The 49,820-nt window shown below is 64.7% G+C and carries 41 protein-coding genes; 18 read left to right on the top strand and 23 right to left on the bottom strand.

All coding sequences use genetic code 11. The features are described from left to right. The 6 genes from WEB06_03200 to WEB06_03175 all read right to left on the bottom strand — a co-directional run. A partial coding sequence (locus tag WEB06_03200; GenBank protein ID MEX2554622.1) for a DUF523 domain-containing protein occupies positions 1-460 on the bottom strand: 460 nt, incomplete at its 3' end. After that, entirely contained in the window at positions 448-702 is a 255-nt protein-coding gene (locus WEB06_03195) for a hypothetical protein (protein MEX2554621.1), read from the bottom strand. The genes WEB06_03195 and WEB06_03200, both read right to left, overlap by 13 nt. Before the next feature lie 35 nt (positions 703-737). Continuing rightward, positions 738-1,202 carry a peroxiredoxin gene (locus WEB06_03190; GenBank protein ID MEX2554620.1) on the bottom strand — a complete coding sequence of 155 codons (465 nt, stop codon included), beginning with the start codon at positions 1,200-1,202 and terminating at the stop codon, positions 738-740. A gap of 8 nt (positions 1,203-1,210) precedes the next feature. Further along, the gene (locus tag WEB06_03185) at positions 1,211-3,307 is read right to left on the bottom strand and encodes a GMC family oxidoreductase N-terminal domain-containing protein (protein MEX2554619.1); all 2,097 of its coding nucleotides are present in this window, start codon (positions 3,305-3,307) and stop codon (positions 1,211-1,213) included. Further along, complete coding sequence (locus WEB06_03180; protein ID MEX2554618.1) at positions 3,304-4,779, bottom strand: MmgE/PrpD family protein; 1,476 nt, start codon at positions 4,777-4,779, stop codon at positions 3,304-3,306. Before WEB06_03180 ends, WEB06_03185 begins: the two co-directional genes overlap by 4 nt. After that, the gene (locus tag WEB06_03175) at positions 4,776-5,786 is read right to left on the bottom strand and encodes an NAD(P)H-dependent glycerol-3-phosphate dehydrogenase (GenBank protein MEX2554617.1); all 1,011 of its coding nucleotides are present in this window, start codon (positions 5,784-5,786) and stop codon (positions 4,776-4,778) included. Before WEB06_03175 ends, WEB06_03180 begins: the two co-directional genes overlap by 4 nt. 136 nt (positions 5,787-5,922) lie before the next feature. Between WEB06_03175 and WEB06_03170 the strand changes: the two genes are divergently transcribed. Continuing rightward, positions 5,923-6,567 carry a TetR/AcrR family transcriptional regulator gene (locus WEB06_03170; GenBank protein MEX2554616.1) on the top strand — a complete coding sequence of 215 codons (645 nt, stop codon included), beginning with the start codon at positions 5,923-5,925 and terminating at the stop codon, positions 6,565-6,567. 8 nt (positions 6,568-6,575) lie between these two features. Here WEB06_03170 and WEB06_03165 read toward each other — a convergent pair whose 3' ends face one another. Then, a complete protein-coding gene (locus WEB06_03165; protein ID MEX2554615.1) occupies positions 6,576-7,772 on the bottom strand; it encodes an alpha/beta fold hydrolase in 1,197 nt (398 codons plus the stop codon). Between the two features lie 296 nt (positions 7,773-8,068). Here WEB06_03165 and WEB06_03160 point away from each other — a divergent pair, with 296 nt between their 5' ends. The 8 genes from WEB06_03160 (at position 8,069) to WEB06_03125 (ending at position 20,292) form a co-directional block, all read left to right on the top strand. Beyond that, on the top strand, positions 8,069-8,488 hold the full coding sequence (locus WEB06_03160) for a transposase (GenBank protein ID MEX2554614.1): 420 nt from the start codon (positions 8,069-8,071) through the stop codon (positions 8,486-8,488). 110 nt (positions 8,489-8,598) lie between these two features. Then, positions 8,599-9,282, top strand: coding sequence for a transposase (locus WEB06_03155; protein ID MEX2554613.1), 684 nt, complete (start codon positions 8,599-8,601; stop codon positions 9,280-9,282). Between the two features lie 303 nt (positions 9,283-9,585). After that, on the top strand, positions 9,586-10,569 hold the full coding sequence (locus WEB06_03150; GenBank protein MEX2554612.1) for a hypothetical protein: 984 nt from the start codon (positions 9,586-9,588) through the stop codon (positions 10,567-10,569). Between the two features lie 143 nt (positions 10,570-10,712). After that, positions 10,713-12,698, top strand: coding sequence for a class I SAM-dependent DNA methyltransferase (locus tag WEB06_03145; GenBank protein MEX2554611.1), 1,986 nt, complete (start codon positions 10,713-10,715; stop codon positions 12,696-12,698). Next, positions 12,695-14,077, top strand: coding sequence for a hypothetical protein (locus WEB06_03140; protein MEX2554610.1), 1,383 nt, complete (start codon positions 12,695-12,697; stop codon positions 14,075-14,077). The genes WEB06_03145 and WEB06_03140 overlap by 4 nt, the downstream gene beginning before the upstream one ends. Continuing rightward, entirely contained in the window at positions 14,074-17,028 is a 2,955-nt protein-coding gene (locus WEB06_03135) for a type I restriction endonuclease subunit R (GenBank protein MEX2554609.1), read from the top strand. The genes WEB06_03140 and WEB06_03135 overlap by 4 nt, the downstream gene beginning before the upstream one ends. Positions 17,029-17,070: 42 nt before the next feature. Continuing rightward, the gene (locus WEB06_03130; protein MEX2554608.1) at positions 17,071-19,848 is read left to right on the top strand and encodes a PHP domain-containing protein; all 2,778 of its coding nucleotides are present in this window, start codon (positions 17,071-17,073) and stop codon (positions 19,846-19,848) included. Positions 19,849-20,007: 159 nt separating this feature from the next. Next, the gene (locus WEB06_03125; GenBank protein MEX2554607.1) at positions 20,008-20,292 is read left to right on the top strand and encodes a hypothetical protein; all 285 of its coding nucleotides are present in this window, start codon (positions 20,008-20,010) and stop codon (positions 20,290-20,292) included. 121 nt (positions 20,293-20,413) lie between these two features. Here the strand turns inward: WEB06_03125 and WEB06_03120 are convergent, their stop codons facing one another. Next, on the bottom strand, positions 20,414-20,833 hold the full coding sequence (locus tag WEB06_03120) for a hypothetical protein (protein MEX2554606.1): 420 nt from the start codon (positions 20,831-20,833) through the stop codon (positions 20,414-20,416). 674 nt (positions 20,834-21,507) lie between these two features. Beyond that, on the bottom strand, positions 21,508-21,732 hold the full coding sequence (locus WEB06_03115; GenBank protein ID MEX2554605.1) for a helix-turn-helix transcriptional regulator: 225 nt from the start codon (positions 21,730-21,732) through the stop codon (positions 21,508-21,510). Between the two features lie 1,045 nt (positions 21,733-22,777). On the opposite strand from WEB06_03115, the gene WEB06_03110 reads away from it, so the two are divergent. After that, positions 22,778-23,197: a transposase gene (locus WEB06_03110; GenBank protein ID MEX2554604.1), complete on the top strand. Its 420-nt coding sequence runs from the start codon at positions 22,778-22,780 to the stop codon at positions 23,195-23,197. A 110-nt stretch (positions 23,198-23,307) separates the two neighbouring features. Continuing rightward, entirely contained in the window at positions 23,308-23,991 is a 684-nt protein-coding gene (locus WEB06_03105) for a transposase (protein MEX2554603.1), read from the top strand. Positions 23,992-24,012: 21 nt separating this feature from the next. Here the strand turns inward: WEB06_03105 and WEB06_03100 are convergent, their stop codons facing one another. The 3 genes from WEB06_03100 to WEB06_03090 all read right to left on the bottom strand — a co-directional run bounded on the left by WEB06_03100 (position 24,013) and on the right by WEB06_03090 (position 26,406). After that, positions 24,013-25,230, bottom strand: a complete 1,218-nt coding sequence (locus tag WEB06_03100; GenBank protein ID MEX2554602.1) for a hypothetical protein — start codon at positions 25,228-25,230, stop codon at positions 24,013-24,015. A gap of 99 nt (positions 25,231-25,329) precedes the next feature. After that, positions 25,330-25,986 (bottom strand): hypothetical protein, encoded by a 657-nt coding sequence (locus WEB06_03095; GenBank protein MEX2554601.1) that lies wholly within the window; start codon positions 25,984-25,986, stop codon positions 25,330-25,332. Positions 25,987-26,046: 60 nt separating this feature from the next. Next, the gene (locus WEB06_03090) at positions 26,047-26,406 is read right to left on the bottom strand and encodes a plastocyanin/azurin family copper-binding protein (protein ID MEX2554600.1); all 360 of its coding nucleotides are present in this window, start codon (positions 26,404-26,406) and stop codon (positions 26,047-26,049) included. A 63-nt stretch (positions 26,407-26,469) separates the two neighbouring features. Here WEB06_03090 and WEB06_03085 point away from each other — a divergent pair, with 63 nt between their 5' ends. Next, positions 26,470-28,503, top strand: a complete 2,034-nt coding sequence (locus WEB06_03085) for a thioredoxin domain-containing protein (protein ID MEX2554599.1) — start codon at positions 26,470-26,472, stop codon at positions 28,501-28,503. On the opposite strand, the gene WEB06_03080 is transcribed toward WEB06_03085, so the two are convergent. The 3 genes from WEB06_03080 to WEB06_03070 are packed head-to-tail and all read right to left on the bottom strand — an operon-like array spanning position 28,500 to position 31,734. After that, positions 28,500-30,218, bottom strand: a complete 1,719-nt coding sequence (locus WEB06_03080; GenBank protein MEX2554598.1) for a GMC family oxidoreductase — start codon at positions 30,216-30,218, stop codon at positions 28,500-28,502. The genes WEB06_03085 and WEB06_03080 overlap by 4 nt on opposite strands. A gap of 2 nt (positions 30,219-30,220) precedes the next feature. Further along, on the bottom strand, positions 30,221-31,063 hold the full coding sequence (locus WEB06_03075; protein ID MEX2554597.1) for a hypothetical protein: 843 nt from the start codon (positions 31,061-31,063) through the stop codon (positions 30,221-30,223). Continuing rightward, positions 31,060-31,734, bottom strand: coding sequence for a gluconate 2-dehydrogenase subunit 3 family protein (locus WEB06_03070; GenBank protein ID MEX2554596.1), 675 nt, complete (start codon positions 31,732-31,734; stop codon positions 31,060-31,062). The genes WEB06_03075 and WEB06_03070 overlap by 4 nt, the downstream gene beginning before the upstream one ends. A gap of 198 nt (positions 31,735-31,932) precedes the next feature. Here WEB06_03070 and WEB06_03065 point away from each other — a divergent pair, with 198 nt between their 5' ends. Further along, the gene (locus WEB06_03065) at positions 31,933-33,276 is read left to right on the top strand and encodes a DUF1800 domain-containing protein (protein MEX2554595.1); all 1,344 of its coding nucleotides are present in this window, start codon (positions 31,933-31,935) and stop codon (positions 33,274-33,276) included. Beyond that, entirely contained in the window at positions 33,276-34,469 is a 1,194-nt protein-coding gene (locus tag WEB06_03060) for a DUF1501 domain-containing protein (protein ID MEX2554594.1), read from the top strand. Before WEB06_03065 ends, WEB06_03060 begins: the two co-directional genes overlap by 1 nt. A gap of 36 nt (positions 34,470-34,505) precedes the next feature. Here WEB06_03060 and WEB06_03055 read toward each other — a convergent pair whose 3' ends face one another. The 3 genes from WEB06_03055 to WEB06_03045 form a co-directional block, all read right to left on the bottom strand. Beyond that, the gene (locus tag WEB06_03055) at positions 34,506-35,039 is read right to left on the bottom strand and encodes a hypothetical protein (protein MEX2554593.1); all 534 of its coding nucleotides are present in this window, start codon (positions 35,037-35,039) and stop codon (positions 34,506-34,508) included. A 140-nt stretch (positions 35,040-35,179) separates the two neighbouring features. Next, entirely contained in the window at positions 35,180-36,022 is an 843-nt protein-coding gene (locus tag WEB06_03050) for a hypothetical protein (GenBank protein MEX2554592.1), read from the bottom strand. A gap of 128 nt (positions 36,023-36,150) precedes the next feature. Next, the gene (locus WEB06_03045) at positions 36,151-37,014 is read right to left on the bottom strand and encodes a hypothetical protein (protein MEX2554591.1); all 864 of its coding nucleotides are present in this window, start codon (positions 37,012-37,014) and stop codon (positions 36,151-36,153) included. Positions 37,015-37,149: 135 nt separating this feature from the next. Between WEB06_03045 and WEB06_03040 the strand changes: the two genes are divergently transcribed. Genes WEB06_03040 through WEB06_03030 form a run of 3 tightly spaced genes read left to right on the top strand, consistent with a single transcriptional unit; the run spans position 37,150 to position 40,776 of the window. Beyond that, a complete protein-coding gene (locus WEB06_03040) occupies positions 37,150-39,459 on the top strand; it encodes a hypothetical protein (protein ID MEX2554590.1) in 2,310 nt (769 codons plus the stop codon). Between the two features lie 52 nt (positions 39,460-39,511). Beyond that, positions 39,512-39,925, top strand: a complete 414-nt coding sequence (locus tag WEB06_03035; protein ID MEX2554589.1) for a hypothetical protein — start codon at positions 39,512-39,514, stop codon at positions 39,923-39,925. A gap of 2 nt (positions 39,926-39,927) precedes the next feature. Then, complete coding sequence (locus WEB06_03030) at positions 39,928-40,776, top strand: MBL fold metallo-hydrolase (protein ID MEX2554588.1); 849 nt, start codon at positions 39,928-39,930, stop codon at positions 40,774-40,776. Here WEB06_03030 and WEB06_03025 read toward each other — a convergent pair. Beyond that, a complete protein-coding gene (locus WEB06_03025) occupies positions 40,773-41,534 on the bottom strand; it encodes a methyltransferase domain-containing protein (GenBank protein ID MEX2554587.1) in 762 nt (253 codons plus the stop codon). The genes WEB06_03030 and WEB06_03025 overlap by 4 nt on opposite strands. A 180-nt stretch (positions 41,535-41,714) precedes the next feature. On the opposite strand from WEB06_03025, the gene WEB06_03020 reads away from it, so the two are divergent. Then, a complete protein-coding gene (locus tag WEB06_03020; GenBank protein ID MEX2554586.1) occupies positions 41,715-42,743 on the top strand; it encodes a glucosyl-3-phosphoglycerate synthase in 1,029 nt (342 codons plus the stop codon). 7 nt (positions 42,744-42,750) lie between these two features. On the opposite strand, the gene WEB06_03015 is transcribed toward WEB06_03020, so the two are convergent. From WEB06_03015 to WEB06_03000, 4 genes are all read right to left on the bottom strand, one after another. After that, entirely contained in the window at positions 42,751-44,151 is a 1,401-nt protein-coding gene (locus WEB06_03015) for a glycosyltransferase (protein MEX2554585.1), read from the bottom strand. A 38-nt stretch (positions 44,152-44,189) separates the two neighbouring features. Beyond that, positions 44,190-44,897, bottom strand: coding sequence for a PIG-L family deacetylase (locus tag WEB06_03010; GenBank protein ID MEX2554584.1), 708 nt, complete (start codon positions 44,895-44,897; stop codon positions 44,190-44,192). A 13-nt stretch (positions 44,898-44,910) separates the two neighbouring features. Next, positions 44,911-45,570, bottom strand: a complete 660-nt coding sequence (locus WEB06_03005) for a Crp/Fnr family transcriptional regulator (GenBank protein ID MEX2554583.1) — start codon at positions 45,568-45,570, stop codon at positions 44,911-44,913. After that, positions 45,570-49,820: protein kinase (locus tag WEB06_03000; protein MEX2554582.1), on the bottom strand; the 4,251-nt coding region annotated here is incomplete at its 5' end. The genes WEB06_03005 and WEB06_03000, both read right to left, overlap by 1 nt.

The following is a 49,820-nucleotide window of genomic DNA, read 5'->3' as shown; positions in this document are numbered from 1 at the left end:
CGCTGAGGACGTCGAGGCCTTCGCGCTTCAACGTCGCCGCCGTAACTCCGTCTCCGGACACGAGCCGGCCGGTGAACGCGCCGTCGTAGATCGCGCCGCAGCCGCAGGACGGGCTCCGGGCCTTGAGTACCGCGAGCCGCGCACCGCTGCGCCGGGCGGCGGCGAGCGCGGCTTCGGCGCCGGAGAGGTAGTTCGCGGTGACGTCCTCGCCGTCCACGTTGACGACGCGAGCGTTCCCGTCGAGCACGTCGCCGCCTGCGCCTCCGTGGATCTCGGCCTCCGGCCGCGGCACCGGGAGCCCGCCGGCGACCTCGGGACAGACGGTGACCGCCCGGCCCTCGGCGATCAGCTTGAGCGCCCATGTGCGCGTCTTCGCCTCGGCGGCGTGCGTGCACGGGATCCCGGCGAGACAAGCCGAAAGCAAGATGGGTTCTGCTTCGGGGAGTTTCACGGTGTCCATGAGCCGGCGCCCGGCTCCCAGTCGTGACCGCAGGCTCGGCACACGTGATGGCCGAGCTGGATCAGAAGCTTGAACGAGCCGCAATTGGGGCACTTCTCGGCTTCGTCCTTCCACGCCGGGTGCTCCTCCTGGCAGACCGGGCACACCAAGACTTGCTCACCGTCGATCACGCCGCGCGCCCACGGCGACGGAACGGCTTTGGGAGGATCCGCCTGGACGCGGCCGCATCGGTAACAGGGCACGGCCGACAGTCTAGGACGCGGTCGCGACCTTCGTATTACGAGGAGAGCCGCGCGATCGCTTCGCGCCAGCCGGTCTGGTCGCGCGCCTCGGACGCAGGGACGACCTCTTTCCAGCGCACGATGCCTTCCTTGTCGATCAAGAACGTCCCGCGCAGTCCCGTGCCGCGCTCCTCGTTCAAGACGCCGTAATCGCGCGTGACCCCGCCGTGCGGCCAGAAGTCGGCGACGAAGATGTTCGGGAACCCCTCCGCTTCCTTCCACGCCCTGAGGGCCCAACTCGAGTCGACGGAGATCCCGATCACCTCGGTCTCGTCGTTCACGATATCGGCGTTGACGTCGCGGAACGTGCAGAACTCCGTCGAGCAGACCCTCGAGAACGCGAGCGGGAAGAACACGAGGAGCACGTTCTTGCGGCCGCGATAGCTCGAGAGCTTCGTCTTCCCGCCCTCAGAGTCCCGGAGGTCGAAGTCCGGCGCCTCATGTCCCACCTGCACCGTCATGCCAGCCTCTAGGAGAAGTAGCGCGCGCCGTGGCGAACCATGTGGTCGGCCGTGCGCGTCGCGAACGCCATGATCGTGATCTGCGGATTCACCGTCGGACACCCCGGCAACACGCTTCCGTCGGCGACGAAGAGCCCGGCGACGTCGTGACACTCCCCCCACTGGCCGACGACCGACGCCGAAGGCTCGGCGCCCATCCGCGCCGTCCCGACGGGATGGAACGCGGTGAGGCGCAACGCGCCGGGACGCACGGCCTCCTCCTTCACGTCCTCGAGATCCTTGAGGCTCCTCACGAAGTGCTTCCCGGGGATCCCCGTGTACACGGCGCCTGCGCCCGCAGCGAAGAAGATCTCGGCCACGTGCACCATGCCGCGCACGAGCTTGCGCGTGTCGAGCTTGTTCAGCCGATACGTGACGAGCGGCTCACCGCGGCGCATCCGCCGCACGCGCCCCGAGGACGTGTCCGAGACGAACACGCCGGCCGACGCGAGCTTCGCGGACTGGCCGAGCAACTCCTTCGTGAACAGACCCGACCCCGGCATCGTTCCCGCGCCGATCCCCGGCACCGACGACGTCACCTCGATCATCAGATCGTGCGACTCGTGCCAGTCGTCCACGTAGAACGGCTGCAGCGTCCCTCGCCACGAGTAGACGTCCTCGGGCATCCACGCGCCGATCCCGGCGGCCGGGTGGATGCGCAGGTTCCGTCCCACCTCGCCGGAGCGGTTCCCGATCGCGTTGGCCTGCAGCAGCGCCGGCGAGTGGATCGCGCCCGCCGCGACGACGACGACCTTCGCGTTGACGGTGAGCTGCGCGCGCGGCTCGCCGCTCGACGGGTCGAGCATGCTCGCGACGACCCCACGGGCGCGGCCGTCCTCGACGATGATCCGATCCGCGCGCGTGTGCACGTAGATGCTCGCGCCGTGCTTCTGCGCCCGCGGCAGGTACGAGATGTGCGTCGCCTGCTTCGCGTCCGACGGACACCCGAACGCGCACACGCCGCAGCCACGGCACCCGTCGATGTTCCGGCGGATCGGCTCTCCGTGCAGCCCGAGCGCCTGCACGCCGCGACGGAACACGCGCGCGTTCTCGCCGAGCAGCTCCTCGGGCACCGGCTTCACGTGCAGGATCCGCTCGACCCGGTCGAAGAACGGCCGCATCGACTCGGGGTCGATCCCTTCGATGCCGAACCGGGAGCCCCACGCGTTCAGCACGCGGTCGGGCGTCCGGAAGCACGTTCCGGAGTTGATCAGCGTCGTTCCGCCGACGGCCTTGCCGAGCGGAAGCGGGATCGTCGGAACCCCCAGCGCGATCGTGGAGCCGTTCGCGCGGTAGAACCGCTGGAGCCGCTCCCACGGCGGGCCGGTGAAGTCCTTGCGCGTGAAGTAGCCGCCCTCCTCGAGGACGACGACCGACAGGCCGGCCTCGGCGAGCTCCTTCGCGACGGCGGCGCCCCCGGCGCCCGAGCCGATCACGACCGCGTCGGCCTCTTCGGTGTGATCGCGGTCGATCGCCGGCCACGACAAGACCTCGAGCGCTTCGCCGTCGCGCGGGGGGTCCTTCGTGACGCACGCGTACGTGAAGCCTATGGCGTCCTCCACCGGCGGCGTCGACGCCCACTGGTTCAAACACATGAGCTTGAGGAACGTGAACGTGTTGCGGTGCACTGGTGAGCGGCTCCGCGAGGCGCGGTCGCAGAAAGCCGCCTGCGCTTGGGGCGACAATCGCGAGAATGGGCGCAGATAGCGCGAGAACAGGCCGAGCCAATCCCACAAGCCGATGAGGCGGCTGAACCGCTTGCGAACGATCGGGTCGAAGGTCGCGAGCGCCGCGTCCACACGCTCCGCGACGCCGACGTCCGAGGCTGAGTGCGGGATCGGGCCCCCGCGCGGGATGAGCGCCTCCGCGAACGCCGCCAGTGCCGCGTAGCGGCGCTTGCTCAGCGTGCGGGGCGTCGCCGGCCGCGGGCTGGGGCTTGGAAAGTGCAGGTCCGGCTCGGGTGCCGGCTTCGGACCTGCCTGGGGGATCTGGACCGTCGGATCGACCGCCGGCGTCTGCGCTGTGGGCTCGGACGTTGGGATCGGCGCCGTGGGCTCGTCGCTCATCCGGTCAACAACGCGATCGCGGCGCGCACATCGGGAGCCGCGTCGAGGCTCAACGTCGCCTCCAGCGCACCTCCCGGATCCCCGATCACCCCGGCCGCACCACGGAGGAACTTGTCGCGGACCGCTCGATCGGTCTCCTCGTACGGACGCCCCGGCGCGCCGGCGGGGATCGAGACCTCGGCCGCGTACTCCTCGCCGGTCGTCGTCTCCAGCATGACCCGTGCCGGGAAGCGCATCTGGAAGGCCGCGAAGTCGGCGCCGTCGAGCGTGAGCCCCTCGCCGCCCGAGAAGATCTGCGCCGCATCGATCCCGAGGTCGGAGAGGCCTCCGACCTGCATCGTGAGCTCCGGATTCTGCTCGACCGTGACGCGGTCGTAAACGGAAAGGATCGCGTCCCGGTGCGCAGCCAGCACGTCCGCCGCGAGCGTCGCCGGAGAGATCTCGCCGAGGGTGAGCATCACGCCGTAGGACAAGCCGACCGAGAAATTCACGTCGACCGGCGTCAGGCGCTCGCGACTCCGGTACGGCGTCGCCATCGCCTCCATGCCTGCGGTGAACATGGTGCCTTCGACGCGGATGCGTGCCACATCGTCCGGGGCGAGAGGCCGGCCGTGCTTTCCGGCGAAGGTCTCCCGTATCTCCTCGAGACCGTCGACGGGCGTATCCACGTACGCACAGCCGGGATAGAGCTTGTACGCGAGCGAGTCGGTGACCCAGGCGGAACCGAACCCCGAGAAGACGAACGCGAGCGGTTGTGCCCCGATCTTTCGGAGCATGCCGTTGGGGTCGCCGATGATGTCCTCGGCACCGGTGAGTCCCTCAGCGGCGAGCTCGGCCGCGCGCACGCCCTCGACGAACGGCGAAGAAACCATGAGCGCCTTCGAGTCGGGCCCGAAGAACGCCGGCGAAAGAGGGTACGGCGGCTGTGCCAGCGCGATGCCGATCGCGTGCTGCATCTGGCCGGCGTCGAGCCCGAGGAGCCGTCCGGCGACACAGGCGCCCTCGAGCGCGTGGATGTACGTCCACATCTGGCCGTTGTGCGGACCGAGCAGGAAGGCCGCGCCGAGCCTTCCGCCCACCTCGTTGCCGACGACCTGGGCGGCGAGCACGTCCCGGCCTTTCGCGCCGGTCGCCTCCCCGTAGGCCAGCGCGCCGAGCACGGCCGAGTGACCGGTGTGCCCGGCGAACAGGTAGTCGTCGTAGTCGAACGCCACGGACGCAGCCGCGTTCACGTAGCAGGCGGTGTGTGTGGAGACGCGTTCCCCACCGGGGATGAGCGTCGCTTGGTCGCCGCTCCCCCACCGGCTCGCCGCGCGACGCACGCGCGTCGCCAGCTCGCTCGACGCTCCGGCGAGCACCGCGCCGAGCACGCTCGCGGATTGCAGGCGCGCACGATCGAGGACGCGGGCGGGGACGTCCTCGTAACGAAGGTCCGCAGCCCACGCGGCGATCCGCGCCGCGATGCCGGTCACGGGTTGAACTCCTCCTCGACGGTACCCGTCAGGATCTCTTCGATCGCTTGACGCGGCGTGGACTCCCCCGCCATCACGCTCGCGACCGAGCGTACGATCGGCAGGTCGAGGCGGTACTTCGCGGCGAGCGCGGCCGCGGATCGGGCGTTGTGATACCCCTCGACCGTCGTGTGCATCTCGGCCATCGCCTCATCCGGCGTCATACCTTGCCCGACCAGCCTGCCGAATCGCGCGTTGCGACCGCCCAAGCACGTCACGTAGAGGTCGCCGGCGCCGGCGAGCCCGAGCACCGTTTCGATGCGTCCGCGCATCGCTCGGGCGAGCCGGGCGATCTCGACCAACCCGCGCGAGAAAAGGAACGCCGTCGTGTTCGTCATCGCATCGACGCCGTAGGAGGTGGCCAGACCATCGGCCATGCCGACCGCGATCGCGATCACGTTCTTCAACGCCGCCCCGACCTCGACCCCGACGACGTCGTCCGATACGTACGTGCGGAAGATCGGCGAGGCGAACATCGTGGCGACCCGTCGGACGGCGATGTGATCGTCCGAGGCGCACACGACGGCCGTCGGCACGCCGTTCGCGATCTCCGAGGCGAGCGAGGGCCCGACGACGACGACGACCCGCTTCGGGTCGCCGAGCACGTCGGCCACGACACGCCCGGCCGAGCGCAGCGTCGTCTCTTCCCACCCCTTCGTTGCCACGGCCCACAGGGCCTCGGCCGAGCACGAAGCAGCGGCCTCCCGAACCGTGTGCTCGACCCCTGCGGTGGAAACGGCGAGCACGACCACCTCGGCCTTGGACAGCGGAACGGACCACGCGTCGTGCTCGAAGAGCTCGGCCTCGGGGAACGGGACGCCGATCCCAGGATGGTCCTTCCCGGCCTTGTGGGCCTCGACGAAGGGGGAATCGTGGTCGGTCGCGAGTATCGCGACCTCCTGGCCCGCGCGCTTGAGCTGCACGGCGAGACCCGTGCCCATCGCACCTGCGCCGACGACGGCAAGCATCGATCGGGAGTCTACTGTCCCGGCGCACGCTGGTCGTAGTCGGCGGACCGGGGCGCCCAGGGACCGGTTCGGGTGGGGATGGAGTTTCTCACACTTGGACCGCTCAACACGCCGAAACCGCTACGATGCGCGCACGATGGCGAAGAGAGCCGAATATCTGGGGCCCGAACGCCGGCGTCCGCTCGTCCTCGACGCGGCGCTCGAGATCTTCGCCGAGGGTGGATTCTCCGACGCTTCGATGCAGGCGATCGCCGAGCGGGCCGCGGTCTCCAAGGCGGTGCTCTACGACTGCTTCCCCGGCGGGAAGCAAGAGATCTACAACGCGCTCCTCGAACGCGGCGAGCGCACCTTCATCGAGCACATGACCGCCACGCTAAGCCGCACCGCGAAGCTTCCGGTCGACGAGGGCCTGTACGAAGGGATCTCGGCGTTCCTTGAGTACGCCGAGCTCCACCCCCATTCGTTCCGCGTGATCTTCGGCGACGCGGGCACGCGGGACCTCGAGGTGGTCAAGAGCGCCGAGCGAACACGCGAACGCATCATCGAGATGCTCGGCGCTCGCACGCGGGACGTGATGCGCCGCGCCGGTGCCGATGACTTCCCGCTCTACGACATCTTCCCGCGAGCGATCGTTGCGGTGGCCGAGGAGATGGCCCGGTGGCTGATCCGCAGCCCGGGGGTCGCGCGCGAGCCGGCGGTGCAGGTCGTCGTCACCTGGATGATGAAAGGTTTCGAGAAGCTCATCCCGAACGAAGCTTGGCGCGGCCCCCGCTCCGTCTGACCGCCACCCTACGCGGCCGAGCCGAGGAAGTCCTTGACCAGCTCGTGCGTGGTATCCGGGTGCTCGAACTGGGGCACGTGTCCGCAGTCGTCGATGACGAGGCTACGGGCGGACGGCAGAACCCGCTCGACGTGGCGCGAGAATCCCGAGGGAACGAGCCGGTCGCGGTCGCCCCACAAGAAGAACGCCGGCGTCTCGAGGCGCTCCAGGCGAACCCAGAAGCCGCGGTCGCCCGCCGGCTCGTCGAGGTAGATGTTGCGCATCGACGCGTAGAGCGCTGCGCGGCCGCGGGGGTTCCGGAAGACGCGGAGGAACTCGTCGGCGCCGGCCTCGTACCAGGACATCGGCAGGCGCTCGGGACGAGCGAACATCGCACGGACCGACCGCACCACGAGCCGGTGCGGCAGCCGATGCGGCAAGAAGCCGAGCTCCGGCCTGAGCAGTCGCACGATGGGGACGAACTCGCGACGCTTGATGAAAGCGACCGCCGGACACAGAAGCGTGAGGCTCCGAACCCGATCGGGTGCGTGCAAGGCGACCTCGAGCGAGATCCTCCCGCCCATCGAGTTCCCGATGAGGTGCGCGCGGTCGATCTCGAGCGCATCCATGAGGTCGAGCGTGAACCGTGCGAAGGTCGGCGCGTCGTAGCGCGCGAGCGGCTTCGCCGTGTCGCCGTGCCCGAGCAGGTCGGGAGCGATTACGCGATGTCGTTTCGAAAGGGCGAAGAGCGTGGGCAGGAACGAAGCCTTGGTGGCACCGAGACCGTGGAGAAGCAGCACCGGATCTCCGCGTCCGGCTTCCAGGATGCTCACCGGAAGGCCGCCTGCGATGACGGCACGGTCGGTCGGCGCCTCGGGAGGCCGTGGGATGATCGGCTCGAACATCGACTCCAGGCGAAGAGCCAGTCCGAGATTGCCCCGTACGGTCACGCGGCCGGCCAGGAAGGCCTCCGCTCCGGTGATGAGTCCCGTGTTGACGTCGACCAGGGTCTGGGCGTCCGAGGAGATCACGGCGTCCGGACGATCGGTTCCGCCGATCCCGACGGTGAGCCTCCCCTCCTGGACCCGCAGGGTCCAGCGCTCCTCCGGCGTGGCGAGCACCACCGACGCCGTCAGATCACGCGCCCGGTCGAGCCGGACGCGACCCGTCATCTCCAGCAGAAGCCGGCCGAGCTCGACGGTGGAGCGATGCTCCGCGTGCGCCATACCATTTCAACGCTAGCCGACCCATCGAGGGAACGCCCCCATCATCCGGAGGGTTCGTCCTCGGCCGAAGGGACTAATGGGACCGCAGCGGTTCCTGTAGGAGACTGTTCCCGAGCCGCCGGCAGGAGAGCACTGAGAGGAACCGGACCGCGAGTCCTACGCCTAGACAGCGCTCCTGCCGGTCGCTGGGGAGATGGACGGCTGGTGGGGTGTCGTGCCTCGAGCACTGATCCATTAGGTCGCTGCTGGTCTCCTCTGGCTCAACCGTCCGGTCCTTCCCCGGAAGGGAGAGCACCGTGAAGTTCCTTGGCATCGACTGGGCCGAGGCACACCACGACCTGTGTCTGGTGGACGAGCCGGGTCGCGTGCTGGCCAAGGATCGGATCCCCGACGGCATCGAGGGCGTCGCGAGGCTGCATGTCATCGTCGCCGACCACGTCGGTGATGACGAAGAGCTCGCGATCGGCATCGAGCTCGATCGTGGTCTGCTTGTGGGTGCGTTGGTCGCGGCGGGCTACGACGTCTACGCGATCAATCCGCTGTCGGTCGACCGTTACCGGGATCGGCATTCCACCTCGGGCGCGAAGTCCGATCCTGGCGACGCGAAGCTGCTGGCCGACATCGTGCGCACCGACCGGCACACCATCGCCGCGTCGCCGGCGACTCCGATCTCTCCGAGGCGATCAAAGTCCTGGCCAGGGCGCATAAGGACCTGATCTCCTCCCGGACGCGCCAAGCCAACCGCCTGCGCAACCAGCTGCGCGAGTTCTATCCAGCGGCGCTGGATGCGTTCGGTTCGGATCTCGCCGACCGCGACGCACTCGCCGTGCTCGAGCGCGCGCCCTCGCCGAGGCTGGGACGGCGTCTGTCGGAAAAGCAGATCGCCGCGGCGCTTCGTCGGGGCGGACGTCAGCGCAACGTCGCCAAGCGTGCGGCGGAGATCGCCGAGGCGTTGCGCTCGGAGCAGCTCCAGGCGCCGGCGGTGCTGGCAGACGCCTACGCTGCGGCGGTGCGGTCGAACGTCGCGGTGCTGCGCGAGATCGTCGAGCAGGTCGCCGTGATCGAAGGGCAGCTGCAAGCCTCTTTTAGGAGCCACCCGGACGCCGAGATCTACCTCAGTCTCCCAGGACTCGGCGATGTCCTCGGCGCCCGGGCGCTTGGCGAGTTCGGCGACGACCGGACCCGCTACACCGATGCTAGAGCACGCAAGGCCTACGCAGGAACCGCGCCCATCACCAAAGCCTCCGGAACAAAAAGAGTGGTGCTGGCTCGGTTCGCCCGCAACACCCATCTCGCCGACGCCTGTCACTTGTGGGCGTTCGCGTCGCTGACACGCTCACCCGGAGCCCGCCGCTACTACGACACCCTCCGAGCCCGCGGAAAGACACACCACAAATCGCTCCGCCAGCTCGCGAACCGGCTCGTCGGCATCCTCGACGCGTGTTTACTCAAGCAAGAGCTCTACCGCGAAGACTTCGCTTGGCCCACCTCGCAGGAGGTCGCCGCTTGACAGCTTCCAGACGTGGGATGTCTAGGCGCTCCAGTATTCGAGAGCATCATGCGGATTCTGAAACGCAGAGTAGAAGACAGATGGCCTTACGGCGAGCACTTGCGCGTTCGAGCCATGCGTCTGCCCGTCCGACTGAGGAAGCGCCTTGTTTCTAGGGGCGAGAAGTGACCCCCAAGACTCGCGAAAGCGAGTCTCTTCTTGTGCGCGCGGAACGAGCTCAAGGCCCCGCTGAAAATCCTCGTTCACGAAACGCGGTCGTTCTAAACTTGATACTCGAAGAGAAGTTCTTAGATCGGAGTGCTCATGAGCTCAAACAAGCAACAGAGAAAACCCAAGCCGGTCGACGATGCGGACCGGCTGCTTGCGCCGGAGAACTTCGCTGAGCTCAACAAGTACTTCTACATGATGAAGCCGTTTCAGTACTTCGACATGCGCCTAAAGCTGCTCATGTTGATGACGAAGCCCGACGACATCGATCCCATCTTTGCCCAAGGGCTCACGGTCGGTGGTCTCAAGGTCTATCGGGAGGAGGAAGGCGAACTGGGCGATGAAGACAGCGATCGATACAAGAAGTTCGTCGTTGTGGATGCAGCCTTCTTGCTTCATCACGTCAGCGAGACGCTGCTCCGAATGTACCTTGTCCATGAGGCGATGCCGCGGTGCCCATGGCTCGAACTCTCACGCGAGCGAAACTTCGCTAGATTCAAGTCGAAGTTGAAGAAGCGTTTCGTTGATCTCGACTTCGATGAGGCGCGGGCTCGGCTCCCGCGTCTGTTCTACGGACATGAGAAGCGCGAGGATTTTTCCGGTCCACCGATGCCAGAGGCAGAGTGGAACGATGGTCCTGCGAACATCGAGTCGTTCCTTCGCTACCTCGCGCGTCTGCTGCTCGACGATGCAAACGTGTACAACGCCGCGAAACATGGACTCGCGCTGATGGCCGGCGAGTCGATGTTCAAGCTCGGAGACGGAAAGATCGTAGGAGCCGAGGGACCGTCGATCATGTTCCTCGAAGTCCTGAAAACCGCCAACGGCGGGTCGCGTTGGAATCAAAGCACGAAGTGGGTGAACATCGATGAGGCTCTCCCCTTCGTTGCGATGGCTAATGAGTTGTTCAAGCAACTCTGGAACGTGGCACGCCTCCGCTATGTTGGCGGCGAAGGAATCAGAATCGGTCTCTTCGCGAAGCCCAAAATAAGCGACATCATCAAGCGAGCGTTCGTCACTGACGACTTGAAGATGGAGCTGCTCTACTACGTCGACGCCGAGGAGCCAGCCGAGGTCTGATCGGCGCAAGAATTCAGCTTCCCCTTGAATCGAACGTACGTTCTCTCTATCATCGAAGCAGCGCGTTACGGCTCCGTGCCGACGATGTCGCACCCGATCTGTATTCTGCTGAGCGGTCGTGAACGTGCGCGCAGAGGAGTCACATGAACGAAAACCAATACAACAAGATCGTTAGCTTGATTTGGGGAATCGCTGACGACGTACTCCGCGACCTCTTTGGTAGAGGCAAGTACCGCGATGTCATCTTGCCGATGACCGTGCTCCGCCGTCTCGACGCTGTTCTTGAGTCGACGAAGCAGGCGGTACTCGACATGAAGGCCAAGCTCGACAAGTCGCGGATCACGAACCAAGATGCCGCCCTCAGGCAAGCTGCCGACCAGGCGTTCTACAACACGTCGAAATTCACGCTGCGCGACCTTCGTTCCCGCGCAAGCCAGCAGCAGCTCCGCGCCGACTTCGAGGCATACCTCGATGGATTCTCTCCGAACGTGCAAGAGATCCTCGACAACTTCGAGTTTCGTAACCAGATTCCGAAACTATCGAAAGCGGACGCACTCGGTTCTTTGATCGAGAAGCTTCTCGATCCCTCGATCAACTTGAGCCCGAATCCGGTACTCAATCCAAATGGTTCAGAAAAGCATCCGGGTCTCGACAACCATGGGATGGGCACCGTGTTCGAGGAGTTAATACGTCTCTTCAACGAAGAGAACAACGAAGAGGCAGGTGAGCACTGGACCCCGCGCGATGCCGTCAAGCTCATGGCGCGACTCATCTTCATGCCTATTGCGGACAAGATTGAGTCTGGCACTTACCTTCTCTATGACGGTGCGGCGGGAACGGGCGGCATGCTTACGGTGGCCGAAGACACTCTTCGCGACTTGGCTTCGCAGCACGGAAAACAAGTCGCAACGCATTTGTACGGCCAGGAGATCAACGCAGAGACCTACGCAATCTGCAAGGCGGATCTGCTACTCAAGGGTGAAGGTGAAGCGGCTGACAACATCGTGGGCGGTCCCGAGTACTCAACTCTTTCGAACGACGCCTTTCCGTCCCGCGAGTTCGACTTCATGCTTTCGAATCCCCCGTACGGCAAGAGTTGGAAGACGGACCTGGAACGCATGGGAGGCAAGACTGGAATCAGGGACCCGCGGTTTCTGATCGAACGTTTTGATGACCCTGAGTACTCTCTAATCACTAGATCGAGCGACGGTCAGATGCTCTTTCTGGCAAACCTGCTGTCGAAAATGAAGACGAAAACGAAACTTGGGAGTCGGATAGCTGAAGTACACAATGGCTCATCCCTTTTTACCGGGGATGCGGGTCAAGGAGAGAGCAACATCCGTCGCTGGATCATAGAAAGCGATTGGCTTGAAGCAATCGTGGCGCTACCCCTAAACATGTTCTACAACACGGGCATCGCGACGTACGTCTGGGTATTGAGTAATCGCAAGGCTGAGAATCGCAAAGGAAGCGTGCAATTGATCGACGCCACGCGCTGGTACAAGTCTCTCCGAAAAAATCTTGGAAAGAAGAACTGCGAATTAGCGCCCGAGGATATTGATCGCATTACCAGTACCTTCATGGATTTCAAAGAAACCGAGGAGTCTAGAATCTTCCCCAATGAAGCTTTCGGGTACTGGAAAGCTACCGTTGAACGACCGCTGCGGGTGAAGGGCATCGATACGGAACGTGCATACACACCGAAGGAGATCAGGGTGTTAAGAGAGACTGGGGAGCGGGATGAAGCCGCGCCTCCAGTAATAAAGAGGATTCACAAGCCTGGCAAGGTCGAACCTGATCCCATTCGAGGTTTGTTTGAAGCCACGATCGCAGGCAAGCTGAGTGTGGTCGAATACGAACCGGACAACGACTTGCGTGATTCGGAGCAAGTTTCATGCCTTGAAGAAGGCGGGGTCGAAGCATTCCTTCGCCGCGAAGTGCTTCCTCATGACGCTAAGGCCTGGTATGACTCGGCAAACGTCAAGGTGGGCTACGAAATCCGCTTTGCTCGCTACTTCTATAAGCCGCAACCTCTCCGCACCCTCGAGGAGGTTCGGGCCGACATCGTCGCGTTAGAGAAAGAAACCGAGGGACTTCTTGACGAGATCGTCGGGGAAGACCTGCGATGATCCGAACCATCAAGCCCTATCCCGTCTACAAAGACTCGGGTTCGCCGTGGCTTGGGAGAGTGCCTGAGCACTGGGAAATATGGCCGGTCCGGAGACTGTTCCGAGCCGTGACGAGACACGATGTCGACGGTACTGAACCTAAGATGTCAATGTCTCGCCATCACGGTCTGATTCGCAGCGCTGCGCTTGGTAAGGCGGGCTCAACGGCGCAATCGGTCGCGTTCTCGGTTGCCCATCCTGGCGATTTGGTAATGAATAAGTACCAGGCACACGCCGGATTGTTCGCGTGCGCGGTGGAGCGCGGGCTCATAACTGCGAACTATTCAGTGTTCGCTCCCACGGCATCTGCGAATACTGCTTTCTACGCCAGCCTCTTCGCGTCGGAACCCTACAAAGCCGCCTTTCTTGCTGAGAGCTACGGTGTAGGCGACGGCATGATGCCCCTATATACAAAGGCATTTTATCGTGTCCCTTCGGTGGTGCCCTCGCCCAGTGAGCAACTGAATATCGTCCGGTTCTTGAACCACTTGAGGCATCGGATTGAAAGTTACATCCGCGGGAAAAGGCAGTTGATCGCGCTATTGAACGAGCGCAAGCAAGCCATCGTTTATCGCGCGATCACGCGTGGTCTAAGCGGTTCTAAACACCTGCGACCTATGCTGTCGACGCCGGTATTTGGAATTAGCGCTGAATGGGACACTGCGCGACTCTGGACCCTTGCCCGAATTCGTTCCGAGAGAAATGCCTCTGGTCTGGATCTTCTTTCGGTCTTTCTTGGCAGAGGCGTGATCCGTTATGGCGAAGGAGGAGGGCAAGTCCACAAACCGAGTCTCGACCTGTCCAACTACCAGGTTGTTCACGCCGGCGATCTGGTTCTCAACAATCAGCAGGCCTGGCGGGGGTCAGTTGGAGTTTCCGCATATCACGGAATAGTCAGCCCAGCCTACGTTGTACTCGCTCTGAGCAGTGGTCTTGATCGACGTTACGCGGACTATCTGTTCAAGTCGCGGGTAATGGTCGCTCAGTTTGTAACGTCATCCAAAGGTGTCGGCGATATCCAACGCGACATCCATACGCCGTGGCTCAAGAACGTCCGAGTGCCTCTTCCTCCGTTACCGGAACAGACAGCGATCGCCTCACATCTTGATCGCGCATTCGAGAAGCTGGACCGCCAACTATCTTTTTGCGAACGAGAGATAGAACTGCTTCGAGAGTATCGGGATCGTCTTATTGCCGATGTCGTCACCGGCAAACTCGACGTTCGCCAGGCGGCAAAGGAACTGCCCGAAGCGTTGGACCAGCCGAACCATGCGCTGGAGGACGATGAGGACGAGAATCTCGGCGAGCTTGAAGAGGGCCTGGAAGAGGTCTCGGCATGACGACGGATACAAGCGAGAAGGGGCTTGAGACTCTCATCGTCGAATTCATGACATCAACGCATGGCGGTTGGTGGCTCGGCGATCCGCGAGACTACGACCGTGAACACGCCCTAGACCTCGTCCACCTCAGACTGTTTTTCGGCGACACGCAGCCAACGGTTCTTGAAGCTCTTGACCTCAAGAATGATTCGCCGACACGGCAGAAATTCCTGACGCGACTTCAGGGAGAGATCGCAAAGCGCGGAGTCATCGACGTTCTTCGCCGCGGAATCGACCATGGCGCACATCACATCGACCTCTTCTATGGAACACCCTCACCGGGAAACATCAAGGCCGTTGAACGTTTCGAGGAAAACCGATTCAGTGTTACTCGACAACTTCGTTACAGCCGAGACGAGACACAGCTTGCTCTCGACCTTTGCCTCTTCATCAACGGCCTTCCCATCGCGACCTTCGAGTTGAAGAACAATCTGACGAAGCAAACCGTCGAGGATGCTGTTGAGCAATACAGACGCGATCGCGATCCTCGCGAACTTCTCTTTCAATTTGGGCGCTGCATTGTGCACCTCGCGCTAGATGACCAACTGGTGAAGTTCACTACACACCTGCAAGGCAAGCGATCTTGGTTCCTTCCTTTCGATATGGGCTGGCAAGACGGCGCCGGCAATCCCCCGAACCCCGAGGGTCTCAAGACCGACTACCTCTGGAAGAAGATTTTCAGCCCTCACGGATTGACCGACATCCTGGAGAACTACGCACAGGTGGTTGCGGTAAAGGACCAACGAACGGGGAAGAAGAGCTCGACTCAGATCTTCCCTCGGTATCACCAACTCGACGTTGTCAGGCGATTGCTGGCCCACGGTGGCGAGCGCGGGGCGGGCCATCGATATCTGATTGAGCACTCGGCAGGAAGCGGGAAGTCCAACTCCATCGCGTGGCTCGCGCATCAGTTAATCGGGTTGGAGCGCAAAGATAGGAAGGTTTTCGACTCGATAGTCGTCGTAACAGATCGCGTCCTTCTGGACCAGCAGATTCGCGACACCATTAAGCAGTTCGCTCAAGTCAGTTCAACGGTCGGACATGCCGAGCGATCCGGCGACCTGAAGAAGTTTCTCGCCGGAGGAAAGAAGATAATCATTACGACGGTTCAGAAGTTCCCCTTCGTCCTGGACGACATCGGCAAGGAGCACCGCGAGCGAACGTTCGCCATCATCATCGACGAAGCACACTCCAGCCAGGGAGGCAAGGCCTCGGCTGCAATGAGCACCGCACTCTCCGAGGTTGGTGCCGAAGAACAAGACGAAACCGTCGAGGACAAGATCAATCGGATCATGGAAGCGCGCAAGATGCTTCCGAACGCAACTTATTACGCGTTCACGGCGACGCCGAAAAACAAGACGCTTGAGCTATTTGGCGAGCGCAAGCCGGAGAACGACAAGGCGAAACATATACCGTTTCATAGCTACACGATGAAGCAGGCCGTGCAAGAGGGTTTCATTCTCGACGTGCTTAAGAGCTACACGTCGGTGAACAGCTACTACAAGCTGGTGAAGACGGTTGAAAGTGACCCGGAGTTTGACGCGCGACGGGCCAACAAGAAGCTCCGTCGTTACGTCGAGAGCAACGATCATGCCATCCGCTTGAAGTCGGAAATCATGGTCGATCATTTTCACGACCAGGTTCTTGCGCTGAACAAGATCGGTGGCCAGGCCCGCGCTATGGTCGTTACAAGTGGCATCGAACGCGCGATCCAGTACTACTTTGCTTTCCGCGACTACTTGGGGGAACGGAAGAGCCCGCTCAAGGCGATCGTTGCGTTTTCCGGCGAGCACGAGTTCAGAGGAACCAAGGTCACGGAAGCGTCTCTAAATGGGTTCGCAAGCCGAGACATCGCAGACCGAATTCAGCAAGATCCGTACCGCTTCCTCATCTGCGCAGACAAGTTCCAAACGGGCTACGACGAGCCGTTGCTCCACACGATGTACGTGGACAAGCCCTTAAGCGGCGTCAAGGCTGTGCAGACGTTGTCGCGCTTGAACAGAGCGCACCCCCAGAAATACGACGTGTTTGTCCTTGACTTCATGAACGACGTCGAGACGATCGAAACCGCCTTCGCTCCCTATTATCGAACGACGATCTTGAGCGACGAAACCGACCCGAACAAGCTTCATGACATACGAACTGAGTTAGATCAAAGGGAAGTGTATTCGCAAGTGCAGGTTGACGAGTTCGTCAGCCTCTATCTGGGCAACGCCGACCGCGATCAACTCGACCCGATCCTCGACGCTTGCGTTGCAACCTACAACGAGCAACTCGACGAGGACGCGCAGGTCGAGTTCAAAGGCAAAGCCAAGACCTTCACGCGAACTTACGGATTCTTGGCCGCAGTCCTTCCCTTTTCGAACGCTGACTGGGAAAAGCTCTCGATATTCCTCAACTTCCTCGTTCCGAAACTTCCCGCGCCCAAGGAAGAGGATCTCTCTCGCGGCATCATCGAGACGATCGACATGGATAGCTACCGAGTCGAGAGGAAGGCGGCCATGAAGATCGTGCTACCCGATGAAGATTCAGAGATAGGACCCGTGCCGACCTCTGCCGGCGGGCGGAAGCCAGAGCCCGCGATCGACACGCTGTCTAACATTCTCAAGGCGTTCAACGACCAGTTTGGGAACATCGAGTGGAGCGATACCGATCGAGTCCAACGGCTAATTACGGAAGATATCCCTTCGAGAGTCGCGGCAGATCGTGCCTACATCAACGCGCAAAAGAATAACGACAAGCAAAACGCGCGCATCGAGCACGACAAGGCGCTCGGGCGCGTGATGAATGCAGTCCTCAAGGACGACACCGAGCTCTTCAAACAGTTCAGCGACAACGAATCGTTCAAGAGGTGGTTGTCTGATTCAATCTTCGCCGTGACCTACGACACCAGCGGCAAGGAAGCTTCGTGAGGGCAGTCCAAACCGAACGGCAATTCAGTGACGCGCTGGGCCTTGAAGGCCAGAGTCGTCAGCAAGCGAGCGGACTCCCATGAGAAAGAGGAAGACCCGATGACGCCCGCACCCAAGAAGGCTGCCGGCAAGGGCGACGTGGCGTCGAGCACGGGAGCATTCGATGACGCCCGTGCAATACTTTCGCTGTCCAGTGGAGCGATCTTCCGCATGGTAGACCTCCACGTTCATACTCCCGCGTCACCCGACGTGAACGCAAAGTGGAAGGATGCCAAGCCTTCAGATGTTGTCGAACACGCTCTCAAGAAGGGAATCGATGTCATCGCGGTTACCGACCACAACTCCGCCGACTGGTGCGACTCCGTCCGGGAAGCGGCTAAAGGGACCCAACTGGCAGTGTTCCCGGGCGTTGAGATCTCCACTAGTGAGGGGCACCTTCTCGGAATCTTTGACCCAAAGACTGCTGCCCAGACGATCAAGGAACTCCTGATTCGCTGTGGCATCTCGCAGGCGGATTTCGGTAGGCCTGAAGTCCTAGCGTCTGGTCGTATCGACGAGATCGCTAAGAAGGTAGAAGAAGCAGGCGGTCTCGCGATTGCCGCGCACGTGGATCAACCAAAAGGCTTCTGGAGAATGACCGAGGGATCTCGAACTCGGCGCAACCAGATCTACGCTTCGCCAAACATTGTTGCGCTTGAAGTTGTGACCGCTGAGGCGTTGGAACAATTTCGAACGTTAGATGTTGGAGATGCGAGGCGGTTGCCGTGCATCCAAGGATCTGACTGCTGGCCAGAGAACAGCGACTCACACCACGTCGACGGGATCGGGGGCCGGTACTGCTTAATCAAGATGGATGACCTGTCGGTTGACGCATTGCGTCAAGCGCTCCTCGACCCGGCTCTTCATGTCTGTCTAGCGTCTCAGACCAGAGTCGAGCCGTCCGCGGTGATCGAGGGAGTCTCCGTAACCGGGGGCTTTCTTGACGGGCAGCGCTTCCGTTTCAACGACAACATCAGTTGCCTAATAGGAGGGACGGGCGCGGGCAAATCGCTCACCCTTGAACTCATTCGATTCGCTCTCGACCAACAGACTCCCGCGGCGGTTCTTCCGAACATAGCGGACGATGTGAACCTGCTCCTCGGCTTTGCCATGGGAGACGCGGCAAACGTTCGGGTCCTTGTTAGAAAGAGCGGCGAGCGGTATCTGGTCGAAAGAGCTTGGCAGGCCGGCGAAGCCTCCGACCCAGTCGTGTATCGCTTGGGCGAGAACGATGTTGAATTGGTGGATGGACCTGTTCATCTACCTAGCTTCTTACCAATCAAGGGGTTCAGCCAAGGCGAAGTAATTGAACACGCACGCGAGCCACTGGCTCGCCTGTCACTAATCGATGACTTGATCGACACCGATACCGAACGCTCCGCCATCAAGAATTTCAAGTCTCAGCTGAGAGAGAACGCGAAGAGCATCATCGAGACAAGAAAGAAAATTGAAAACGCAACCACGCAGGTGAAAGAGCTCCCAGGTATTCAAGAACAGATCAAAGCTCTCTCTCGCTTCTTTGAGGACCCAAAAGTCAAGGGCCACGCCGGCTGGTACAAAGAGAAGGACGCTTTTCAAAACGCAAGCGACCAAGTCGCCGAACTACTCGGGGCTATCGATGAAGAGTTTCCACATCCAGATTCCGACTGGACTATCCCCGCGGCGACCCCAAACACCGAAGCCATGGGCAAGCTGCGTCGTGTCGAAGAGGACATCGCCAAGGCAAAGGAGAAGCACAAGTCCGCCTACCACAAAGACGTGACTGACCTCATGAAGCAGATTCAAGACTTGCACTCGACGTGGAAGCCACTGTTTGAGAGTGCCGAACACGAGTATCAGCGACTCCTGACGGAGCTCGACACTGACGGCAAGGGTCTTGCCTCGCTGAGCCAGAAGCTAAATCGGCTAAGAGAAAAGGAAACGCAACTCCTTCGGACAGCCAAACAGATGGACGAGAAACTGAGCCCGCAAGTGAAGACCCTCGAACATGAGCGAGAAGGCCTCCTCGACAAGCTGCAGACGGCGCGTCGTGCGATCCGTGGAAAGCGTACCTCTAAGGCAAAGGAACTGACTGACCGCCTTGACGGACGAGTCCGTATTTCCGTGCGTGGAGACGCTGATGACCGGGCCTTCATCGAAGCCCTAAGCGCCATTCGTGTTGGTTCCCATATCCAGGACGGCGAAGTTAAGGCGATGGCGAAACGTCTTCATCCTGTGCCATTCGTGAAGTCGCTCCTAACGCAGGACTTCGACACTCCCGCCCAGGAGTCAGATCTTGCCCAAGGCGTGTTTCAGCGACTACACGAGACCATTCACGAACGCAATCGTCTCGGGGACCTCTACGAACTCCAACTAGTCGATCTCGAGGATGGCGTGCGGATACAGTTCGCTGTTGAGGAACAAGAGTACCGAGACCTGGAAGCCTTGGCCCATGGCCAGAAATGCACAGTGGTGTTAATGGTCGCTCTCGCGCAGGGTGACGCCCCTCTCATCGTGGATCAACCGGAGGATGCACTGCACGCGCCGTGGATTGAGGAATACATAGTCGCGCGCTTGCGCGGCGACCGCGGGGCGCGTCAATGCCTCTTCGCAACCAGAAGCGGAAACGTTCTCGTTTCTGCGGATGCTGAGCAAGTCTTGGCGATGGATGCAGACGCACACGCCGGGCGAGTCACGAAGACGGGTGCTCTGGATAGGTTCGAAACACGCGAGCTTGTTCTTTACCATGTTGAAGGCGGCCGCGAGGCCTTCGAGCGCCGAAAGCTCAAGTACGGATTCTGAACGTCTCCACGACGAGGACAAACCGCATGCAGGACTTGTCGGGGACAGCGGGGCCAGCGCTAACGGCGACGCTCAAGGCGCTGGGTTTCGCATCGCGGTTCCGAAAGCCTGGCAAGGGAGCTGTCTGAAGGGGAAACTCATTTTGCTGGGAGGAGACTCATGGCCGCGAGTAAACGTGGGACGAAGAAGAAGTCACCAACCAAGCGCCGTCCGTCGAAGTTCGTCTGTCCTGAGTGTGGTTTCAAGGCCGCCCACGCGATGGGGCTTGGCCGGCACAGAACCAGCCGACACGGTGTTCCTTCGCAGCGAGAGCTCGCAGGACGCCGGCGCGGCAGTAGATCGGGCGGCGACGCCCGCCTCGTTAAACGTATCAACATGCTTGAGAAGCGCTACGAACGGCTGGTGAAAGGTCTTCGGAAGGCGCTTGCTGATAGCGCGCGCTGAAGCGCGAGACTATCCCCTAATCACTTTGAGCAACTCGGAGAGAGAAACGCCGATCGCCTGAGTTGTCCGAGCGATGCTGACGAGGATGGGGTTGACTCTTCGCGTTCGAGCGGCTACCGCTCTAATCCTTTGCGAGCGAGAGCGTCGGATCGAGATTCCTAAGATTTCTTTCTACCGCACGCATGTACGGCCTGAAGAAGCGCGCATCCGATGTAAATCCAAGACGTTTCGAACTAGTGCTCAGCCACATCGCGCAAGTCTTTCTCTCGTTCTCGTCTTCCTCCACCGTGAACGACACTCCTGATCCAATCGCCCCCTCCTCTTCGGAGGCCGCACGAGAGGACAAAGAGGAAGCGAGCTTGCCGATTCCTGCTCTGCCACGATAGGTGGCGGTTGCCTCGTTGCCAGAGCGTTCTACTTGCCATTTAGCAGCAGCCAAGTGAAAGCCCCCGGAGAACGCGTTTACAAACGCTGAAAGACAGTCAGATGAGGATGCTCGAACCGAGAAGCGCCATGTCTTGCTGTGATCGAACAACCCCACGCGCCCTCCTTTCTCGATTCGTGTCATTGCTATGGGATGAGGGTTAACCAGGCTGAAAAGCCGTCTTGACGAGTGGTCGCCTCGCTGTGCCCGGCCATCCTCGTCTGAACTCTCTCGGTTGGGATCTAAGCTGACATCACCAATTCACCCAGGGAAACACACCCGTCTGGTCAGCGAAGCGCGATCCCATCGGGGTCAGACGGATGACGCCGTCTGCATCGTGAGAACAGAACTTTGGGCTCACCGCGGACAGCGTGGCCAACAAGAGTTCCTCGGAGATACCCAGCTTCGCGGCCGCGGCTTGGGGGGATCCTTCAGAGTCTCGGACTGCGGCTAGCGCGTGAATCACCCGCCCGGTCTCCTTGGTGTCGAGTTCTGTCATCTCTTTCCACCATGAGGATTGCCCTTGCCCGCGTGCGCGTTGCCCTTTCCGCTGCCAGTGTTAGGCCCTCCAGTCGTGCCGTGTCTAACAGGTCGCGGTGGGGGCGGCGGTGGCTTGAGTGGCTTCGGCGGCTTGGCCAATGTGATCCCCTTTCTCTGGAAGGAGCGCAAGCGATCGACGATTCAGATCCGATATTCGCACTGCGACACTTCCTCGGTCAAGCAATCAGAAAGAACCGCAGGCTTCGGTGGGCCTCCGATTCTTGTGAGCTCGTCCATATCGGCCACCACCCTTACCCCTTGATCCCTTTGAGTAACTCAGAGAGAGAAACACCGAGAGCCTTGGCGATCTTGGCTTGACTGACGAGCGTCGGGTTGTATTCCCCCCGCTCCACCGCGCCGATGTAGTTGCGATGGAGTCCTGCGAGCTCCCCTAACCGCTCCTGCGAGAGGTCGCGGGCTTCTCTCAGAGTTCGAACGCGAACGCCAAACTGCCGAAGGAGTGTGGCTCGTCGCATGCGTGGATGCTGAGGGCCACCCTAGATGCTGGTCTACACAGTATGTAGTGTTCCGAGTCGCCACCAGAGTCACGGCGAGAAGTTTCCCTTGCACACTTCCTAGTGTGTCCGACATGTTCTGTTAACTAAGCCATTACTGGCTTAATGGATTCGGGGATGCGGAATGCGCCGAAGACTAGTCGGGCAGCAATCCCAACGTGGCTCACGACGAATCTCTCTTCTCGTGTGCTTGGCTCTGGTAGTGCCCTTCATCCTGGGGCATGCGCTGGTTGGCCCGCGAAGTACAGCCGTCTTCGCCGCGAGGTCACCGTGGTGTTTCTTGTGAACATGCTTAAGTTCGGGAGGCTGTGGTGAATGATTTCTAACGATCGTAAATCAGGCTTAAGATCCCCGTTGCCATGAAAAGACCGGCTGCGACGTAGGCGTACGACAGCGGGTCCGGGCCCTTCAGGACAAAGTCGAAGCTGGCGCTGGCGTACCAAATAATCGCACCAGCGACAAAGGCTAACATCGAGCACGCAAGGGCGATCCACAGAAGACTCCGCCGCCTCAGGGCCGAGTACGAAGCGACGAGAACAGAGCCACCTACCACTGCGACGAGCAAGAGATCTGTAATCAGATCGGGTGGCTGCGCTTTCAGAATTGCTAACCCAAAGAGAGCGCCAAGCAAGAAGAAGCATACGACTGAGCACGATGTAGCGACGTCATTATTAGCAGCTTCTCACGCACGGCCGAGAGCGTAAAGGGGACTCGCATGGTGCGCTCTGTATGTCCGCTGCTCCTGGAGCTTCGTCCTTCCCAAGCCCCTAGAAACGCCCTAAACTAATGGGACCGCAGCGGTTCCTGTAGGAGACTGTTCCCGAGCCGCCGGCAGGAGAGCACTGAGAGGAACCGGACCGCGAGTCCTACGCCTAGACAGCGCTCCTGCCGGTCGCTGGGGAGATGGACGGCTGGTGGGGTGTCGTGCCTCGAGCACTGATCCATTAGGTCGCTGCTGGTCTCCTCTGGCTCAACCGTCCGGTCCTTCCCCGGAAGGGAGAGCACCGTGAAGTTCCTTGGCATCGACTGGGCCGAGGCACACCACGACCTGTGTCTGGTGGACGAGCCGGGTCGCGTGCTGGCCAAGGATCGGATCCCCGACGGCATCGAGGGCGTCGCGAGGCTGCATGTCATCGTCGCCGACCACGTCGGTGATGACGAAGAGCTCGCGATCGGCATCGAGCTCGATCGTGGTCTGCTTGTGGGTGCGTTGGTCGCGGCGGGCTACGACGTCTACGCGATCAATCCGCTGTCGGTCGACCGTTACCGGGATCGGCATTCCACCTCGGGCGCGAAGTCCGATCCTGGCGACGCGAAGCTGCTGGCCGACATCGTGCGCACCGACCGGCACACCATCGCCGCGTCGCCGGCGACTCCGATCTCTCCGAGGCGATCAAAGTCCTGGCCAGGGCGCATAAGGACCTGATCTCCTCCCGGACGCGCCAAGCCAACCGCCTGCGCAACCAGCTGCGCGAGTTCTATCCAGCGGCGCTGGATGCGTTCGGTTCGGATCTCGCCGACCGCGACGCACTCGCCGTGCTCGAGCGCGCGCCCTCGCCGAGGCTGGGACGGCGTCTGTCGGAAAAGCAGATCGCCGCGGCGCTTCGTCGGGGCGGACGTCAGCGCAACGTCGCCAAGCGTGCGGCGGAGATCGCCGAGGCGTTGCGCTCGGAGCAGCTCCAGGCGCCGGCGGTGCTGGCAGACGCCTACGCTGCGGCGGTGCGGTCGAACGTCGCGGTGCTGCGCGAGATCGTCGAGCAGGTCGCCGTGATCGAAGGGCAGCTGCAAGCCTCTTTTAGGAGCCACCCGGACGCCGAGATCTACCTCAGTCTCCCAGGACTCGGCGATGTCCTCGGCGCCCGGGCGCTTGGCGAGTTCGGCGACGACCGGACCCGCTACACCGATGCTAGAGCACGCAAGGCCTACGCAGGAACCGCGCCCATCACCAAAGCCTCCGGAACAAAAAGAGTGGTGCTGGCTCGGTTCGCCCGCAACACCCATCTCGCCGACGCCTGTCACTTGTGGGCGTTCGCGTCGCTGACACGCTCACCCGGAGCCCGCCGCTACTACGACACCCTCCGAGCCCGCGGAAAGACACACCACAAATCGCTCCGCCAGCTCGCGAACCGGCTCGTCGGCATCCTCGACGCGTGTTTACTCAAGCAAGAGCTCTACCGCGAAGACTTCGCTTGGCCCACCTCGCAGGAGGTCGCCGCTTGACAGCTTCCAGACGTGGGATGTCTAGGGGGTGCCGAGGCCGGTTGGGGTCGGCTGGAACCGGACCGGGAACCGCCGGACCGTGGCGTTGGCGAGGGCGAGACCCAGCGCCTCGATCTGCAGGATGGCAGCGCGGAGCCGCAGATCCGCCTTCTTGAAGTCGCCGGCGACCTGCGCGTCGATCGTCTGGGTCATCGCGTCGCCGTGGCCGCCGATGATCTGCTCCATCGACGATTTGTCCAGCTCCTTGTTCAGCCCCTCCAAGAACGCCCCCGCGTCGGTCGCGAACTGCTCGAGGTCCTGTCGCGCCTTCTCGTGCTTCGTCTTGTCGGTCGCCGTGCCGGCATAGGAGATGAGGAGATCGATCTGCCTCTTCCACACCGGCACGAACGCCTTCTCCGCCTCGGGTCCGTACGAGGCGCCTATCTGCTTCCCGAGATCGGCTGAGACCGCGTCGAGCGCAGCTTTGGCGCCGTCACGCGGGCCGGACTGTTTCGTGAGGATGTTCTCGGTGGTCATCGCCAGGAGATAGACGTGGTCGGTCAGGTGCGCCGCCAATGTTCTACGAAAACCGGCCGCAGGACTGGACGGGTCTCCGGGGTAGATCGCGGGCAGGTCGTCGGCGAACGCGCGCGCGAAGACCGCTCCTACTTCGGACGCGAGCTTCGCTGCGGTTCGCAGCGAAGCGTCGGCCTTCTTGAAGTCCTTCGCGACCTGCGCGTCCACCGCGGCACGGATGGCGCCCATGACGTCGCGCATGTCCACGCCCATCACCCGCGGGTTGATCAACGGCGTCAGGCCACCTGCGAAGGACGCGATCCTCCCGACGGCCTGAGCGAACGTGCGGTCGGCGAGCGGCAGCGCCAGCTTGCGTGCCTTGCCGCTCGCGTACTGGCCGATCAGGTCGATGTACGGGCGCCAGGCGGTCAGGAAACCTTTCTGCCCGCGATCGCCGTACGCCTTCTCGAACTCATCGGCCAACACGAGCGTGTTCTGCTCGAGCGCTTCAACCGCTGCCTCGAAACCCTTCGTTTGACCGGTGACCGCATTCTCGGTCGAGATGCCGAGCAAGTAGACATGCTCTCGGAAGAGAAGTTCCATCGAAGCGCCGAGGGTCGCCGCCTGGGTCGTAGGCAGCTCGGGAAGCTTTTTCGGGTCGGTCTTCGACGCCGGCCCGCACGCGGTGAACGCCAAGGCGAACGCGAGCAGCGTCGTTCCGATCCGGATGCCGGGACTCTTCACCCTTCGATCGTAGCGCAGGGTCCGTCCCGCTTCTGGACCCCGGACGACGACCCGGGGCCCCGCCGCATACGCGCGTGACCCCGGGTCATGAGGATCAGGTCAGGCGAACTTTGCGGGGAATTGTTTGACGATCGCGTCGGCCAGCCCCGAGGAGATCATCCCCATATGGTGAGCCGCCTCACGAAGCATCGAATCCGCCTTCACGAAGTCCTTCGCCTGCTGCGCGTCGATGACATCCTTCAGCGTCAAGATGTGCATCTTCACCAAGTCCGCAGCCGCATCTTTCGGCAGCGCGGGGATCGCGCCGTTCAGGAAGGCGCCGAAGGTCTGCGCGTAGCCCAACAGATCCGATACGGCCTTGTCCTGCTTGGCCTTGTCGGCGAAATTCGACGTGTAGTCGACCACGAAGCCGATGTGCGAACGCCACAGCGGTAGGAACGCCTTCTCCGCATCCGCGCCGAACACCGAACCGATCGCCTTCGACAGCGCAACCGAGTTCTCATCCAACGCCGCCGCAGCAGCCTCGAACCCAGCCTTGCGGCCGCCCAACGCATTCTCGGTCGCCATCGCTGCCAGGTACACGTGCTCCTTCAAACCTGCATCGAGAGTGACGAGGAGTGTCGACGCGGTTCCGGTTACCGATGCGTTCCCTTTCGCGGCCGGCGTTGAGGCCGTATCGGCCTTATCTCCGCAGGCCGCCCCTACGAGGACGAGCGTGGCGGCGAGCGCGATCCCGATCAGTAGCTTCTTCTTCATCTGAGCGAACCTCCTCTTCGAGCGCGTTCCTTCACGATCAAGACCTGCAGGCTCGTGTTGCTAGGTGACGGTCACCTCCCCGCGCATGCTCTTGTGGTTGTTGCAGAAGTAGGTGAACGTGCCCGCGGTCGCGAAGGTGTGCGAGAACGTCTGTCCCTTCGTCTTGTTCCCTGAGTCGAACTCGCCGCTCGGCGCCTCGGGGGTGCCGGACGTCACCGTGTGCTCGATGTCGTCCGAGTTGGTCCAGGTGACGGTCGTCCCGGCCGTGACGGCGAGCGTCTCGGGCTTGAACAGGAAGCCCTTGATCGAAACCGCGTTGGAAGTGGTTCCACTCGGCTGGTCCGATCCTCCGCACGCGCCTAAGACGGCGACGAGCGCGATCACGGCGACCAGTGCGAGCCTCATGCGCTTGCTCTTCATGCAGACCTCCTTCACCCGGCGTTCGTGGCGCGGGGTCCCCCGGTTCGGCGAAACTTGACGCCGATGCCGAACCGTCTCGCGGACGCCACGAGCCCGTACCTGCTTCAGCACGCGCACAACCCGGTTGCCTGGCAGGAATGGGGCACGGAAGCGCTTGAGGAGGCGGAGCGCCGGGACGTGCCGATCTTGCTGTCGATCGGATACGCCGCGTGTCACTGGTGCCACGTGATGGAACGCGAGTCCTTCGAGGACGAGAAGACCGCTGCGGCCATGAACGAATGGTTCGTTCCCGTTAAGGTCGACCGCGAGGAGCGCCCCGACCTCGACGCCGTCTACATGGACGCCGTGCAGGCGATGACCGGCCAGGGCGGCTGGCCGATGACCGTGTTCCTCTCCCCCGACGGACGCCCGTTCTACGGCGGCACGTACTTCCCGCCGGAGGATCGCCACGGGATGCCGGCGTTCGGACGCGTGATGGCGGCGGTGCACGACGCATGGACGAACCGGCGGCAGGAGCTCCTCGAGCAGGGATCGGCCTTGCTGCAGTACATCGAGCGCGCGTCCCAGCTTCCGCGCTCGGAGGATGCCCTGTCTGAGGACACGCTGCGCCGGGCGGTCGAGGTCTTGAGCCGATCTTTCGACTCCGAGTGGGGAGGCTTCGGCGCGGCGCCGAAGTTCCCGCAGCCGATGACGCTCGACTTCCTCCTGCGCATGCACGTTCGCGGCATCCCTGCCGCCTTGGACATGGCGAAGCGGACGCTGACCAAGATGGCGCGCGGCGGGATCTTCGATCAGGTGGGCGGCGGTTTCCATCGGTACTCGGTCGACCGCGTCTGGCTTGTGCCGCATTTCGAGAAGATGCTCTACGACAACGCCCAACTGCTCCGTCTGTACACGCGCGGCTGGCAGGCAACCGCGGACGATCTCTTCCGCGAAACGGCGCTCGCGACCGCCGGCTACCTGCTCCGCGAGATGCGACATCCGTCGGGCGGCTTCTTCTCCTCGCAAGACGCCGACTCGGAGAGCGTCGAAGGAAAGTTCAACGCATGGCCGTTCGACGAGCTGATGGAGGCGGCCACACCGCGAGGCGGGCTCGCCGCAGCCTTCTACGCCGCAACGCCCGAAGGGAACTGGGAAGGCGCGAACGTGCTGTGGCGCCCACGCGACGACGACGTCGTCGCCGTCGAGCAGGGCATGACCGTTCCATTGCTGCTCGATGCGATGGAGGGAGTGCGATCCCGCCTATTCGAAGCGCGATCGAAGCGCGTGCCGCCGGGGACCGACGACAAGGTGCTGGCATCGTGGAACGGGCTCGCGATCTCCGGCCTCGCCGAGGCGGGCCGCGTATTCGAACGTCCCGACCTGATCGACGCTGCCGCGGGTGCGGCGCGCTTCGTGCTGGCCGAGCTCCGGGACGGATCCGGCCGGCTCATGCGGTCGTGGCGCGACGGACGGACGAGCGGCGCCGCCTTCCTCGACGACCACGCAGCGATGGCCGGCGCATGCCTCGACCTCTACGAGACCACGTTCGACGAACGCTGGTTCACGGAGGCCGTCGCGCTCGCCGGCGATGCGATTCGGTTGTTCGCCGACGAGGAGAACGGAGGGTTCTTCGACACCGGCTCGGACGCGCAACCGCTCGTCGTGCGTCCGAAAGATCTCTTCGACAACGCCGTCCCGTCGGGGAACTCGCTGATGCTCGAGGTGTTGCTCCGGATCGGAGCGTTCACCGGAGAGCCGTCGTACGAGGAGCGCGCGGAGCGCTCGCTGCGAGCCTTGCAAGCGGCGCTGGCGAACGCGCCGGCCGGGTTCGGACACGCGCTCGGCGCGCTGGACCTCGCTCTGGCGCGTGCGAAAGAGGTCGCCATCTCGGGCGACCCGGCGTCCGAGGCCGCACGCCGCCTCGCCGAGGTCGTGTGGCGCCGATTCCTTCCCAACCGCGTACTGGCCGTGGGACGCAGTGATGGCTCGGCCGTTCCGTTGCTCAAGGACCGGGCGCAGACGGACGGCCGCGCGACCGCTTACGTCTGCGAGCGGTTCGTGTGCAAGCAGCCGGTCACCGAACCCCAGGATCTGGAACAGGTCCTGAAGACTTAAACGGCGGCGGCGATCCCCTCGGCGATGCGCCAGGCGAGAGCCTGGATCGTCAGCGTCGGGTTGTAGCCGCCCGACGTCGGGAAGATCGAGCCATCGGCGACGTACAGGTTCGGGATCCCGTGGAACCGGCCGTTCGCGTCCACCACGCTGGCGTCCGGATCCGTCCCCATCCGCATTGTCCCGAGCTGATGGTTGACGGCCCCGCCGATCGGGTTGGGGAACCGGCGGCCGATCCCGCGCCGGTGCGAATCGGTCTTGCCGAGCTGCGGGATACCGGTCGGGATCGCGAAAGGAAGCACGACCTGGGACGAGACGGCCCCCATCGCCGCGAAGATCGCCTCGAGCCACGGCACCATCGCCGCCTGTACGACGAGGTCGTTCGGGTGATGGAGGTAGGTGACTCTCGCGACCGGGAATCCGTACACGTCCTTTACGATCGGATCGAGATCGACAACGTTGGATCGCACCGGCGGATCCTGACCGATCATCCCGAGGAATTGGAAGCGTCCGAAGACGCTCCGCATGAACGCCTTGTGACCGCGCCCCCACCCGGCCGTCTTCGCGGTCGAGATGAGGCCGCCGGCGAGGACCGGGTAGCCGCTCGACGGGCCGATCGTCTGGAGGTTCCCGAAGCCGAACACCGGAGGTCCGCCCGGCGGCCCGAGGTAGAAGTCGTCGATGCAGCGCATGCTCCAGAACCCGCGGTAGTAATCGATCCGCTCGTCGAAGAATCCGACGCCGCCGGGGAAATGATGGATCTGCAGATAGCGGCCGACGACGTCGTGGTTGACGAGGTCGCGCGGCAGCTCCGACAGCAAGACGAGGCGCGGCGTGTCGACCGTCGAGCACGCGAGCACGAACGCCTTCGCCTCGGCCGAGCGAGTGACGCCCTCGCCGTCCACGTACAGGACGCGCTTCACGCTTCCGCCGGACAGCTCGATCCGGAACGCGTACGAGTCGGGCCGGATCTCACAGCGTCCGGTCGCCACCGCTTTCGCCAGCGCGGTGACGCGGGTGTCCCCCTTCGCGTTGATGGGACACCCGTGCGACGAGCAGAACCCGCAATAGGAGCAGCCCGGCCGCCCGTCGTACGGGCCGTTGTTGATCGCGACCGGCGTCGGGAAGGGATGGAACCCGAGCGCCCGAGACGCATCCTCGAAGAGCTTGGCGCCGTAGTTCGGCGGATGGCCCGGCATGGGGTACGGATCGGTCCGCCATTCCGCTCCGGGCACCGGCGTGGCCGGCAGCGGCTCGTCCTTCATGCGCCCACCAGCAACGCCGATGAGGCGCTCGACCTCGCGGTAGGCGGGCGCAAGTTCGTCGTAGCTAAGTGGCCAGTCCACTATGTCGGCGCCCGGCAGGTCGCCCCAGGTTGAGCGAGCGTTGAAGTCTTCCGGCCGGAAACGGAAGCACACCGCGCCGTAGTGAACGCTTCCGCCACCGACGCAACGCGACACGGGAAGGACCTTCCCGACGAACTGATGGGGACCTTGCTCCGGCCGGTCGCGGAACGTGCGAGGCTCGATCAACGGATCCTGATCGATCAGGTTCCGCTCGCCGAATCGCAGCTCATCGTCGCCGAAGTCCTTCTCGGTGAGCCACGGGCCCTTCTCGAGCACGAGCACGCGCGCGCCGGCCTTCGCGAGGACGTAGGCGGCGACGCCGCCTCCCGCTCCGGAGCCGACGACGCAGACGTCGAACGTCTGCTTGCCCATCCCTAGCCGAACGGATCTATGACTTCGCGACCGGCGCCGAATCCGTCGATGCAGCCGCCGTAGAACGCGTCGCCGTCGGCGTACGCGCCGTCCCCGAGGAGCTCGTCGGGGCAGGTCGGCTCACCGGAATGGAAGGCGGCGAAGTACGCGATCTCGTTGAGCCGATGGTCGCCGGGAAGCGCGCCGAGATCGCCCGACACGTTGACGTCGAGATAGGCGCCGGTGATCCGCACGCCTGCGGCGTTCACATACCAGGGACCGGTGTAGTACGGGCCCTGCACCTCGGAGTGGACCGTGTGCGTGGTGTTCCCCGTGTAGGTCCGGTTGTGCGAGTCGAACGCCCACACCAGCGGCTCCTGGGCCGAGCCGTCCGGAACGAAGGCCTTGTCGTTCGTGAAGTTCTTGACGTTCGGGCTGTGCGCGATCGGCTCGACGGTGTACGTGGGGTTGAGCGAGCCGTAATGGAAATACGAATGGCCGTGCGCGTACCGGACCGACGCCTCGTTCGGAGGGATCTGGGCGTAGTCGACGAACAGCCGACGACAGCCGTTGCAGAGCGGCGGCGTGACGATCTCGATCTTCACGAGCCCCGTGTCTGCCGGTGCGAAGCCCGAGAAGGCGCAGTCCGGGTCGGCACCGTCGACGGTCGGTCCGATGCCGGTGAGCTGGAACACATCGGGCCTGACGCAGAACGCCTCCGCCGGTTGGTAGTCGGTCCACACATCGGTGACGTCGACCAGCGGCCCCATCGGACTCTGCGTGAACGGCGTAGCGGGGAAGTCGTGCGCGGAGGCGACCGAAGCGGCGAGGAGCAAGGCCGCGCACGCGAGCAACGCGCGTTTCACTCGACCGGCCCCTGCCCCGGGCACGTGCCGGGTGCGACCATCTCCTCGGGGGCGTAGCCGCCGTAGAGGTTCCAGGCTCCCGGGCTTCCGGTCGACGGGAAGCGCACGCCGTGGACGTCCCCCTGGTAGCAGAGATCCTTCCACGAGCGATACCCCGCGTTGCCACCGTAGACGGGATGCCCGTAAACCGCTTCCATCGTGTGATCGTACAGGGCGGCGAAGAACGCAGACCCCTCGAGGTCGAGCGTCGTCAGGACGAGATCTTGGATCGGTTCCGAAGCGTCGGCGAACGAGCCGCCGGCGCGACGGTCGAGTTCCGCGAGACCTTCGGCGTAGACGGCGCGCAAACGGTCGACCTCGGCCGCCCAGCCCATCTCCTTCGCGCGCGTCAGCGGCGGGAACGCCGGGAAGCTCTCGCGCGTCGGGCCGCCTGCGTAGATGTCGCCGTCGCCCGAGAGAAGACGCTCGATGTAGTCGCCCGCGCCCAGATCCGCCGCCGACCAGTCGTCCGGACCATCGGCCGGGATCATGCGAGCCAGAGCCGCGTCGAGGGTCGCCCGCTGGGCCGGGACGAGGACGGGTTGGTCGGGCTGCGCCTTCAGGGAGACGGCACTCAAGGGGATGGATGCAACGGCGGCTCCCGCCGCGCCCGCCCTGGCGGCGGCCGTCAAGAATCCTCTCCTCGTATACCCGCGTCGCATCGCAGAGCGTTTCGCCGGGCGAAGTTCCCTTACCTTCCGGTCCGGGCGAATCGAGCGATTCTGCTGCGTGCATCGACATATCGTCCTACTTTGTCCTTTGAAGAGCCGGCAGGATTCCTCCTGCTTTCAGGCGAAGCCAGCCGGACGCGTTGGGAGACGGGGGCTGGCTTGGCCGGGGAGATCCGCCCACTTATCGCGCACCTGTTCCGCCGTGCCGGCTTCGGCGCACGTACGGCCGAGCTCGACCACTATCAGGCCGCCGGATACGAGGCCGCCGTCGAGGAGCTTCTGTCCGGCGCGCCGCTGATGGGCGCGCAGCCGTCGGGCCCGGAATCGACCGAGGTCGTTCGCGAACCGACCTACAACCTGGTAGGACGCCTTGCGCCCCGCGGACTGCTCGACATCCAGACCGAGTGGCTGAACCGGATGGTGACGTCCACCACGCCGCTGGTCGAGCGGATGACGCTCTTCCTCCACGATCACTTCGCGACGGCATACCGGCCCGGCGACGTCATCGACACGCAGGAGCTCACCGCTCAGAACTATCTCTTCCGCCGGAACGCGCTCGGCAACTGGAAGACGCTCTGCCACGCGATGCTCGAGGACGTGGCGCTGTCGGCGTGGCTCGACAACAACGTCAACGTGAAGGAGCACCCGAACGAGAACCTCGCTCGCGAGCTCATGGAGCTGTTCACGCTCGGGGTGGGGAACTACACGGAAACAGATGTGCGCGAGGCGGCGCGAGCGCTGACCGGCTATCAGATCGGCTACAACCTCGAGCCCCTTGGGCCGCGGAACATGATGGTCTTCAACGCCGAGCTACACGACGACGGCACGAAGACGATCCTCGGGAAGTCCGGAAAGTTCATGCCGCACGACGTGATCAACATCATCCTGGACCACCCTGCGGCTTCGACCTTCCTCGCCGGGAAGCTCATCGAAGCGTTCGTCACGCCGGCTCCGTCGTCCGCGTTCGTCGCCAAGATCGCTTCCGCCTTGAAGGCGGCCAACTGGGAGTTCGTCCCGGCGCTACAAGCGATCTTCACGTCTGCGGAGTTCAAGGACCCGGCGGTCCGCGGCGCGCTGGTGAAGTCGCCCGCGGAGTTCATGACGGGCGCTTTCCGCGCACTGGGCCGCACCGAGAACGAACTCCTGCAAGCGGGGATCGCGTGGATGAAGCAGGCCGGTCAGGCCCTGTACGACCCCCCGAACGTCGGCGGCTGGCCGCACAACGAAGGGTGGCTTGGGGCCGGGCAGGTGCTGGCCCGCTACAACGCCGGGAACGCGCTCGCCGACCGCCATGTCGCGACGTTCGTCCTTCCGGGGCAGACCGCGATCGGGGCAACGACGGTCGAAGGTTGGGGCGAGCTCTTCGGGATGACCGAGCTCGCTCCCGCAACGGTGACCGCTCTGCAGAGCTACCTCGATCAGGCGAAGGATCCGACGCCGCAGACCCTCGACGCCGCGATGATCACCCTTGTCATCGCGAGCCCGGACTTCTCACTCGCATGATGAACCGGCGGGAATTCCTCAAAGCCGTCGCGCTGGCGTCGTCGGCGCCGCTCTGGGTGCGGTTCAGCGCCGTCGGCGCGGAAGCCGCCGAGGGCGGCTCGGTCTCGATCCCCGACCATCTGCTCCTCGTGCTCTTCTTGGGCGGCGGGAACGACGGGCTGAACACGGTCGTGCCCTATCTCGACGGCGCCTACAAAGCTGCGCGGCCGCAACTGGCGCTCAAGCCCGACGAGCTGTACGGGATCGGCGGGGGGCTCGCGCTGCACAAGTCGCTGGCGCGAGTGAACGCCATGTGGCACGCCGGCCAAGTCGCCATCGTGCACAACGTCGGCTATCCCAAGCCGAACTTCTCGCACTTCGACTCGACCTACATCTGGGAGACGGCCGGCCCCGACATGCAGTACCACACGGGCTGGCTCGGCCGATACCTCGACGCGACCGAAGGCCCCTCCAGCGGCCCGGTGCGCGCCGTCGCGGTGGGAACCGCCGGGCTCCCCCGAACGCTGATCGGCGAAGGCGGGGGCGGCGTCGCGCTCAACAGCCTTTCGGACTTCGCGTTCGCCGACGAAGGCCGGCCCGACGCCGCGCTCCGCCGGGCGGCGTTCGCCGCGTTCGGCGTGGGGGCGTCCGGCGGTTCGATGCACGCGAAGGTGGTCGAGGCGCAGAGCCGGATGACGAACGCCGTCTCAGCCGTGTCGAAGGTCGCCGACGACGTGGCGGGGCCGATGACGCCTGCGAAGACGATCGCGCAGATGTTCTCGGCCGGCGTCGGAACACAGATCGGGTTCATCTCGGTCGGCGGGTTCGACACCCACACCACACAGCGCGGGGCGCACGCGGCGCAGCTCAAGGAGGTCGATGAAGCGATCGCAGCCTTCTTCGACACGGCCGGCACGCTCGGGATCGCCGACCGCGCGACCGTGGTGACGTTCTCGGACTTCGGCCGGCGCGTCGGCGAGAACGCGTCCGGCGGCACGGACCACGGCTCCTCGATGCCGGTACTCGTCATGGGGCCGCGCGTATTGGGTGGAACCTACGGTGGCAAGCCGGATCTCACCGATCTGGTCGACGGAAACCTCGAGCCGACCATCCACCTGGGGAGCGTTTACAGCAGCGTCCTGTCGCAGGCGTTCGGCGTGGACCCCAGCCCGATCATCGGGGCCGATTATCCGCTGCTCCCGCTGATCGGCTGAACCGGCTGCGCGAGCATCGTCGCGGATAGCAGACCATCACGATGAGCGCGGCTTGATCGGCTCACCCCTGCAGACAAACTCTTGCTGTCTAGCCGTGATTGAACAATCGACTACCTCGAGTTCAAGGACATATGGCCAAATCTGCGACTGAGTTTCACCACCGACCTCGTAGGTCACTCGAAGATGGCGGACCCTGTGGAGACCAATAGAGTCGCTCCGGAGAGCAACGAGTATCTGCCAGTCGGGAATCTCTTGCGGCTGCAAGGATACGTCCCCAATCGGATGAGGATCGAACACATGGCCCGGAAACACTATTGGCGGATACTGATCCGACAAGATCATCGCCCCCAACTCGCTCGGCCTGAACGCCACCACTTCGACGACCTGAAGGCTCGGAGACTTGCTCACTGGCTCCACCGAGAGAAGATGGATCACCTTCGCAGATTGAATCTTTTCGAAGGAGATACCGTGCGACATCGTCTGTCCTGGACGAGCAGGAACCCTCTGTGTCGTTGGCTGTTGCATCCCGCCGAAAGCCGGCTTCTCTCCGCACGCCGTGAGGATCAGCACCGCATACATCAACACGCAGCACGTAATCAGGCAACGGCCGCAGGGCCTCAATGGAGTTGACCCGCTTTCGTGGACACGTTGGTCTTCCCCCAGTGTCCACCGAACTGGGTCAACTCCAGAGGATTCGAGTTAACACAGCATTAGAGGCCCGGACAGCCGTACAGCGGCCAAGGACTCGGCCCGCACGTCGCGAGCGGAAGTCCCGCGATCGCAAGGATGCGCGGCATCGCGGTCCCGCTGTTGAACACCGGCAGCAAGAACCTCGTGTCGACCTGGATGTGGGTGATGTTGCCGATCGCCTTGCTCTTCTCGTTGATCGCACCGCTCCCGGAGTCCCCGTTGACGATCAGGCCCGAGAAGCGCCAGAGCGTCGGCGACCACGCGATGCCTAGGCCGACGCGCGGCGTGCCGCCGGCGCCGATGCCCGCACCCCAGCCGATGTGCCTGACGAGGAGAGGCTTCTTCGGTCCTGGGTAGTTAGCGGTCGGACCACCCCAGAAGGCCATCGACGGGCTCACGAGACTGTTCAGCGCCGGATTGATCGAGATCAGCGCGAAGTCGTTGCCGGGTCCGCCGTTGACGCTCTTGGTGATGGTTCCGATGTTGAGCAGCACACGGGGCAGGGCGAGCATCGTCACCTGCGCGCCGACGTTTCCGCAGTGACCGGCGGTGCCGATCGCCCAGTTGGCTCCGTTGCGGAACACGAAGTTCGTGCTGCACAGCGTCCCGCCGCCCACGATGATGAACTGCCCGGGTCGGATCCCAAGGAACGCGATCCCCGCCGTCGGAACCGCGACCGACTCTGGTAGCGCAACTCCCTCAACGCCGGAAGCCAGCACCTCGGCGTGAAGCTCGGCCGTGTACCAGGAGGGCGCAGGCGCGGAGAGCGGGATGGCTTTCAGAGCCGGAGCGGTGCTCCCCATCCCGGGCGCAGCCAGAGCGGCGGCCAGAGCGGCGACGAAAGCGAGGCGAGCGATCTTCATCAGGGATCCTCCGAAGCATGGGATTTCGGTCGGATCCTTACTTCGCCCCGCGCTTCCCGAAGTCCTCCCCCGCCGCGGATACGTGAGAAGGGGGCGCTCGGCGCCCCCTTCTCACGTCTTGGCTCGGACTACGGACAGCCGGGCAGCGGCCACGAGATCGCCGAGCACGTCGCGAGTTGGTAGCCGCCGGCGATCTGCAAGATCTTCGTCATCGACGTGCCGGCCATGAACACCGGCGGGAAGAGGCTCCCGTCGACGGCGATGTGCGTGATGTTCCCGGCCGCCTGTCCACCGAGAACGATCGCGGCGCTCCCCGAGTCGCCCGGCGTGATCACACTTTCGAAGCGCCATGCGTTCGGTCCCCAATCGAGACCCAGCCCAACGCGAGGCGTTCCACCGGTGCCGACAACGAGACCCCAGCCCGCGTGCTGAACAACCGCGGGGCCAGAGCCGCCGTACACGCCGGTCGGTCCGCCCCAGTACGCGAGCGACGGGCTGACGTCGCCGTACAACTCGGGCTTGATCTTGATGAGCGCGAAGTCGTGGCCGATCCCCGCGTCGCCGGTGCTGAGCACGACGTTGCCGATGTCGACCAGTCCGCCGGGCAGATACAGCATCGTGACCTGCTCGCCGACGTTTCCGCAATGACCCGCGGTGCCGATGAAGAATTCACCCGCGCCGTTGGTGAAAACGAAGTTCGATGTACAGAGCGAGCCGCCGCTGAGGATGATCAGCTGGCCGGGCCGGATCCCGAGGAACGTCAGCGAGGACGTCGGGATCGCGGCCTCGGCGGGCAACGGCACGCCGCGCGGCCCGGCGGCCAGCACCCGCTGATGCAGCGCATCTGTGTACCACGACGGAGCCGGTGCCTTGAGCGTCTTCCACTGGATGCTATTGCCGAGCAGACCCGCGTTGGATACCGCGGGCGCCACGATCATCGTGGCGAGAGCTGCTGCTGCGAACGCGACGGCGAGCTTGCGAAAACCCTTCATCCTGGACCCCTACTCTCTGAGCCGGTCGCCCCTTCCGAGGCAAACCTCATGGTAGGCGCGATGAACACCCTTCGTCCGCCGTCGCCCGGTTCCTTATCGGAGGATTTACCCGAACGTCCCGAGAATCATTCCTTCGTGAAAGCCCTCCTGTTGTGCCTGGTCACGATGCTCACGACCGCGTCACTGGCATGGTCGGCCGACATCGCAACGCCCGACGGGCGCGTACGCGTCGAAGCGGGAGCCAAGCCGTCGGAAGGTGGAGCGTCCGCGACTCTGACGGGCCGGGCCGGCGCATTCGGTTTCACGAACACCGCGTCGCTCGGCCTCGATGGAGCCCGGGTCGGCAACCCCCCGACATCGGGGGCGGTAGAACTCTCGCGTTCGGGGTTCTCGTTGGAGCTCGACGAGTCGCCCTACGGACCGCCGATCGCGACCGCGACGCTCGGCGTCGGCGGCATCACCGAAGCGGTCGACGACGCCGGCCGTATGACCGGACTGATATGGCCCGGGCCGGGTTGGTACGACCAGGTGAACTTCCTTCAGATCGCGCGCGGGCATCCCAATCGCGGAGCGCCGGCCAACGGGGGATCGTTCGGCGGGATCGGCACCGATTGGCTCACGCCCGAGTTCGGATGGCTCCCGGTGAGTCAGACGTGGGGGTCCGAGGATTCGGAAACGCTCGTCACCGTTCTCGCCAAGGACGGCGCCACGGTGAGGATCACCGACGTGGTCCATCCGACGCTCGACCTCGTCGCGCGAAACTTCGCGTTCTCTGGAACCGCCGCGACCTTCTCCTACTACGCGAACATGAATCCCACGACGACGCGCGTGCCGCGCGTCCCGTCGGTCACCGACGCGCTGCTCGACAACGTTTCCGATTTCGCGACCGCGTTCGATCCGGATTCGTCGGTCATGTTCCACTTCCGGCCCTACCGGGTGGACCCGGTGCCGCTTACCACGATCGTCACCTCGCACAAGGGCGAGACGCTGGTGCCCGACGCACTCGATCGGACCTACGGCCGCGGTGTGTACGTCGCGATCGGCGCGAGTGGTCCGGCCACCGAGCACCAGGCCGGGATCGACGCCGCCGGGCTCGTTCGGGAAGAGGCCGAGGGCACGGCGCTGCTCGATCCGTACCACGATCTGTCCGACGGACATCTCTCGGGCTCCGACTTCGCCACGGGCAAGACCGCCGGAGGACTCGCTGGAATCCCACCAGACCCCGACGGGTCGTACACGATCTACATCTCAGCCTCGGACACGGCGAGCGGGGCGGCGGCGAGCGTCGCGGCGGCGCGTGCGAGCGGCTTCGGCGCGATCCGCGAGGCATCGGAATCCTGGTGGTCGAACTGGCTCGCCCCGGCGCGGCTCCCGGCCACGTCGAACCCGCGGGCGCTGGCCGTGTCGAAGCAGGCCCTGAAGCTGATCCGCACGGCGACCGATCGCCGGACCGGCGCGATCGTGGCCAACGCGACGCCGCAGACCCCCTATCGGCAGGACTGGGTGCGCGACGGCGCATTCTTCAACTACGCGCTTCTGCTCGCCGGGTACGACGAGCTCGCGAAGCGGCACGGCGAGTTCTACGCGCGCATCTACCGGCCGGGTGGGACCTGGGACTCGTTCTACTATCCGGACGGTGGGGAGGCCGGTGCGGTTTTCCCCTACGAGATCGACTCGCAAGGGCTCGCGTTGTGGGCGCTATGGCTGCCGTACGAGTTCACCGGGGATCGCTCCTACCTCGAGCGGGTGTACCCGGCGATAGCGGACACGGCGAACGCGCTGCTGCTCTGCCACGATCCGCTCACCAACCTTCAGTGCTACGCGCCCGAGGACGACGCCTTGCAGCCGACGCAAGGCACGCAAGGCGCGGCGACGACCTACCTCGCGCTATCCAAGGCGGTCGCCGCAGCCGAGGCGCTCGGCGTGGAGCCCGACCCGCGCTGGGGGCGCCGGGCCGCGGGGCTGCGCGAGGCGGCGATCGCGCGCCTCTGCGACGTCGGCGGGTGCGGCGGCGGCCGCGGGGGCGTCTACCTCGCCTGGCCGTCCCGGCTGCTCTCCGACGGAGCGCCGCAGCTGCTCCAGACGCATCTCGCCGGGTTCGCGAGCGAGCTCGATGCGCGCGCGAACTTCTCGAGCCCCGAGATCGGCGGCTACTTCCAATACCCCATGGAGTCGCTGCTCGCGCTTGCCCCGCTGTGGACGGCGGCGGATCGAGAGGACAGGCTGACCGGCTGGGTCGCCTGGCTGGCCGACTCCGTCGCTCATCCGGGCGTACTCCAGTTCGGAGAACGCATCTTCCGGACCGGGGACCGCACCTACCTACACTCGATCGGGTTCCCGCACATCTGGTCGGGGGCCGAGGCGTTCATCGGAGCCGCGTTCGTGCACGGCCTGAGCGGCTGTCCTGCCGGCCTACTGGTCGGCGAGGCCACTTGCCGCGGCTAAAAGGATCCGAACCTTGTTCTGCAGCCGGGCGGCGCGCTAGGCTCGCCGCCTTGTGGAGAAGACCCAGCAGCGAAACCTGGTTCTGATCCTCGCCCGGGAGCTTGCATCGAACTCGGCGACGCCGATGTTCGTCGTCGACCCGGCGGGGAACCTCATCTACTTCAACGAGCCGGCCGAGCACGTGCTCGGACGGAGCTTCGCCGAGACCGGCCCCCTCTCACCTGAGGAATGGGGGACGATGTTCTCGCCGGTGGACGAGGACGGCGCGGCCATCCCGCTCGAAGTGCTCCCGCTCGCGAAAGTGATGCGCGACCTCGAGCCCGGGCACATGGAGTTCACCATCACGGGGCTCGACGACGAGAAGCGGAAGATCGCCGTGACCGCATTCCCGCTCTTCGCGAGGGCGAACGAGTTCGTCGGCGCCGTCGCGATCTTCTGGGAACAGAAACCGACGGGATCGGCGTAAGGATGCACGCGCGGATATGGGGATGCCGGGGGTCACTTGCTTCGCCTGGGCCGGAGACGATCCGGTACGGCGGCAACACGTCCTGCATGGAAGTCCGGCTCTCGGACGGCACCCTCATGGTTCTCGACGCCGGCACCGGCATCCGACCGTTCGGACTGTCGCTCGACCCCGACCGCGACAAGACGATCCACCTGTTCCTGTCGCATCTGCACCTGGATCATCTCGAAGGCCTCGGATTCTTCTCCCCTCTTTGGCGCCCCGACGTCGAGCTCCACGTGTGGGGACCGCCGTCGCCGCTGCGCTCGCTCGAGCAACGGATCGCGCGCTACCTCTCACCGCCTCTCTTCCCGGTGCATCTCTCCGACATCCCGTCGCATCCGCAGTTCCACGATGTTCCCGACGGTGAGTTCACGATCGGCGGTGCGACGATCCGGGCACAGCCGATCTCCCATCGCGGCCCGACGGTCGGCTATCGCATCACGGAGAACGGGAAGACGATGGCATACCTGCCCGATCACGAACCCGCGCTCGGTGTGGACCTTGCCGAGATGGAGCCCGAGTGGATCTCTGGACACGGCGTTGCGGAAGGCGCCGACGTGCTGTTCCACGACGCGCAGTACACGCCGGAGGAATACGCCGATCGCGTCGGCTGGGGGCACTCAAGCGTCGAGCATGTCGTCACGTTCGGCCTCGTCTCCAAGGTGAAGCAGCTCGTGATGTTCCACCACGACCCGCTCCACTCCGACGAGCACCTCGAGGCCCTGGTCTCGAAAGCGGGCGAGCTCTGGGGCGCGAACGGCAACGGCGGCGATCCGGTCCTCGCGTACGAGGGGATGGAGATCGAGCTTTAGGTCCGTTCGCACACGGAGACGCGTGTCGTGTGCGGGAACTCGATGACTTCTCGTCCTGTCGTTTCCGGATGGGACTCGACCAAGGTCTCGATCCGCTCGAGGACCTTCGCCCGCTCGTCGTCGGGCAGCCTAGCGATGAAGCTCGTGGAGGCGACCCGGTCGACGATGCCCTCCGGTGCGATCGGCTGCACGTTCGGGAACGAGCGTTCCTCCAAAGGCCCGAACCCGGGCGCGGGGAAGGCGCGGCGCCACTCGCCCGTTTCGTGACGGCGGATCACGTCGCCGAACTCATCGACGATCGCGGCCATCTCGCGGACCCAATCGACCGAGGTATCGCGCGCGTTCCATACGAGCCCGAGCCGGCCGCTTGGCTCGAGCACGCGGTGGATCTCCGCGAGCGCGCGCGGTGCGTCGAACCAGTGGAACGCCTGAGCGGCCACCACCGCGCGGGCAGACCCCGATGCGAGCGGGATCGCCTCGGCCGAGGCCGCAACGGTCGCGACGGCGGGGAGCAGAGCGGCGAGCCTCTCGCGCATGGCGGCCACCGGCTCCACCGCGATCAGGTGGGCTCCGGTCGACACGAGCAGCTCGGTGAGCTTTCCGGTCCCGGCGCCGAGATCGACCACACGGGAACCCCTCCCGATCCGCAGCCGCGCTACCAGCCAGGCGACCGCAGCCGGTGGGTAACCGGGACGTGCGCGCGCGTACGCCTCGGCTCCCGCCTCGAATCCCGAAGAAGCGATGCGATCGACCGACATCGCGATGGAACACTACCAATGCGTGAAGCGTCGGTAGTGGTGTTGAGTCGCGTTGCCCAACGATGCAAGCTCCACATAGCCTGAAGCGCTGTTCGCTTGGGTGGTGCCAGTTTGGGCATCACACGGGGAGGGGATAAAGCCGCGCACGCATCGCCCGCCTTGCCGGAGGACGACATGGTGATGGATTCGAACGAAACCTACGAGTTCCCCTGGCTCACCGGTTTGGCTCAACGCTGGCACCGGCGTCGTACGTTCGGATCCCGCAACCTGCCGGGCGCGGGCGAACTTGCCGCGCGCAAGCTCGCATCGGGCGAGCGCATCAGCGTCGTGCTTCCCGCGCTCAACGAAGCGGCCACGATCGGGCCGATATGCTCGACGATCAAGCGCCGGTTGATCGACGGTACCGGATTGGTCGACGAGCTCCTCGTCGTGGATTGCTCGTCGGACGACGGCACGCCCGAGATCGCGACCGAGGCGGGCGCGATCGTGCACGACGTCTCCGACCTCATCCCCGAGATGCCGGTCGTGCTCGGCAAAGGCGAAGCGCTGTGGCGCAGCCTCTCGGTGGTATCCGGCGACATCGTCGTCTGGGTCGACTCCGACATCCGCAACTTCTCGACCCGGTTCGTGACGCGGCTCGTCGCGCCGATCCTGAGCGACCCGACGATCTCATTCACCAAGGGCTTCTACCGACGGCCGATCGCGCGCGGGGACGAGTTGATCCCCGACGAGGGCGGTCGCGTCACCGAGCTCCTCGCCCGCCCGATGCTGGCCGCGTTGTTCCCCGAGCTGTCTGGGTTCATCCAGCCGCTGTCGGGCGAGTACGCCGGCCACATCGACGTGCTGAGGCGCGTGCCGTTCTTCAGCGGATACAGCGTGGAAGTCGGCCTGCTGATCGACCTGCTCGACACCGTGGGCCTCGACGCGATGGCGCAGGTCGACCTCGACGAGCGCATCCACCGGAACCGGACGCTGGCCGAGCTCGGGCCGATGGCCTACACGATCGGCAAGACGATCTTGCGCCGGGCCGAAGATCGGGGCCGCATGCGTTCCGGGCTCGATCTCCCGGCCGCCCCGTTGCTCAGTCCCTCGCCCGACGGCATCCAGATCCACGACAGCATCGAGGTCGAGCGCCCGCCCATGGAGCAGATCTCGGCGCACCTCGAGGCGTTGAACGACGAGGAAGAAGAGCAGGCCGCCACGTTGTAGCGCTCGCTCAGTCGGACTGGGCGCCGAGCATCTCCGAGGTTTCCGACGCTTCGATGCCGGCCGGCGGAACCGTCTGCTCGGCGAGGGTGCGCTGGACGCCCGCTTCGGCCCAGCGGCGTAGCAGATAGGGCTTCCGCTCGAGGAAGAGGTCCGCGTAGCGCCCGATCCGCTCCTCGGCGGCGTCCTGGTCGTCGGCCGACGCCTCCTGCACGAACGTCGCCGTGCGCGCGAAGTACAGCGGGATCATCGAGTCCAGCAGAACCGATGAGTCGACTTCCGCCGCACTGAACGCGACGAGGTAGTCGTAGACGATGTGCGCCCACAGGTCGGCGGGGAGCACGAAGCCCTCGGTCTTCTCGGCCGCCTCGTCGGTCGCCCGGACGACGGCGTTGAGCGTCTCGGCCGAAAGTACGTCGCGCCAGAGCTTCTCGTACTTCATGTATCCCTCGATGAAGCGCCATGTGAGCCGCCCCGCCTTGATGCGGATCTCCTCGGCGGACGTCGCGGCGCGGAAGCCGTACGTGGACACCGACGTCATGTCCTCGACGTCGCTCCACCGGTCGACGTAGCGGCCGGCGAGGGCGAACAGCGAGCCGACGACCTGCCGGAACATCGGGCCGAGGTGCGTGCCGGGGTCCTTCGCGTCGTGGACCTTCGCGCCGAGCTGTGTCTGGCAAACCCGGAATCTTTCGACGATGGCGGTCGTGGTCATCCAGATGTCGATGCCGTACCTAGCGACGTCGGTGCCCCAGACGTCGCGGTGGGCCCAGCTCGCGGCCATCCGGCCGGAGAAGCCGAACTCCCCGCCGATCGGCTGGCGGACCAGCGATCCGTAGAGCGCGGACGTCAGGGGGAACGCGATCGCGTTGGTGATCGTTCCGTCGTACTTATGGCGCGCGTACATCGGCGCGACGAAGTCGTGTCCGTTGACGAGCACCGGGCGCAAGAGCGCCTCGACCCACTGCGGCGTGATCGAGCGCAGATCCGAGTCGAACACGGCGCACGCCCGGGCGCCGACCATCTCCGCGACGGAGAACAGCGTGCGGAACGCGCTGCCCTTCCCGGAGATCCCGCGGTACTGGAGGGCCAGCCGTTTCGGCGAGGGCGCCTTCGGATCGATCAGCAGGAACTCCTCGTCGGGTCCGGTCGAGGCCTCCATCGCGGCGGCGACGGTGCCGTCCTCGGAGCCGCCGTCGGACACGACGATGGCGGCCGAAACGCCGGGGAACGCCCGGCGCAGCCCGGCCTCGACGGCGCGGACGACGTTGGGGATCGTTCGCACGTTGTTGAACGAAGGGATGCCGCAGATGATCTCGACCCCGTCGAGCTCGCCGATGTGCGGCTCGAGCTCGGCGGAGAACTCGCTCGCAGCGGTCTCCTCCGGCGGGGGTCGGCGCTTCCTAGGCATAACCTCGTTCCCCTACCCAGTCCGAGCCCAACCCACCCTCACCGAGACTCGGCGAGCCGGAACAGCTCGATCTTGTGCGCCTCCCGGAAGAAATCCTGGCCGAAGTAGCGAAGCATGTACTCGACCTGCGAGACGTGCGCCTCGATCGCCTGTAGCTTGCGGTCCATCAAGCCCGGTTCGAGCGCGAAGTCGATCGCCAGCTCGTCCGGCGGACTGACCGGGGGCAATCCGGGAGCGAACACGTTGAACTTGTTCATGCGAGGAACGAACTCGTCCGCCCACTCCTTGGTTGTCGTCGCGTAATAGAGCTTCGCCCCCCGCTTCCCGATACGACGGAAGGCCTCCGTCGTCCAGGCGCAGACGGCCTTGTGATCGGCGTGGTCGGTCATGCCGTCGGGCCCGAACGTGAAGACGGAATCCGGAGAGACCTCTTCCATGATCGCTTGAACCTTCGCGGTAGCATCCTCGGGAGGAACATCGGCGCACGAACCATCGATGTAGCCGAGCCAGTGGTGCTCGCTCACGCCGAGGATGCGCAGCGACTCCATCAGCTCGGTGTCTCGCACCTCGCCCATCGTCTCCGAAGGCCAGCGCTTCTCGTCCCAGGAGCCGCCTTCGCCCTTCGTAGCAGTCACGCACACGACCCGGTCGCCGTCGTCCGCCGCTCGCGCCATGAGCCCGGCGGTCAGGTATGTCTCGTCGTCGGGATGTGCCCAGACCCCTAGGATCGTGCCGAGCTCCGACATCGGTAGCCTCCCTTCACATCGCGCGGCGACGGAGCGCCGGCAGGTCGAGGACGGTGATCCCGCGCCGCGCGGTTTCGATGTAGCCGCGCGATCGGAGTTGATGGAGCGCCTTGCTCACGGCTTCTCTCGAGGCGCCGGTCCAGCCGGCGAGCTCTTGCTGCGACAGCGGGAGCGCGATGCGGATCCCACGCGTGGACTCCTCGCCGAAACGCTCGGCAAGCTCGACCAGCCGGTGGCACACGCGCCCCACGGTGTCGTGTGCACCGAACTCGATCCGTTTCCGGTCGGCGTCGCGGAGCTTCCGGGAGAGCATCTGCATGAGCGACACCGTGACGCGCGGGCGCATCTCCAGGAAGGCGCGGAAGTCTTCGGCCGGCACGCTCAGCACGTCGACCTGCTCGAGCGCGCTGGCCGAAGCCGAGCGCGGCTCGCCGTCGATCGCAGACAGCTCCCCAAGGAGCTCGCCGGGGCCGCGAACCGCGAGGACGACCTCCCGTCCGTCCGCGGTGAAGCTCGACACCTTCACGCGGCCGGCGCGAACGATGAGAACGTGCTCGGCGCCTTCGCCTTCGTGGAAGAGCATCGCGCCGCGGCGGAAGCGCCGCGCGCTCCCCCACGCCGTCAGCGCCTCGAGGTCGCCCGGCTCCAGCACGGCGACGAAGCCCTGGGCCATCACCACCTCACCGGGTACAGGCGGTGCGTGCCGGCCAGCCCTTTGAGTTGAACGTCTCGCGCCTCGCCGTACTCGAACTCCTTGCTCGAGGCCGTGAGCTCGCGCAGCAGCGAGGACACGAGGATCTCGCCCCCCTCGGCCGCGGCGCCCACTCGGGCGGCGAGGTTCACGTGGCGGCCGTAGAAGTCGCCCTCCTCCGCGATCGCTTCACCGGTGTGCAGGCCGATACGGACGCGGATCGCGTCGTCGGGGTTCTTGTCCGCGTGCCCGGCGAGCGCTCGCTGGATCTGGACGGCGCAGGCGACCGCGCGTCGCGCCGAGGAGAAGGCGACCATGAAGCCGTCGCCCGACGACTTCACCTCGAACCCGCCCTGCGCGGCGACCTGCTCGCGCACGATCGCGTTGTGCATACGGAGCAGTTCGATCCACCGGCGGTCGCCGACCTGCTCGTTCAGGGCCGTGGAACCCTCGATGTCGGTGAAGAGCAAGGTGACCGTTCCGTCGGGCGCCGCGTGCGTTCGAAGGTTCGGGCGCTCGCGTTCCAGCGACGACGCGACCCGGTCGATCGACGTCTTGATGTCGGCCGGGAGCACCGCGCCTTGGGCTTCGAGCTTCAGGGCGACCGCTCGCTCGGCGAGCGGCGTCATCCCGATGTCGTGTGCGATCGCGAGAGCTCGATCGAGCGCCGCGATCGCCTGGGTCGCGTCGCCCGGCCTGCCTCGGCGGAGCCAGGCGTCCGCTTGGTCGAGAAGGGTGGTCGCGATCCACGGCCGGGCCGCCATACGCTCATGGAGCTCGAGAGCGACCGCGTGGTGCTCGATCGCTTCTTCGAGTCGCCCGGTGGCAGCCTCGAGCAAGCCCATGTACCGGGCACCGGCGCCGAGGCACCACACGGCGCCGCCTGCCACGATGTTCCGGTGCTCGAACGGACGGAGGATCTCGATCAAGTCGTCCGCTTCTTCGAGACGGCCCATCTCGACGGCGAGCTCCGCCAGCATGGCGGCGGCGAAGGAGGTGACCAGACCGCCCCAAAGCAGGCTGTTCAATCCCTCCGACATCACCAGATCGAAGTCGCGGACGGCCTCCTCGTGATCCCCCAGGTGCCAACGCAGATAGGCGTAGAGCAGATCGAACCACGGGAGCCGGGAACCGAATCCTTGCGAGTACGTCGTCAGACTCGCGATCGCCTCTTTGACCTTCTCGAGGTCTCCTCGCTGGACGGAAGGAACCATGATCTGGCCCGTGTAGACCTGGATCGCGTCGGGCTCTTGCGCGCGGGTACCGACGTCGTACGCGAGGTGCACCCAGCGGTCGAACTCCTCATACCGGCCTGCGAGTCCGGCCATCGTTGCCCGCCGCGAGTACGCATAGAGCATGTACCGGGGGATGCGTGACTCCTCCGCGAGCTTCGCGTATTCCTCGACGGCTGCGGCCGCACGTTTGATGTCGGCCTGTTCGGTGAAGCCGATGATCCCCCACATGATCCCGTCCAGGAGCAGCTCGAGATCACCGACCGGGCGAGCCAGCTGCGCGATGCGCTTGCCGCTCTCTATCCGTTCCTCGGGAGGGTCGGCCAGCCACAATACGTATGCCTGAGCGCTCAGCGCTTCCGCGAGCGCGATCGGATCGTGCGAGGCGGATCCGGCTGCAACCGCGTCCTCCGCGAGCCGGCGGATCCGTTCGGTTTGCGGGCTGAAGTACAGGGTGCGCGCCAACTCGGAAGAAAGACGGGAGCGGAGCGCAGGATCGTCCCCGCCGATCCCAGCCAGGGCCTCCTCGAGGATCGTCGCGCGCCGCTCGTCCACGGAACCGAAGGACGCGCCGGCGCGCAAGCCGATCCCCGCCTCGGCGAGCGCCCGCATATCGCCGGTCGTCCGGGCGAGATCAGCTGCCTTGAAGAACGCTTCTCGTGCCCCCTCGGTGTCCCCGGCGCGGCGCTGCGCCTCACCGAGCCGCAACAGGTAGGCGCAACGACGAGCCACGTTTCCCGGCGCCAGCTCCAGAGCGTCGAGCGCGCGGAGACAATGTCGCACGGCCTCCTCATAGGCGAGCTGCGCGAGGGCCCGGTCGGCCGCGCGCTCCCCATACGACAGAGCCTTTTCCAGATCACCGCCCGGAGCGGCCTCCAGGAAGTGGTGAGCGAGCTCGGCGAGGTGCGGCTCCTGCGAATCGGCGTAAAGCTTCTCGAGCACCTCGCCGATCCGTCGGTGGAGCATGACGCGGCGCGTCGTCGGGATCTCTTCGTAGAGAGTCTCGCGGATAAGCGCGTGCGAGAAGGTGTACCGGTCGAGGGATCGCGGGGCCTCCCCGATCACACGGGCCGCCCTCGCTTCCTCGATCGCGTTCATCACGGCGACGCCGTCGAGCTCGCCGGCGGCCTGGACGACGCCGAGTGCGAAGTCGCGCCCGACGACCGAAGCGATGCGCAGCAACTCGTTACATCCGTCGGACAACTGGTCCAGGCGCCGTCCCACGACCTCGCGGACGCTTTGAGGGATGCTGATGCTCCAGGACCCCTCGGCCGGCCGCTCGAGCTTCCCTTCGCTCGCGAGCAGCCGCACGATCTCGCTGACGAAGAACGGATTCCCTTCGGTCTCTCGGTGCACCGTGCGTGCCAGTTCCGGCGAGGGAGCGATGCCGGACGTCATCTCGATGTAGCGCGCCACGTCTTCCTCGAGCAGCCCGCGGAGGACAACGCGTTGGCTTACGTTCTCGCGCGCGAGGTCCGCGAGCGTGCGGGCGAGGGGATGCTGGCGCCGTAGCTCGACGTCTCGATAGGTGCCGAGGATGAGAAGGCGCGACGAGCGCATCTCCCGCGCGAGGAACTGCAGCAGAAGCAGCGACGGTTCATCGGACCAATGCAAGTCGTCGAGCACGACCACGAGCGGTTGAGCACGTGAGGCATTGCGGAGAAGCATCCCGATGGAATCGAAGAGCCGGAAGCGAGCCTGCTCGGGGTCGAGTGCGGGGGGTTCGGGCAGGTCGGGGATGCGGTCGCGGATCTCAGAGACGACCTGGGCGATCTCGGCAGCGCCCGTCCCCATCACCGACCGGAGGGCATCAGCGTCTCGGTCGTGAACGTAGGATCGGATCACCTGTACCCAAGGCCAGAACGCCGGTGCACCCTCGCCTTCGTAGCAGCGGCCGACGAGGACCTGCGCGCCGCGCAGACGGGCGTAGGTTGTGAGCTCGTCGGCCATGCGCGTCTTACCGATCCCCGGCTCCCCCATGAGGAGCAAGAGACGTCCCCGGCCCGACAGCGCGTCGTCCAAACCGGCGCGCAGATCATCCATCTCCCGTTCGCGCCCCACGAAGACGCCGCCGGCGAGCCGGTCGAGCGGGTTCGCCTCCTCGTGCGCCGCTGCGGCCGGACCGGTGGTGCTCGTCGCCGTCGCGATGACGAGCAGCGCGTCTCGGACCTCGGTCGCCGACTGGGGCCGCTTCTCCGGATCCTTCGCGAGCAATCCCAGCACCAGCCGCTCGAGGGCCGGAGAAACGTCTGGGGTGTGCCACGACGGAGCGACCGGAGCGGTCCCGATGTGCTGGGAGATGATGGCGACGGCCTCGTCGCCGAGGAACGGCGGGCGTCCGGTCAGCATCTCGTAGAGCATCGCGCCGAGCGAATACAGATCGCTGCGGGCGTCGGGGGCCCGGCCCATGGCTTGCTCCGGCGCCATGTAAGCGACGGTGCCGAGCATCATGCCCTCGGCCGTGAGCCGCGATCGCTCGAGTGCGACCGCGAGCCCGAAGTCCCCCAGCCGGGCGCTGCCGTTCTCCTGGAGCCACACGTTCCCGGGCTTCACGTCCCGGTGGACGACGCCCCGGCTGTGCGCGTGCTCGAGCGCATGTGCGACCTGGCTGCCGATGCGCACCGTGTCCTCCAAGGGCAGCCCGTGCCCGTCCGCGGCGGCGATGAGGTCATCGACCGATCCCCCGCTCATGTACTGACACACCAGGTACATGGACGCGTCCTCCTCCACCACGTCGAAGACGGTCACGATGTTCTGATGGTCGCCGAGGCGTGCCATGGCTTGTGCTTCGAAGCGGACCCGGTCGAGCCCGGACTCGTCGAGCCCCTCGGTCTTGATGAGCGCCAGCGCGACGTCGCGCTCGAGTCGCGAGTCGCGAGCGAGGAACACCCGCTTCCGGCCGCCCTCGCCGAGGAACCGTTCGACCTTGTACCGGCCTCCCCCGAAGGCGGAGGGAAGACTGGGTTGCCGTGCAGGCTCGGGGGGGGGGGGGGGGGGGGG

The organism is Actinomycetota bacterium (assembly GCA_040905475.1).
GTDB lineage: Bacteria > Actinomycetota > AC-67 > AC-67 > AC-67 > DATFGK01.
The sequence above is the reverse complement of the archived record's forward strand: the minus strand, read 5'-3'. Positions and strand labels throughout refer to the sequence as shown.

Excerpts from the sequence above, each read along its gene's own strand:
- WEB06_03080 (MEX2554598.1), bottom strand. The coding sequence starts at position 30,218 with ATGGGCAAGCAGACGTTCGACGTCTGCGTCGTCGGCTCCGGAGCGGGA.
- WEB06_03085 (MEX2554599.1), top strand. The coding sequence starts at position 26,470 with ATGCCGAACCGTCTCGCGGACGCCACGAGCCCGTACCTGCTTCAGCAC.
- WEB06_03150 (MEX2554612.1), top strand. The coding sequence starts at position 9,586 with ATGAGCTCAAACAAGCAACAGAGAAAACCCAAGCCGGTCGACGATGCG.
- WEB06_03175 (MEX2554617.1), bottom strand. The coding sequence starts at position 5,786 with ATGCTTGCCGTCGTCGGCGCAGGTGCGATGGGCACGGGTCTCGCCGTG.
- WEB06_03010 (MEX2554584.1), bottom strand. The coding sequence starts at position 44,897 with ATGTCGGAGCTCGGCACGATCCTAGGGGTCTGGGCACATCCCGACGAC.
- WEB06_03030 (MEX2554588.1), top strand. The coding sequence starts at position 39,928 with ATGCACGCGCGGATATGGGGATGCCGGGGGTCACTTGCTTCGCCTGGG.
- WEB06_03020 (MEX2554586.1), top strand. The coding sequence starts at position 41,715 with ATGGATTCGAACGAAACCTACGAGTTCCCCTGGCTCACCGGTTTGGCT.
- WEB06_03190 (MEX2554620.1), bottom strand. The coding sequence starts at position 1,202 with ATGACGGTGCAGGTGGGACATGAGGCGCCGGACTTCGACCTCCGGGAC.
- WEB06_03060 (MEX2554594.1), top strand. The coding sequence starts at position 33,276 with ATGAACCGGCGGGAATTCCTCAAAGCCGTCGCGCTGGCGTCGTCGGCG.
- WEB06_03095 (MEX2554601.1), bottom strand. The coding sequence starts at position 25,986 with ATGAAGAAGAAGCTACTGATCGGGATCGCGCTCGCCGCCACGCTCGTC.
- WEB06_03145 (MEX2554611.1), top strand. The coding sequence starts at position 10,713 with ATGAACGAAAACCAATACAACAAGATCGTTAGCTTGATTTGGGGAATC.
- WEB06_03170 (MEX2554616.1), top strand. The coding sequence starts at position 5,923 with ATGGCGAAGAGAGCCGAATATCTGGGGCCCGAACGCCGGCGTCCGCTC.
- WEB06_03015 (MEX2554585.1), bottom strand. The coding sequence starts at position 44,151 with ATGCCTAGGAAGCGCCGACCCCCGCCGGAGGAGACCGCTGCGAGCGAG.
- WEB06_03025 (MEX2554587.1), bottom strand. The coding sequence starts at position 41,534 with ATGTCGGTCGATCGCATCGCTTCTTCGGGATTCGAGGCGGGAGCCGAG.
- WEB06_03090 (MEX2554600.1), bottom strand. The coding sequence starts at position 26,406 with ATGAAGAGCAAGCGCATGAGGCTCGCACTGGTCGCCGTGATCGCGCTC.
- WEB06_03050 (MEX2554592.1), bottom strand. The coding sequence starts at position 36,022 with ATGAAGATCGCTCGCCTCGCTTTCGTCGCCGCTCTGGCCGCCGCTCTG.
- WEB06_03005 (MEX2554583.1), bottom strand. The coding sequence starts at position 45,570 with ATGGCCCAGGGCTTCGTCGCCGTGCTGGAGCCGGGCGACCTCGAGGCG.
- WEB06_03115 (MEX2554605.1), bottom strand. The coding sequence starts at position 21,732 with ATGCGACGAGCCACACTCCTTCGGCAGTTTGGCGTTCGCGTTCGAACT.
- WEB06_03135 (MEX2554609.1), top strand. The coding sequence starts at position 14,074 with ATGACGACGGATACAAGCGAGAAGGGGCTTGAGACTCTCATCGTCGAA.
- WEB06_03125 (MEX2554607.1), top strand. The coding sequence starts at position 20,008 with ATGGCCGCGAGTAAACGTGGGACGAAGAAGAAGTCACCAACCAAGCGC.
- WEB06_03045 (MEX2554591.1), bottom strand. The coding sequence starts at position 37,014 with ATGAAGGGTTTTCGCAAGCTCGCCGTCGCGTTCGCAGCAGCAGCTCTC.
- WEB06_03165 (MEX2554615.1), bottom strand. The coding sequence starts at position 7,772 with ATGGCGCACGCGGAGCATCGCTCCACCGTCGAGCTCGGCCGGCTTCTG.
- WEB06_03140 (MEX2554610.1), top strand. The coding sequence starts at position 12,695 with ATGATCCGAACCATCAAGCCCTATCCCGTCTACAAAGACTCGGGTTCG.
- WEB06_03185 (MEX2554619.1), bottom strand. The coding sequence starts at position 3,307 with ATGAGCGACGAGCCCACGGCGCCGATCCCAACGTCCGAGCCCACAGCG.